Origin of the sequence: Caulobacter sp. AP07 (assembly GCF_000281955.1) — a bacterium.
GTDB lineage: Bacteria > Pseudomonadota > Alphaproteobacteria > Caulobacterales > Caulobacteraceae > Caulobacter.
This window is the reverse complement of sequence record NZ_AKKF01000004.1, coordinates 1-56,292: the sequence shown is the minus strand read 5'-3', so window position 1 is coordinate 56,292 and position 56,292 is coordinate 1. Positions and strand designations below refer to the sequence as shown.

Genomic DNA, 56,292 nt, shown 5'->3' with positions numbered 1-56,292 from the left:
GGTGATGCCGAGCAGCACCGGCTGAGTGGTGGCCGGACGGCCGCCACGGGCGACCGCCTTGTCCTGCTCGATGTAGAACTCCGGCTTGTCCAGGTGGTCGCCCTTGATCAGGCCGGTGTCGCCGGGCTCGAGGATCTCGACCTTTTGCAGCATCTGACGAACGATCGTCTCGATGTGCTTGTCGTTGATCGGCACGCCCTGCAGTCGATAGACCTCCTGGATTTCGTCCACGAGGAAGTTGGCCAGGGCCTCGACGCCCAGGATGCGCAGGATGTCGTGCGGATCCGGGTTGCCGTCGATGATGTACTCGCCGCGCGCGATGAAGTCGCCATCGTGCACCGCGATGTGCTTGCCCTTGGGGATCAGGAACTCGACCGGTTCGCCCTGGTTGCCGTCAGCGTCGACTTCCGGGGTGATCTTGATGCGGCGCTTGTTCTTGTAATCCTTGCCGAATTCGACACGGCCGTCCATTTCCGCGATGACCGCGCAGTCCTTGGGACGGCGGGCTTCGAAGAGTTCGGCGACGCGCGGCAGACCACCGGTGATGTCCCGGGTCTTGGCGCCTTCGGTGGGGATCCGCGCGATGACCTCGCCCGGCTTCACCGTATCGCCGTCGGCCACCGACAGAATGGCGCCGACCGACATCAGGTAGCGAGCCTCGCCGCCGTTGGCGAGGCGGACGTACGAGCCGTCATCGGCGAGAACGCCCATGGCCGGACGCAGGTCCGAGGCGCGGGCCGAGGTCCGCCAGTCGGCGATCACGCGTTGCGCGATGCCGGTGGCTTCGTCGGTTTCCTCGCGGACGGAGAAGCCGTCCACCAGGTCCTCGGCGCGGATCTTGCCGGCCACTTCGGTGATGATCGGGGTGGTGTAGGGGTCCCAATCGGCCAGACGCTGGCCACGCTTCACCTTGTCGCCGTCCTTGATCTTCAGACGCGCGCCGTACGGCGGCTTGTAGTTCTCGCGTTCCTTGCCGTCGACCAGCACGCTCACCGAGGTGTTGCGGCTCATGACGACCAGGAAGCCGTCGGCGCCGGTCACGGTGGCGCCCTGGACGCGGACCACGCCGTCGTTGCTGCTTTCGAAGAACGACTGCTCGGCCACCTGGGCGGTGCCGCCGATGTGGAAGGTCCGCATCGTCAGCTGGGTGCCGGGCTCGCCGATGGATTGGGCGGCGATGACGCCGACCGCTTCACCGATGTTGACCGGCGTACCGCGGGCCAGGTCGCGGCCGTAGCAGGCGCCGCAGACGCCGACCTTGGCTTCGCAGGTCAGGACCGAACGCACCTTCACCGACTGCACGGCGGCCGCCTCGATGGCGTCGGCCATGTTCTCTGTCAGGTAGGTGTCGGCCGGAACCACGATCTCGCCGGTCGCCGGGTCCTTGATGTCTTCGGCCGAGAAGCGGCCCAGGACGCGCATGCCCAGCGAGACGAGGACGTCGCCGCCCTCGACCACGGCGCGCAGGGTGATGCCCCGCGTGGTGCCGCAGTCTTCCTCGACGATGATGCAGTCCTGCGCCACGTCGACCAGACGACGGGTCAGGTAGCCGGAGTTGGCGGTCTTCAGCGCGGTGTCCGCCAGGCCCTTACGGGCGCCGTGGGTCGAGTTGAAGTACTCCTGAACGGTCAGGCCTTCCTTGAAGTTCGAGACGATCGGGGTCTCGATGATCTCGCCGGAGGGCTTGGCCATCAGGCCGCGCATCCCGCCGAGCTGCTTCATCTGGGCTTGCGAACCACGAGCGCCGGAGTGGGCCATCATGTAGATGGCGTTGATTTCCTTCTCGCGGCCGTTCTCGTCCTTATGCTTGGTCTGCAGTTCGGCCATCATCTCGTCGGCGACGCGATCGGTGGCCTTGGCCCAGGCGTCGACGACCTTGTTGTACTTCTCGCCCTTGGTGATCAGACCGTCGGCGTACTGTTGCTCGTACTCCTCGGCCAGGGTGCGGGTTTCGGCGACGATCGCCTCCTTCCGCTTCGGGATGATGATGTCGTCCTTGCCGAAGGAGATGCCGGCCTTGGCCGCTTCCTTGAAGCCCAGACCCATGATCTGGTCGGCGAAGATCACCGTCGCCTTCTGGCCGCAGTGGCGGTAGACGACGTCGATCAGGTTGCCGATTTCCTTCTTGGTCAGCGCCTTCTCGATCAGTCGGTGACCGATCGCGGTGTGCTGCGGCAGAAGGGCGGCGATCTTCATCCGGCCCGGGGTGGTGTCGATCACCCGGCGACGGACGACGCCGTCGGCGTCCATTTCCGTGAAGCGCGACTTGATCTTGGCGTGCAGGCTGACGACGCCGGCGTCCATGGCGGCTTCGATCTCGGCGATGTCACTGAAGATCTTGCCTTCACCCGGTTCGCCTTCGCGGGCCACCGACAGGTAGTACAGGCCCAGGACGATGTCCTGCGACGGCACGATGATCGGTCGGCCGTTGGCGGGCGACAGGATGTTGTTGGTCGACATCATCAGGACGCGCGCTTCCAGCTGGGCCTCGAGGCTCAGCGGGACGTGGACGGCCATCTGGTCGCCGTCGAAGTCGGCGTTGAACGCGGCGCAGACCAGCGGGTGCAGCTGGATGGCCTTGCCCTCGATCAGCTTCGGCTCGAACGCCTGGATGCCCAGACGGTGCAGCGTCGGCGCGCGGTTCAGCATCACCGGGTGCTCGCGGATCACCTCTTCGAGGATGTCCCACACCTGGGGCTGCTCGCGCTCGACCATGCGCTTGGACTGCTTGACGGTGCCCGACAGGCCCTTGGCGTCCAGGCGCGCATAGATGAACGGCTTGAACAGCTCCAGAGCCATCTTCTTGGGCAGGCCGCACTCGTGCAGCTTCAGGTCCGGACCCACGACGATGACCGAACGGCCCGAATAGTCGACGCGCTTGCCCAGCAGGTTCTGGCGGAAGCGGCCTTGCTTGCCCTTCAGCATGTCGGCCAGCGACTTGAGGGGCCGCTTGTTGGCGCCCGTGATGACGCGACCGCGGCGGCCGTTGTCGAACAGGGCGTCGACCGACTCCTGCAGCATCCGCTTTTCGTTGCGGATGATGATGTCGGGGGCGCGCAGCTCGATCAGGCGCTTGAGGCGGTTGTTACGGTTGATGACCCGGCGATACAGGTCGTTCAGGTCGGAGGTCGCGAAGCGGCCGCCGTCCAGCGGCACCAGCGGGCGCAGTTCCGGCGGGATCACCGGCACGACCGTCAGCACCATCCATTCCGGGCGGTTGCCCGACTCGGAGAAGGCCTCGAGGATCTTCAGGCGCTTGCTGAACTTCTTCTGCTTCATGTCCGACGGGTTGCCGGCCAGCTCTTCGCGCAGGCGTTCGGCTTCCTTGTCGAGGTCGATGGCCTTCAGCAGGTTCTGGACCGCCTCGGCGCCGATCTCGGCGGTGAAGCTGTCGTCGCCGTACTCGTCCTGGGCGCGCATGAAGTCGTCCTCGCTGAGCAGCTGGTGCTGCTTCAGCGGGGTCAGGCCCGGCTCGGTGACGATGTAGTATTCGAAGTACAGGACCCGCTCGATGTCCTTCAGCGGCATGTCGAGCATCATCGCGATACGCGACGGCAGCGACTTCAGGAACCAGATGTGGGCGACCGGCGAGGCCAGCTCGATGTGACCCATGCGCTCGCGACGGACGCGGGCCAGGGTGACTTCAACGCCGCACTTCTCGCAGATGATGCCCTTGTACTTCATGCGCTTGTACTTGCCGCACAGGCATTCGTAGTCCTTGGTCGGACCAAAGATACGGGCGCAGAACAGGCCGTCACGCTCGGGCTTGAACGTGCGGTAGTTGATGGTTTCCGGCTTCTTGATCTCGCCGAACGACCACGAACGGATCTTTTCCGGCGAGGCCAGCGAGATGCGGATCTGGTCGAAGGTCGGAGCGGCCTGGACCGGATTGAAGATGTTCAGGACTTCCTGGTTCATCTTGGTTCCTTCTGCGGGATTACCCGCGAAAATTCAAAGTTGGAGAGCGGCGATCGGGTCCGCTCCCGCCATCAGGCGGGAGCGGTGATCCGGATCAGCTGTTCTCCAGCTCGACGTTCAGGCCGAGCGAGCGCATTTCCTTGACCAGCACGTTGAAGCTTTCCGGGATACCGGCTTCGAACGTGTCGTCGCCACGGACGATCGACTCGTAGACCTTGGTCCGGCCGGCCACGTCGTCGGACTTCACCGTCAGCATTTCCTGCAGGGTGTAGGCCGCGCCGTAGGCTTCCAGAGCCCACACTTCCATTTCCCCGAAGCGCTGACCGCCGAACTGGGCCTTACCACCCAGCGGCTGTTGCGTGACGAGCGAGTACGGACCGATCGAACGGGCGTGGATCTTGTCGTCGACCAGGTGGTGCAGCTTCAGCATGTAGATGTAGCCGACCGTGACCGGACGCTTGAACTGGTCGCCGGTCTGGCCGTCGAACAGGATCGACTGACCCGACGGATCGACGCCCGCCATGATCAGGTGGTCTTCGATGTCGCTGATGCGCGCACCGTCGAACACCGGCGTGGCGATCGGAACGCCCTTGCCGAGGTTGCGAGCCAGTTCCACCAGGCCCTCCTCGGTGTCCGGCAGTTCCTCGTCCGGGCCGTAGATCTCGGTCAGACGCTCGACCAGGGCCTGCTTCTGGCCACCGGCCTGCCAGTCTTCCAGCAGGTTGGTGATCTGCTTGCCCAGGTTGGCGCAAGCCCAGCCCAGGTGGGTTTCGAAGATCTGGCCGACGTTCATGCGCGAAGGCACGCCCAGCGGGTTCAGAACCACGTCCACGTGCGTCCCGTCGGCGAGGAACGGCATGTCCTCGATCGGCAGGATGCGCGAGATGACGCCCTTGTTGCCGTGACGGCCGGCCATCTTGTCGCCTGGCTGAAGCTTGCGCTTCACGGCCACGAAGACCTTGACCATCTTCATCACGCCCGGGGGCAGTTCGTCGCCGCGCTGCAGCTTGTCGACCTTGTCCTCGAAGCGGCGGTCCAGACGCTTGCGGTTCTCGTCGAACAGCTTGCGCAGGCTTTCCAGCTCGCCCATCGCCTTCTCGTCTTCGAGGGCGATCTGCCACCAGAGGCCCGGCTGGACCTCCGACAGGTTGGCGGCGGTGATCTCGCCGCGCGACAGGCCCTTGGGACCCGACAGGGCGACGTTGCCGATCAGCAGTTCGCGCAGGCGACCCGAGATGTTGCGGTTCAGGATCGCGAATTCGTCGTCGCGGTCCTTGCCCAGGCGGTCGATTTCCGAGCGCTCGATGGCCAGGGCGCGTTCGTCCTTGTCGACGCCGTGACGGTTGAACACCCGCACGTCGACGATCGTGCCGGCGACGCCCGGGGGCAGGCGCAGGCTGGTGTCGCGGACGTCCGAGGCCTTTTCACCGAAGATGGCGCGCAGGAGCTTTTCTTCCGGCGTCATCGGGCTTTCGCCCTTCGGGGTGACCTTGCCGACCAGGATGTCGCCCGGCTGGACTTCGGCGCCGATCGCCACGATGCCCGCTTCGTCGAGGTTGCGCAGGGCTTCCTCGCCGACGTTGGGGATGTCGCGGGTGATCTCTTCCGGGCCGAGCTTGGTGTCGCGGGCCATGACTTCGAATTCCTCGATGTGGATCGAGGTGAAGACGTCGTCGCGGACGATGCGCTCGGAGATCAGGATCGAGTCTTCGAAGTTGTAGCCGTTCCAGGGCATGAACGCGACGAGCGCGTTGCGGCCCAGGGCCAGTTCGCCCAGCTCGGTCGAGGGACCGTCGGCGATGATGTCGCCGGCGCTGATCTTGTCGCCCACCTTCACCAGCGGGCGCTGGTTGATGCAGGTCGACTGGTTCGAACGCTGGAACTTGCTCAGACGGTAGATATCGACGCCCGAACGGGCGGCGTCGGTCTCTTCCGTGGCGCGCACGACGATACGCGTACCGTCGATCTGCTCCACCACGCCGGTGCGCTTGGCGATGACCACGGCGCCCGAGTCACGGGCGACCACGGCTTCCATGCCCGTCCCGACCAGCGGGGCGTCGGACTGCACCAGCGGCACGGCCTGACGCTGCATGTTCGAGCCCATGAGGGCGCGGTTGGCGTCGTCGTTTTCCAGGAAGGGGATCAGGGCCGCGGCCACCGAAACCACCTGGCGCGGCGACACGTCCATCAGGTCGACCATCTCCTTTTGCAGGAGCGTGGGTTCGCCGTTGATCCGGCCGGGGACCAGATCCTCGACGATCTCGCCGTTCAACACCTTGATGTTGGACTGGGCGATGACGTGCTTCGACTCTTCCATGGCCGACATGTAGACGACCTCGTCGAGCGGCTTGCCGTCGGCGACGCGACGGTAGGGGCTCTCGATGAAGCCGTACTTGTTGACCCGGGCGTGGGTGGCCAGCGAGTTGATCAGGCCGATGTTCGGGCCTTCCGGCGTTTCAATCGGGCAGATGCGGCCGTAGTGGGTCGGGTGAACGTCGCGGACTTCGAAGCCGGCGCGCTCGCGGGTCAGACCGCCCGGGCCAAGCGCCGACAGGCGGCGCTTGTGGGTGATCTCCGACAGCGGGTTGGTCTGGTCCATGAACTGCGACAGCTGCGAGGAGCCGAAGAATTCACGCACCGAGGCCGCGGCCGGCTTGGCGTTGATCAGGTCGTGCGGCATCACGGTGTCGATGTCGACGGACGACATGCGTTCCTTGATGGCGCGTTCCATGCGCAGCAGGCCGACGCGGTACTGGTTTTCCAGCAGTTCGCCGACCGAACGCACCCGGCGGTTGCCCAGGTTGTCGATGTCGTCGATTTCGCCGCGACCGTCGCGCAGGCCGACCAGCAGCTTCAGGACGGCCAGCACGTCTTCCTTGCGGAGCACGCGCATCTCGTCCGAAGCGTCCAGCTCCAGGCGCATGTTCATCTTCACCCGGCCGACGGCCGACAGGTCGTAGCGTTCGGCGTCGAAGAACAGCGACTTGAACATCGCCTCGGCGGCTTCCACCGTCGGCGGCTCGCCCGGGCGCATCACGCGGTAGATATCGAATAGCGCGTCCTCACGGACGGCGTTCTTGTCGACCCGCAGGGTGTTGCGCATGTAGGCGCCGACCGTCACGTGGTCGATGTCCAGCACGTCGATGGTGCTGAAGCCTTGGGCGGCCAGGGCCTCGATCGAGGCCACGTCCAGCTCGTCGCCGGCTTCGGCGTAGATCTCGCCGTTCTCGAAGTTGACGGCGTCGCGGGCCAGGTAGCGGCCGGTCAGGGCCTCGGGCGCCAGCAGCAGGGTCTTCAGGCCGGCGTCAGCCAACTTCTTGGCCTGGCGGGCGGTGATCTTGATGCCGGCCGGAGCCACTTCTTCGCCGGTGTCGGCGTCGATCAGGGCGAATTCCGGCTTCACGCCGCGCCAGCGCTCGGGCTTGTACGGGGTGGCCCAGCCTTCGGCGCCGGCCGCGGTGCGCTTCTCGAAGGGCACGACGTCGTAGAAGGTGGTCAGGATCTCTTCGCCGTCCATGCCCAGGGCATAGAGGAAGGTGGTGGCCGGCAGCTTGCGGCGACGGTCGATGCGGACATAGACCACGTCCTTGGCGTCGAACTCGAAGTCCAGCCACGAACCGCGGTAGGGGATCACCCGGGCGGCGAACAGCAGCTTGCCCGAGGCGTGGGTCTTGCCCTTGTCGTGGTCGAAGAACACGCCGGGCGAACGGTGCATCTGCGAGACGATGACCCGCTCGGTGCCGTTGACGATAAAGGTGCCCTTGTCGGTCATGAGCGGGATATCGCCCATGTAGACGTCCTGCTCCTTGATGTCCTTGACGGACCGGGCGCCGGTTTCTTCCTCGGTTTCGAACACGATCAGGCGAAGCTTGACCTTCAGCGGCGCCGCGAAGGTCATGTCGCGCTGGATGCACTCCTCAACGTCGTACTTGGGCTCTTCGAATTCGTACGAGACGTATTCGAGCACCGCGCGCTCGTTGAAGTCCTTGATCGGGAACACCGACTTGAACACCGCCTCGATGCCCTCGTCGCGGCGCTGGCCCGGACGGACCTCGCGCTGGAGGAACTGTTCGTAGGAGGAGCGCTGAACCTCGATCAGGTTCGGCATTTGCACAGCTTCGGGGATGCGGCCGAAAGACTTCCGGATCCGCTTCTTGCCGGTGAAGGATTGCGCCATGTTTTTTCCCTGCGGCGCGGAACTGGAGTCCGCGCGTAAATTCGAATGCCTTAGCGTCCACCCTCGCCGCTCTCCGCTTGAGAGAACGCTGGACGCTGGAATTCCCCTGCCAGGCGACCGGGACCGGAAGCTTGACGGGCGCCCCTTCGCGCGGATCGGAGGGCGGCTGACCGCGCCTCGGGGCGTAATATGCGGACACGCGCGTGCGCGCTCCGCCGAATGTCTTCGTGAACGGGCGGATATAGGCCAACCCGACGGGGTTGGAAAGGGGGTTTATCCACAAAAGAATGCGGACGCGTTCGGTGAGGCTTGGAACTTCCCCCACCGTTGTCATCCCGGATCTGCGCCCGCCTGAGCCGGGCGCAGATCCGGGACCGCCGGAAGCGCCGAGCTCAGGCGTCGGTCCCGGATCGGCGCGCTGCGCGCTTGTCCGGGATGACAGTGGTTATTTCACCACCTGCACCGCCGCCAGCGCCTGGGCGCCGAGGCCCTTGTCGCCCACGGCCGTCAGCTTGCCGGCCTTGTCGTCCCAGTGCAGCTTCACCGTCTTGCCGACACCCTTCTCGTAGGCGTTGGTCACCCCGTCGTCGTCATAGAGGGTGAACTCGGCGTCGCGGCCCGGATAGACCTTCACCGCGTTGATCGCCTGCGGCGTGGCCGTGCTCTGGATCGGCGCGCCCATCGGGACGATCGAGCCGGCCCGGACGAACAGCGGGATGGTGTCGATCGGCGCATGGACGCTGATCGTCTGGCCGCCGGTGAACTTCTTGCCGCTCCAGTAGTCGTACCAGTCGGCCCCGGCCGGCAGGTAGACGTCGCGGTCCTCGACGCCCTGGTCGGTGATCGGGGCCACCAGGAAGGCCGGACCGAACATGTACTGGTCGCCGAGGTTGGCCACCTTGGGATCGCCCGGGAAGTCCATGAACAGCCCGCGCATGAACGGCGCGCCGGTCTCGTAGGTCGCATGGCCCATCGAGTACAGGTACGGCATCAGGGCGTAGCGCAGCTTCAGGTACTTGGCCATGACCGCCTCGGCGCCCTTGCCGTACTGCCAGATCTCGACCTCCTTGCGCGAACCGTGGATGCGCAGGGTCGGGGTGAAGGTCCCGTACTGGAACCAGCGCGCCAGCAGCTCGGGATAGTCGTTGTTCTGGCCGACCACGGCGCGGGCGTCGGACGGATCCAGCAGCGGCGCCTTGGTCGCCGTGGTGGTCTGCGGCAGCCACTGCCAGCCGCCGATGTCGTTGCCCCAATAGGCCAGGCCCGAGGCGGTGAAGTTCAGCCCCGTCGGCACTTGCCGCTTGAGAGCTTCCCAGGTCGGCTGGATGTCGGACGACCAGAACAGGCCGCCGTTGCGCTGCGAACCGATATAGGCCGCGCGGGCCAGGATCAGGTTGCGCTTGTCGGGCCGGTCGCGGCGCGAACCCTCGGCCACGCCCTGGGTGTGCAGCAGCGGGAAGACGTTGTGATAGCGGTCGCCCGAGCCGATCGAATAGAAATAGCCGTCCGGCACCAGGTCCGGCTCGGTCTCGTCCAGCCAGAACCAATCGAAGCCCTTGGAGGCGATGTTGTCGCGGATCTTGCCCCAGTACCACTCGCGGGCCTGGGGATTGGTGCTGTCGATCAGGCCGCCGGTGCGGTCGCTGCGGAACGCCAGGCCGTCGACGACCTTGCCGTCGGCGTCCTTGAGCAGCCAGCCCTTGTCGGCCAGGAAGTTGAAGTAGCGGCCTTCCTTCTCGTAGCGCGGCCAGACGCTGATGATGCTGCGCACGCCGTGGTCGTGCAGGTCCTTGTTCATCGCGGCCGGGTCGGGGAAGTAGGTCGGGTCGATGTCCATCTGGCCCATCCGGGTCCAGTGGAACCAGTCCAGCACCATCACATCCAGCGGATAGCCGCGGTCGCGATAGCCCTTGGCGGCGTCGAGAATCTGCTGCTGGCTCTCGTAGCGGGCCTTGGACTGGATCAGGCCGAAGGCGGCCTTGGGCGGCAGCGGCGTCACGCCCGTCAGCTTGCGGTAGCCGGCGTAGATCTCGTCATAGCCGCCGGTGATCACGAAGAACGACACCCGCTCGCCGACGTTCGACTGCCACAGGGTGCGGCCGTTGACGGCCGGATAGACGTGGGTGTCGGACGGGTTGTCCCACAGGATGCCGTAGCCCTTCGACGAGACCATGAACGGCACGCAGACGGTCTCGCCGTGCGGGGCGTCGTAGAAGTGCTTGCAGTCGATGGTCCGACCGCGCAGGTCCAGAATCCCTTCCTGGTTCTGGCCCAGGCCGTAGAAGTGCTCGTCGGCGCTGGTCGAGAAGCTGGCCCCGGCCTGGTAGGTCTTCTCGCCCGCCACGACGTGCGGCGACATTTCCCAGCCATTCATCGCCACCAGGTCCGAACCGTCGGCCTTGCGCACCTTGACCGAAACCGGCGGCAGCGACGGGGCGAAGTAGCGATCCATCTGTGAGGGCGCGCCCGGCCAGGGCTGGGCCACGACTTCCAGCGACAGCGCGCCGGAGGTGAAGATGTCGGCTCCGGCCTTCTGGTCATGGCGCCAGCCCTTGGCGTCGCTCTGGCCGGTGAAGCCGTAGCCGGGGGCCCCGGCGGCCAGGTCCTTGTCCTGGCTGATCGTCACCCGGACGATGTTGGGAGCGTAGGTCTCGACCGAAACGTAGGAACCGTTGCGGTCCATCACCGCCAGGGGCTCGGCCGCGGCCGTCATCGGCGCGGCCAGATTGGCCATGACCCCGGCGGCGAGGCTCAGGGCCAGGCCCAAGACCAGTCTCGCCGACCAGCGCCGCGCGCTCTTGCTCAGCCGATCCATCGCTTCCCCTAATGTTACCGCTATCTATTGACCGCATGGCTAGAGATGAGGCCGGGCAGCGTCAACAAGATTGATACTACCAATGGACCTCGATCGCGCCGGATCGCCTTGCCGACCAGCGAGATCGCGAAGCCGATCAGGCAGACGAAGAACGAAAACGGCCCCGGAGGTTTCCCTCCGGGGCCGCGATCTTGGCGTCAGAACTGACGCCGGCAGGTCGTTCCCACGCCGGAGCGTGGGACGTGAATTACTTCACGGTGACGCTGGCGCCGGCTTCGGTCAGCTTCTTGGCGATCTCTTCGGCGACTTGCTTGGAGACGTTTTCGACGACGTTCTGCGGAGCGCCTTCGACCAGGTCCTTGGCTTCCTTCAGGCCGAGGTCCGGACGGACGCCGCGGACTTCCTTGATCACGTTGATCTTCTTGTCGCCACCGGCGGTCAGAACAACGGTGAACTCGGTTTGCTCTTCGGCGGCTTCGGCCGGAGCAGCGGCGGCGCCGCCAGCAGCGGCGACGGCGACCGGAGCAGCGGCCGAAACGCCCCACTTTTCTTCCAGCATCTTGGACAGATCAGCGGCTTCGAGGACCGACAGGGTGGACAGTTCTTCAACCAGCTTTTCGAGCTTGGACATGTTCATTTTCCTAAAACGAATGAGGGATGTACGCGGAGATGACCGTTACGCGGCGTCTTTGGTCGCATAAGCGTTGAAGACGCGCGCCAGTTGGCCAGCCGGGGCCTGCAGGACGCCGGCGATCTTGGTCGCCGGAGCCTGGATGAGGCCGATAAGCTTGCCACGGATCTGGTCGAGCGACGGCAGCGTGGCGAGAGCCCGCACCGCTTTTTCGTCCAGAACAGTCGTCTGACCCAGGATGCCGCCGACCAGCTTGAGCTTGTCGTTTTCCTTGGCGTACTGGGTGACGATCTTGGCGGCGGAGACCGGGTCCTTGCCGAAGGCGATGGCGACCGGGCCGGTGAACAGGGCGTCGCCCGCTTCACCGATCGAGCCACCGAGGGCCTTCTGGACCAGGGTGTTCTTCACCACCTGGAACGTGGCCTCTTCCTTGCGGAGGCGGCTACGCAGTTCAGTCATTTCCGCAACGGTCATGCCCATGTAGTGGGTCACGACGACAGCGCCGGCGCCTTCGAACACGCCTTTCAGCGATTCGATCGACTCCTGCTTTTGAGCGCGGTCCATTGCGGTCTCCTACTCAATTACAGCGGCCGGACCATTCCGGCAGCCAAATGCCCGACGCATGAGGGATCGCTCCCGCACGCGAGTTGCATCAGCCTGTTCCAAGGAAAGTCAGCCGCGCGTCCCATCCGTGAAGGAGGAAATAGCGTGGTCTTGTCCATCCCTGTCTCCCGACGGCGAGGAAGGGCTCTTCCTCGATTATGGCGTGGTGACCCCACGTCCCGCAGTTCTCAAACAGGATCACCGCCGGGCGAGCCCAGCGGAGAAGGGGCGGCGTATAGACGGTTTGCAGACGGATTTCAACACCCGGCATCTTCCATCGCCAGCGAGGAGGACGGGAGACTGGTCATCCGTCGGATTTCCCGGATAACAAGGGGACCGTCGAGGGGGCCCCTTCCATGATCCGCACGTTCACCGCCGGGCTCGCCGCCCTCCTGCTGCTCGCCACCACCGTCCAGGCCGAGCCGCGTTTCGCGCCGATCCCCAGGGCGGTGGTCGCCGACACCGCCCGCGACGCGGCCCATCCGGCCGACCTGGCCGCCTTCACCGTTCCGACCGGCGGGGTAGGGGTCAATGCGGTGATGTACCTGGCCTCGGGCGAGGCGCCCCACCCCACCCTGCTGTTCCTGCACGGCTTCCCGGGCAACGAGACCAATGTCGACATCATGCAGGCCGTGCGCCGGGCCGGCTGGAACGTGATGCGGATCAACTATCGCGGCTCCTGGGGCAGCCCGGGAAGCTTCTTGTTCGCCCACGCCCGCGCCGACGGCGAGGCCGCCGTGGCCTTCCTGCGCGACCCGGCCAATGTCGCCAAGTACCACATCGACCCGACGCGGATCGTGGTGGCCGGCCACAGCATGGGCGGCTTCATGGCCGCCGACGCCTCGGCCGCCGACCCCAAGGTGGCCGGGACCATCCTGGTCGACGCCTGGGACATCGGCGGCGAGAAGGCGAAGATCACCAGCCCGGCCGTGCGCAAGGCCGCCGCCGCCGCCCTGCGTCCCGACACCGTGCCCCTGGCCGGGACCAGCGCCGAACTGCTGATCAAGGAGATCGAGACCAGCGGCTCCAGGCTGAACCTGGAAAGCCTGGTGGCCCGGATCGCCGATCGTCCGCTGCTGCTGGTCGGGGCCGACTACGGCATCGGCGCGACCAAGCTGGCCCAGGCCGCGCGCCAGGCCGGCGCGCCGGCCCTGACCGAAACCCGCCTGGCCACCGACCACAGCTTCTCGGACGCCCGCATCGCGCTGACGGCCGAGATCCTCCGCTGGCTGGGCCGCTTCGACCCCGCCTCGGCCAGGCCGGGCACGCCTCAGATCCCGCTGAAGGCGGCCTATGACGAGACCAACCCGTTCGCCCGGATCCTGCGCGGCGAGGTCGCCGTGCCCAAGGTCTACGAGGACGACCAGGTCCTGGCCTTCATGGACCACGCCCCGGCCGAGCCCGGCCACGTGCTGGTGATCTCCAAGACCTCCAAGGCCCGCAACCTCCTGGAGATCGCGCCGCAGGACCTGTCGCGGATCATGGCTGTGGCCGCCCGCGTCGGCCAGGCCCAGGTCGACGGCCTGGGCGTGGAGGGCTTCACGATCGTCCAGAACAACGGCGTCGGCCAGAGCGTGCCGCACCTGCACGTCCACGTCATTCCGCGTGTCGCCGGCAAGCCGCTGACATTCGTCGAGAACGAGAAGGGCGACCCGAAGGAGATCGAGGCGATGGCGGCGAAGATCAGAGGGGCGATGAAGGCTCCGTGATCGGGGACAGGCGCATGCGCCTGTCCCCAGTCCGGGATCAGCCCCTCAACCGCTCGACCACCGCCCTGGCCGCCGCCACGCCCGTCGCGAAGCACGCCTGCAGCAGGTAGCCGCCGGTCGGGGCCTCCCAGTCCAGCATCTCGCCGGCCACGAACACCCCGGGCGCCGCCTTCAGTTCCAGCCCGTCCAGCGCCGCGAAGTCCAGGCCGCCGGCCGACGAGATCGCCCGCTCCAGGCCCTGGACGCCGGTCAGCACGATCGGCGCGGCCTTGATCGCCGCCGCCAGGGCGTCGGGCGCGACCGGCAGGGCCACGCCGTGGGCCTCGCGCAGCAGGCCGATCTCGACCGGCGACAGGTGGGCGGCCTTGCGCAGCCAGCTCGACAGCGACTGCCCGCCGCGCGGCCGGCTCAGCCTGGCCGTCAGCTGGGCGACCGACAGGTCGGGCCGCAGATCAACCGTCAGCGTCGCGCTGCCCCGCCCTTCGACCGCGTCGCGCAAGGCCGCCGACAGGGCGTAGACCGCCCCGCCCTCCAGGCCGTAGCCCGCCGCCAGGGCGTCGCCGCGCGCGGTCGCGCCTTCGAAGCTCAAGGCGATGTTCTTCAGCGGACAGCCGGCGAAGCGCTCGCGGAACACCGCGCTCCACGCCACCGTGAAACCGACATTGGCCGGGCGGAACGGCGCGACCGGAGCGCCCCGCGCGGCCAGCAGCGGCGCCCAGGCCCCGTCGGAGCCGAGCTTGGCCCAACTTGCGCCGCCCAGGGCCAGGATCGTGGCGCGCGGGCGGACGGTCAGCGGCCCCTCGACCGTGTCGAAGGCCAGGTCGCCGGCCGCGGTCCAGCCGGTCCAGGCGGTCCGGGTGTTCAGCGTCACCCCCTGCCCCTCCAGCCGCGCGATCCAGGCCCGCAGCAGCGGCGAGGCCTTCAGCGCCCTGGGAAACACCCGGCCGCTGGAGCCGACGAAGGTCGCCTGCCCCAGCCCGTTCGCCCAGGCCACGAGGTCGGCGGGGGTGAAGGCCTCCAGCATCGGCCGCAACCGCTCGCCCGCCGCGCCATAGCGGCCGGCGAACCGTTCGAACTCCTCCGAATGGGTCAGGTTCAGCCCGCCACGCCCGGCCATCAGGAACTTGCGCCCCAGGGTCGGCATGCGCTCGTACACCGCCACCGACAGCCCGGCCGCGCTCAGCACCTCGGCCGCCATCAGCCCGGCCGGCCCGCCGCCGATCACGGCGACGTCTGGGGTTTGAGGTTCGATCACGCGGGCTCGATATCAATCGCAGCGATATCCGCCTTCATCGCGCTTACCGGCTCGTCTCTCGCCGCCAGAGCTTCTCTGACGGCGATCTTCACGGCTTCGCTCATGCTCACGCCGCGCTCCTTGGCGAACAACTTCACCAGAGCACAGACTTCCGGGTTCGCGACGTGAATGGCCATTGGAAGTCCGCCTTCGGAAAATGCGAGGTGCGGTCTTGAATCTAGCATTGGCCGAACCACCGACCAACCGCGCCCCAAACGCAAAACGGGCGCTGGATCGCTCCAGCGCCCGTTCCGTGATCCTGGGTCGAAGAACGCCTTAGGCGTTGATCGAGGCCACGTCGATCTTGAAGCCCGGACCCATCGTCGAGGACAGGCCGATACGCTTCACATAGACGCCCTTGGCGCCGGTCGGCTTGGCCTTGTTGAGCGCGTCAACGATGGCCTTGACGTTCAGCAGCAGGGCTTCGTCGGTGAACGAGACCTTGCCGATGCCGGCGTGGACGATGCCCGCCTTCTCGACGCGGAACTCGACGGCGCCGCCCTTGGCGTCCTTGACGGCCTGGGCGACGTTCGGGGTCACGGTGCCGACCTTCGGGTTGGGCATCAGGCCGCGCGGGCCCAGCACCTTACCGAGACGACCGACCAGGGCCATCATGTCCGGGGTCGCGATGACGCGATCGAAGTCCATGAAGCCGCCGGCGATCTTTTCGTACAGATCTTCCGCGCCGACGTGTTCGGCGCCGGCCGCGGTGGCTTCGGCGGCCTTGGCGTCCTTGGCGAAGACGGCGACGCGGACGTCACGGCCGGTGCCCGACGGCAGGTTGACGACGCCGCGGACCTGTTGGTCGGCGTGGCGCGGGTCGACGCCGAGGTTGATCGAGATCTCGACCGACTCGTCGAACTTGGCCTTGGCGTTGGCCTTGACCAGGGCGATGGCTTCGGAGACGGCGTGAGCGGACTCACGGTCGCCGGTCCAGGCCTGGATGCGCTTGGGTTGCTTGGCCATGGTCTTAGGCCTCCACGATCTTCAGGCCCATGGCCTTGGCGGAGCCTTCGATGATCTTGGCCGCGGCCTCGAGATCGTTGGCGTTCAGGTCCTTCATCTTCTTTTCGGCGATCTCGCGCAGCTGGGTGCGCGTCACTTCGCCGACGGTCTCGCGACCGGTCAGCTTGGCGCCGGACTTCAGGCCGGTGATCTGCTTCAGATAGTGCGTCGCCGGCGGGGTCTTGGTGACGAAGGTGAACGACTTGTCTTGGTACACGGTGATCACGGTCGGCAGGGGGGTGCCCTTTTCGACGTTCTCGGTGCGCGCGTTGAACTCCTTACAGAAGCCCATGATGTTGACGCCGCGCTGGCCCAGTGCGGGGCCGATGGGCGGTGAAGGCGTGGCGGAGCCGGCCTTCACCTGGAGCTTGATATAGCCCAGGATCTTCTTAGCCATCGTATCCTCTCAAGAAAGCCGAGCTAACGGCCTTCGCTGTGTGGCCGTGGTGCGGGCTGGCGGCCCTCCCACGGATTTGAGCTTGCCGAGAACGACAAGCACGCCCCGGGACGGAGTCCTGGAGCGAGGCGCGGCGTGTAGCAGGTGGAGGGTGGGGAGTCTAGCGCGACGCGGGCGGGGCTGGCGGATCCACGAACACCGTGTTCGACGGCCCGCAGCCCGTGACATAGAGCACCACCGGCCCGTCCTTGGCCGTCCCGAAGTGGGCCACGGTCTTGGGCTCGCTATAGAGGCTGCCCGGCGGCAGGGCCTTGGTCTGGGCCACGTCGAATTTCCGGCCGTAACCGATGGACCACGTCCCCGATACCACCGTCGTCGTGCGGGTGTCCTCATGGGTGTGGGCGGCCAGCACGAAACCGGCCGGAATGGCCAGCATCGCCGTGTAGAGGCCAGGTTGACCCGGATCGCCGTAGAGCACGGTGGTCTGGACGCCCCCCGGCTTCCCGCTACTGGGCAGGGCGGCGATCTCGGCCGGTGTCAGACGGACCTGCGGCGGGATGACCGAACCGCCGCACTGGCCCGGGCCGGCGGCGACCTGCGGGGCCTTGGCGGCGGGCGGGGCGCAGGCGGAAGCGGCGAGACACAGGGTCGCGAGGGTCCAGAGGCGGGGGCGGCGCATGGCGAGTTCCTGGTCGGACAAACCGTTGCCCGCACACTCTCCCATATGTTGAGTTTTAGATATGGCAAAACTATAGGGATCATCAGGCCAGCTTCCGATACACCAAGAACCCCGACTTCTCGGCCACCTGGTCGTACAGCCGCATCGCCGTCGCGTTGGTCTCGTGCGTCTGCCAATAGACCCGGCTCGCCCCGGCCGCCCGGACCGCGTCGTACACCCCCTCGATCAGCGCCCGCCCCACGCCGTGGCCCCGCGCCTCGGCGGTGGTGAACAGGTCCTGCAGGTAGCAGATGGGCGCGATCGCCGTGGTGCTGCGGTGGAACAGGTAGTGGGTCAGGCCCAGCAGCCGGCCGCCGCGTTCGGCGACCAGGGCGTGGACGGGTTCATAGGCGTCGAAGAACCGGCTCCAGGTCATGGCGGTGATCGCCGGGTCCAGGGCGGTGTCGCCGGCCCGGCCGTAAAAGGCGTTGTAGCCGTCCCACAGCGGCAGCCACCGGTCGTGGTCGGCCTGGGCGATCGGGCGGATGATGAGGTCGTCGGCCATGGGGGTTCCTGCCTGGAGGCGGCGATCGGCGTCACCGGTCCTTAGAGCCGTCGCCCGCGTCCCGCCAGACCGTCCTCGCCCCGCCTCGGGTCCGCGAGCGTGGCCCGCCGTCCCGGTCGGCGTCGCGCCCCGCCGCCTCGCTCAGGTCGAACACCAGCTTGCTGACCCCGCAGGCCAGCAGCCAGACGAAGGCGCAGAACCACAGCACCCCGGCCTGGGCCGGGTGGTGGACGCCCACCACCAGCAGCGCGGCGAAGCCGGCGACGCCGCCCAGGGAGAGCAGCAGCGAGGCGAGTTTCTGACCGGTCGCGGAGGTCATGGGGCGGTTCCTGGCGAGGTGCATCACCTGCCGAGTCTCGCGCGCCGGGGCGTAAGCGATCCATTCGGAACCGGGGTGGCGGCATAAGACGATCATAAGGAACCGTGCGGCCGATCCGCTCCTAGTCCGCCCACACCGCCGGCCGTCGGTGAGCCCAGGGCTGGGCGGCCTCCAGTTCGAAGGCCAGCTCGAACAGGGTCCGCTCGTCGCCGGCCCGCGCGGCGAACTGCAGGCCGACCGGCAGGCCGTCGTCGGTCCAGTGCAGCGGGACGCTCATGGCCGGGGAGCCGGCGATGTTGTGCAGGGTGGTGTAGTTGCTGAAGCGCCCCAACCGCTCGAACATGGTCTCGAACGGCACGTCGCCGGCGATCTGGCCGATCGGTATCGGCGGGGTGGTCAGCACCGGCGACAGGATGACGTCGAAATCGGCGAACCACCGGTCGTAGGCGGCCGCCACGGCGCGCAGGCGCGTCCGGGCGGCGTCCAGAGCGCCCGCCGGGGCGGCGGCCGCCATCTCCGCCATGGCCAGGGTGAAAGGTTCCAGCTGGCGCGCGTCGGGGGGCTGTCCGGTCATCTGGCGGATCAGCCGCGTGACGTCGAAGGCCGCGTTGGTCCACAGCGTCATGAAATCGGCGCCCTGCTCGCGCCCGTCGATCGGCCAGTCGGTCGGTCGCACCGCGTGGCCCAGGCCGGCCAACAGGCGGACCGTCGCATCGACCCCGGCCTGGACCTGGGGATCCGCCGGCCGTCCGTTCAAGCCGTGGGGCACCAGCCCCACCCGCAGCCGACGGACGTTGGCGGTGGTCACCACGCCGACCGGCGCGAAGGCCGCGCTCCCGTCCCGACGTTCCGTGGCCGCGAACAGGGTCGCCGAGTCGCGCACGGTGCGCGTCAGGCCGTGCTGCACCGTCACGTCGAAACCGGCGGCAGGCATCTGGTCGCCGACCATCCGGCCGCGCGACGGCTTCAGGCCGAAGAGGCCGCAGGCCGAGGCCGGGATGCGGATCGAACCGCCGCCGTCGGCCGCGTCGGCCATGGGCACGGCGCCGGAGGCCACGGCGGCCGCGGCGCCGCCGGACGAGCCGCCCGGCGTGCGCTCGGGGTTCCAGGGACTGCGCGTCGGGCCGAAGGCCAGCGGCTCGGTGGTCGGCAGGAAGCCGAACTCGCCCAGGGCCGAGCGCCCGATCAGCACCAGCCCCGCGCGCTCCAGGGCGTCGATCATCGGTCCTTGCGCCCCGGCCGGCGGCAGGGCGGCGCTGAAGCGCGAGCCATAGCGGGTGGTCGAGCCGACGACGTCGAACATGTCCTTGATCAGATAGGGCACCCCGGCGAATGGCCCGCTCAGCCCGCCCGCCTTGGCCCGGTCGCGGGCCCGCTCGTAGGTCTCGGCGACCAGGAAGTTCAGCCTGGGCTGCAGGACCTCGACCCGGGCGATGGCGGCGTCGATCGCCTCGACCGCCGTCAGGTCGCCGCGCCGGATCATGGCCGCCAGTTCGGTGCCGTCGGGAGCCTCGGCCATCGTGCGCCTTCCTCGTCGCGGCGCTCTCTTCCGTATGCGGACCGCCTGCCCGAGAAAACAATAGTAGTGGCTATCGCCCGTCAATCGGCCAGCAGCGCCTCCACCTGGCCCAGGCGCTCCTTGCCGAAGAACATCTCGTCGCCGACGAAGAAGGTCGGGATACCGAACGCGCCGCGGGCGACGGCGGCTTCGGTATTGGCCATCAGCTGGGCCTTGACCTCCGGATCGCCGGTGGCCGCCAGCAGGGCCGCGCCGTCGAGACCGGCCGCGTCGAGGGCGGCGGTGAACACGGCCGGGTCGTCCAGCTTCAGCCCCTCCTCCCACATGCCGCGCAGCATGGCGTCCAGATAGGGCTCGCCCACCCCGGCCCGCTGGGCCGCGACCATGCCGCGCATCAGCAGCAGGGTGTTGACGGGGAAGTGCGGGTTGAACCGGAAGGCGGTCAGGCCGTGGGCCTCGATGAAGCGCCGGGTCTCCAGCATCTCGTAGGCCATCTTGCCCTTGACGCCGCCGAACGCGACCATCGGGGCCTGGTTGCCGGTCAGCTTGAAGATCCCGCCCAGCAGGCAGGGCAGCAGGACGACCGTCGCGCCGGTCCGCGCGGCGATGGCCGGCAGCACCTTCCAGGCCAGATAGGCGTTGGGGCTGCCGAAATCGAAGATGAACTCAATCGTCTTGGGGGCGGGGGTCTTGGGGTTGGTCATGTCGCGTCCTCACCAGGTCTCGGCCCAGGGGCGCAGGTCCAGTTCGTGGGTCCAGGCCGACCGCCCCTGCTCGTGCAGCCAGACGAAGCTTTGAGCGATCTCGTCGGGCTTGAGGATCTCGTCGCGGGCCAGCAGCCCCTCGACGTCGTCGCGTATCGAGCGGGTGAAGACCCCGTCGATGGCCCCGTCGATCACCACGTGGGCCACGTGCACGCCCCTGGGGCCCAGCTCGCGCGCCAGGCTCTGGGCCACGGCCCGCAGGCCGGCCTTGGCCGAGGCGAAGGCGGCGAAGCCCTCCTTGCCGCGCAGGGAGGCGCTGGCCCCGGTGAACAGGATCGAGCCCCGGCCGCGCGGGACCATGGCCTTAGCCGCCTCGCGTCCGGTCAGGAAGCCGGCGAAACAGGCCATCTCCCAGACCTTGCTGAACACCTGGGCCGTGGTCTCGGCGATCCCGAAGCGCACATTGGCCCCGATGTTGAAGACCACCACCTCCAGCGGCCCGACCTCGCGCTCGATGGTCTCGAACAGCGCCACCATGTCGGCCTCCTGGCGGGCGTCGACGCCATAGGCGCGGGCCCGGCCGCCCGCGGCGCGGATCTGCTCGGCCAGGGCCTCCAGCTGGTCCAGATGGCGTGGCCGGCGGGTGACGCAGACCTCCAGGCCCTTGGCGGCGAAGGCCCGGGCGATCGCCCCGCCGACGCCGTCGCCCGCGCCGACCACCAGGCAGACGCCCTTGGAAACAGGTTCGATGGCCATGTCGCGTCTCCTCCGTGCTTGTTTCTCCCATCGTTCGTATTGAATCTGTACCGAGTCAATGGCAGTCTGAAGACATGGCGATGCGAGACGCGACATGAAGTGGGACGCCCTGGCCGATCAGCCGTGTTCGATCGCCCGGTCGCTGGCGGTGATCGGCGACCGCTGGACGCTGATGATCCTGCGCGATTGCTTCCTGGGCGTGCGGCGGTTCGAGGCCTTCCAGGCGCGCCTGGGCATCTCGCGCACCATCGTCACCGATCGCCTGCGGGTGCTGGTCGAGGAAGGTGTGCTGCGCCGCGAGGCCTACCAGCACAACCCGCCGCGCCACGAATACCGGCTGACCGCCAAGGGGCTGGAGCTGCATCCGGTGATCCTGGCCATCGCCCGGTTCGGCGACGACCACTATGCCGGCCAGGCGGGGCCGCCCGTGGTGCGCCGCCACAAGGGCTGCGGCTGCGACTTCCAGCCGGTGCAGGTCTGCTCGGAATGCGGCGAGAACGTCACGGCGCGCGACGTCGAGGCCCGGCCGGGCGTGGGGTTTTCAGAACTCTGATCCCTCTCCCCTTGCGGGAGAGGGTGGCTTCGCGGAGCGAGGTCGGGTGAAAGGTCGATGCAGGAACGGGGGACACACACTCACCCCCGGATGCCTTGCGAACCTGGCGAGGCCTCGCGGTGAGTGTGTGTCCCCAGATTGCGCCTCAGGCCTCGGTCTTCAGCGCCGCGACCACATCGGCCAACTGATCCAGGCCCGACTCCGTGCCTTCCTTGAAGCCCATCGCGGCGTATTCGTCGCGCACCGCCACGGAGTCGAAGGTGGAGACCGACGTCAGGGTCGTCTTGCCACCGGCCTCCTCGAAGGTGATCTCGACCACGAAGCGGGGCGAGCCAGGCTTCTTGAAGCCGTTGCTGTAGACGATCCGCCGGTCCGGCTCGATCGCGAGATACTCGCCGCCGAACGGCGGGCCCGGCTCGCCGTCAGGGCCGGTCATGGCGAAGTGGTAGCGGCCGCCGACCCGGAAATCCATGTCGCAGGTCGTCAGCGGCCAGCCCACCGGACCGAACCATTTCATGACGTGCTCGGGCTTGCTGTGGGCCAGGAACAGGATGCGGGCCGGGGCGTCGAACTGGCGGGTGATGATGATCTGGCGGGCGGCTTCAGGTTCAGTCGTCGCGGGGGGCGTCATGCGAGGTCTCCTCGGCTTGCAGGGTTTTCACATAGGCGTCGAGGCGGTCGTGGCTTTCCGCCCAGAACCGGCGGTAGCCGCCGATCCATTGGGCCACGTCCTCCAGGGGCGCGGCCTCCAGGCGCACGGGACGGAACTGGGCGCTGCGTCCGCGCGACACCAGGCCGGCGCCTTCCAGCACCTTCAGGTGCTTGGAGATGGTGGGCTGGGCCAGGGCGAAGGGCTCGACCAGGTCGTTCACCGTCGCCTCGCCCAGCGACAGCCGCGCCAGGATCGCCCGCCGGGTCGGGTCGGCCAGGGCGGCGAAGACACGGTCGAGCTGCTGGGTCGGAACGGAGGGCATGAACATCGCCTCGTAGCTATATTGCCATGTAGCTATATTATAGGCGACACGTCAACGCCGCACAGCAAAAACCCCGCGCCTTGCGAGCGCGGGGTTTTCGAAAGTTCGACGGTGAAAGCGCCCCTAGGCGATCTTCTCGACCTGGCTGTATTCCAGTTCCACCGGGGTGGCGCGGCCGAAGATCGAGACGGTGACGCGCAGGCGGGCCCGCTCCTCGTCGACCTGCTCGACCGAGCCGTTGAAGCTGGCGAACGGGCCGTCGGTGACGCGGACGTTCTCGCCGATCTCGAACAGCACGACCGTCTTGGGACGCTCGACGCCTTCCTCGATCGCGCCGACGATGCGCTGGACTTCCTTTTCCGACACCGGCTGCGGCTTGGACGCGCTGCCCAGGAAGCCGGTGACCTTCGGGGTGTTCTTGATCAGGTGGTAGGCTTCGTCCGTCAGGTTCATCTTCACCAGCACGTAGCCGGGGAAGAACTTGCGCTCGGCGTTGACCTTGCGGCCGCGACGGATCTCGACGACGTCCTCGGTGGGCACCAGGATCTCGGAGAAGCTGTCTTCCAGACCGTGGCTCTTGGCCTGTTCGCGGATGCTCTCGGCCACCTTCTTCTCGAAGTTCGAGTAGGCGTGGACGATGTACCACTTGTGGTTCGGGTTGGACGCGGTGTCGGTGCTCATGGTGCTTAATTTCCCGCGGCGAACTTGAGGAGCAGGTTTGCGCCCATGCCCAGCAGCCAGTCGGCGAAGGTGAAGAACAGCGCCGTGATCACCACCATGATGAAGACCATCACCGAGGTGATCCAGGTCTCCTTGCGGGTGGTCCAGGTGATCTTGCGGGCCTCGGCGCGCACTTCACGGGCGAACTGCAAAGGATTGATAGGCTTCTTCGGCGCGGCCGGAGCCTTGGCCAGGGCGCTGGACGCCTGACCCGCGGGCGCGAGCGCCGCCGCCGTCTTGGCGGCGCGGCTCTTGATCGCTGACGGGCTCGAACCCGGTTTCCTGGCCATGACTTAGAAGGCTCGCGACTTTCGGTGGGGCAGCCCGAGAAGCCGGGCCGACCGATGACATATAGTGGCAGGAGTGGAGGGACTCGAACCCACGACCCTCGGTTTTGGAGACCGATGCTCTACCAGCTGAGCTACACTCCTGCGGAACCGCGATCCCTTTAGGGGGAATCTTGGCTTTCTGACAATGAACAGCGCGCCGGTAGGCCTTTGCGGCCCGCCAGCGCGTTGGTCTCATCGCCAGAGCCGCGTCGTTTAGCAGGGTCGTTCGAGCCCGGCAAGCGGCCCAGTGCGGGGTCGGCGCGGGTTCTACGACCGTTCCGCCCGACGGGCATGTCCGGGGGCCTGTCCGGGGGCGTATCCGGCGGACGTTTTCGCAGGGTTCAGGGTCGTAAGGTTCAGGCGCGCGAGCAATGGACGAGAGCTGGACGCCCAGCCACCCCGCCCCGGAGGGACCGCGTCATGCCGACGTCGCCAGACCCGGGCCAGACCCGACCCAGGGCCGGCCATCCAGCGGCAAGGTTCGCGCCCTCGACCCCGCGCCGGAGCGTCGAGATATAGCTCAGGCTCGTCGAAGACCCGGACTGGTCCGGGCTCCGGCGAGCCTTGAGACGGTCAGCCGGCCTTTTCCGGCGTCGTCGCCGGCGCGGTCGTCAGCGCCGCGCATTGGATGTTGAGATACGACCACTTCACGTCGTCGAGCTGGCGCCCGCACTCGGTGTTCTTGCCGTTGTCCCGGCCTCGCAGCGAAACCGCCACGCCCTTGCTGGGATCGGGGGCCGGCGAAGCTCCGGAGATGTCGTAGTAGCCGCCGCCTGGGCCGCGAACCACGATGCACGACGTCGATTCCACCGGTCGGACACAGCCCGAGGCCGTGACCGCCTTGCCTTCCAGAGACACCGACTGGGCCTTTTGAGACGCAGGTCCCGTTTCCTGCCCGCAGGCAGCTACGCTTAACGCTAACAGACTGGCCGCCGCGGCGGCCTTTACGAACCTTACCCGCATACGTTCCTCCGTATCGTTGGCTTCGCGTCCACTGGACAAACGAAGCGACGGGAAGAGTGCGCCCGGTTTCGGGAGGCGGCAATCACAATTTTGACACGGTTCAAAAAACAGGCGCCGCGCTTTTTGACCGTTTTGGGGAAGATTTTCTCAACGCGCTTTCAGACCACGAAAGTTGACATCGGGCCGGCTCTGCTCACATGAGACAAACGTCGCTTCAGGGCCGTGGCGACGCCCTTTGAAATCGCGCGCGCCTGTTCTCTTTCGGGACGGACGCGGCCAGGACTCAAGAAGACGCAAAGCATGACGGCCATAGAGACGACCATCGCGCCCGTGAAGGAAGCCGCCCAGCACACCGAGACCGTGCTGTGGGTCAAGCACTGGACGGACCGCCTGTTCAGCTTCGCCATCACCCGCCCGGCCAGCTTCCGCTTCCGCTCCGGCGAGTTCGTGATGATCGGCCTGCCGCCGCGCGAGGAACTGGGCGAGAAGAAGCCGATCCTGCGCGCCTATTCGATCGGCTCGCCCAGCTTCGCCGAGGAGCTGGAATTCTTCTCGATCAAGGTGCCCGACGGCCCCCTGACCTCGCGCCTGCAACAGATTCAGCCCGGCGACCCGGTGCTGCTGGGCAAGAAGCCGACCGGCACCCTGGTGCTGGACGCGGTGCGCCCGGGCAAGCGCCTGTTCCTGTTCGGCACCGGCACGGGCCTGGCCCCCTGGCTGGCCGTGGCCCGCGACCCCGACGCCTACAGCCGCTTCGAGCGGGTGATCGTCGCCCACGGCGTGCGCGAAGTGCAGGAACTGGCCTATCGCGACCTGTTCACCTCGGAGATCCACGACGACCCGCTGGTCGGCGACGAGGCCAAGGCCCAGCTGGTCTATTACCCCACCGTCACCCGCGAGCCGTTCGAGCGCCAGGGCCGGTTCACCGACCTGATCGAGAGCGGCCAGCTGTTCCGCGACCTCGAGATCGACGGCGTGAAGTTCGACCCCGAGCACGACCGCGCCATGCTCTGCGGCTCGATGGCGATGATCAAGGACACCGCCGCCCTGCTGGAAGCCCACGGGCTGAAGGAAGGCTCCAACGCCGAGCCGGGCGACTTCGTGATCGAGCGGGCGTTCGTCGGGTAGTTTCCGGTCCGCATAGCGCACCCTCAACTTGTCATCCCGGACGAAGCGCAGCGAAGATCCGGGACCGACGCCTGAGCGCATGCGCTTCCGGCGGTCCCGGATAAGCGCTACGCGCTTTCCGGGATGACAAGGTTTGATGGGATGAGCAGCACGTGACACCCCCCACCCCACTCAAGAACCTCACCGTCGCCGAGGCCCGCGCCCGGATGCTGGCCGACGCGACCCTGCTGGGTGTCGAGGAGGTCGAGCTGGCCAAGAGCGTCGGCCGCGTCCTGGCCGCCTCCGTCGTCGCCGATCGCGACCAGCCGCCGTTCGACGCCTCGGCCATGGACGGCTGGGCCATCCGCCGCGCTGACCTGACGCCCGGGGCTCGCTTCAGGATCGCCGGCGAAAGCGCCGCCGGCCGCGCCCACGCCCGCCCCGTCGAGGCCGGCCAGGCGGTGCGGATCTTCACCGGCGCCCCCGTGCCGCCCGGCGCCGACCTGGTGGTCATCCAGGAGAACGCCGCGCGCGACGGCGACGTCGTGACCTTCCAGATCGACCGCGATCCGCCGCCCGGCAACATCCGCCTGGCCGGCGGCGACTTCCGCGCCGGCGACGTCCTGCTGACGGCGGGGACCCGCATCGACGCCTGGACCCTGGCCCTGGCCGCCGCCGCCGGCTGGCCCAGCCTGGACGTCGCCCGCCGCCCCCGCGTCGCCATCCTGGCCACCGGCGACGAACTGGTCCCGCCCGGCCACGTGCCGGCCCCCGACCAGATCTTCGAGTCCGGCTCGTTCGCCCTGGCGGCCCTGGTCCGGGCCTGGGGCGGCGAGGCCGTGCGGCTGAAGGCCCAGGCCGACGACCTGGCGGCCATCGCCGCCGCCGTGAAGGACGCCCAGGCCGACCTGATCGTCACGGTCGGCGGGGCCTCGGTCGGCGACCACGACCTGGTCAAGCCGGCCCTGGAGACCCTGGGCCTGGCCCTGCGGGTCGAGACCGTCGCCGTGCGCCCCGGCAAGCCGACCTGGTTCGGAACCCTGGGAGACGGCCGGCGCGTGCTGGGCCTGCCCGGCAACCCGGCCTCGGCCCTGGTCTGCGCCGAGCTGTTCCTGCGCCCGCTGCTGGCCGCCCTGTCCGGCGCCGATCCCGCCCTGCCGATCACCGCCGGCGTCCTGGCCCAGCCCCTGCCCGCCAACGGCCCCCGCGAGCACTGGATGCGCGCCGCCCGCGCCGTCGACGCCCTGGGGCGGGTGACGGTCACGCCCTTCCCCGACCAGGACTCGTCGCTGATCGGCGTGTTCTCGCGCGCCGACTGCCTGGTGGTCCGGCCGGCCGGCGAGGCGGCGGCGGGGATCGGGGACGTGGTGAGCCTGCTGCCCCTGGCGCGGGCTTAGCGGGAAGAGAGCCTCCTCGCCGAACGGCGCTTGGCCCGTCGAAGTGTTGGACTACACTTCGCCATCCGTGATCCTCTCACCGCTCGGAGAACCATCCTGGACGCCCGCGTCGACCGCCTGTCTCCCCTGCCCGAGAACGTGCTGAGCCTGTCGGTGTCGCGGCGCGCGTGGAACGGCGTGCGCGTCGACGTCAACGAATTCCACTGCATGGGCCGGGTGGCGCATCACCTGCACGGCGAGACCGAGACCCGCCTCATCGCCGTGCTGGAAGAAGTCGGCAGCCCCTGCGAGCCCCGTCTGCGCGAGGACCAGCCCTGCCCGATCGGCTACACGCCCAGACACCTGGACTTCGCTCCCGCCGGCGTGGAGATGTGGGGCTACACCGCCGACTCGCGCTTCGTGAAGGACGCCAGCCTGGCCTTCGATTTCGCGGCGCTGGGCGAACGGCTGGCCAGCGAATTCGACACCGACGCGGCCGCCGCGCCGCGGCTGCGCTTTTCCGATGATCGCATCTGGACGCTGGTCAAGCTTCTCGCCGAGGCGGTCAACGACCCCGATCCATCGACCCAGCTCTATGGCGACGGCTTGACCGCCGCGATCACGGCGCGGCTGTTCGCCCCTCGGCCGGAGCCCGGCGCGGACGGCGCGGGCCTGGCGCCCTGGCGGCTTCGGCGCGTCGTCGAATATCTGGACGCCCATCTGCCCGAGCGCGTCGACCTCGCCGATCTGGCGGCGCTGGCCGGCCTGTCGCAATCGCACTTCAGCCGGGCGTTCAAGGCCTCGACGGGGATGGCGCCCTATCGCTGGCAGCTCGATGGGCGCATCCGGCGCGCCCAGGCCCCGCTGATCGACACCCGCGACTCGCTCGACCAGGTGGCCGAGGCCACCGGCTTCGCCGATGCGGTGCATTTCGGCCGGACCTTCCGCAAGCTCACCGGCGCGACGCCGGCGGCGTGGCGACGCGACCGGAAGAGCTGATCGCGTTCCCGCAGCGGTTTCGAACCAGCGATCGCAGGATCGGACAGGGCCTTCCGCGCGGCGGCGGGACAATCTTGCCTCGATCGGACGGGCGAGCGAAGGCGTATTGAGCGTTTGAGAACACTCGCCCTCCCGGAAATCCTGGTCCGGAAGACGGAAGATGATCGCGGAACGCATCGACTATGACGGCCTGATGCAGGCCAACCTCACGCGGGTGTTCGGCGAGCGCGACGCCGGGCGACGCATCGAGGCCATCGGCGAACTCTATGCCGAAGGCGCCGTGCTGCACGAACCGCAGGCCTCGGCGACGGGCCACGCCGCGATCTCCGAAGCGGTGACCGAACTGCTCGCCAGCCTGCCGCCGGTCTTCGCCTTCACCGCGATCGGCCCCGCCGTGGGCCACCACGGCGTCGGGCGGCTGCGCTGGGCCGCCGGTCCCCCGGGCGGTCCCGTCGCCGTGACGGGAACCGACGTCGCCCGCTTCGAGGGCGGCCGGATCCAGACCCTCCACGTCCTTCTCGACCCCGCCGGCGCCTGAGCCGCCCACCGCACGTTCCAAGGAGTTCCCATGCCCAAGACCGGCCTCGAGGCCCTGCTGCGCCCCGAAGACAGCATTCTGGTGCTGATCGACCACCAGCCCTACCAGTTCGCCAACCTGAACAGCCATGAGCCGACGCTGATCGTCAACAACGTCATCGGCCTGGCCAAGACCGCCAAGGTCTTCGACGTGCCGACGATCCTGACCACGGTGATCGAGGAGCGTGGCGGCTATCTGATCAAGGGCCTTCAGGACGTCTTCCCCGACCAGAAGCCGATCGACCGCACCTTCATCAACACCTGGCAGGACGAGCGCGTCGTCGACATCGTCAGGAAGAGCGGTCGCAAGCAACTGGTGCTGGCGGCGCTCTGGACCGAGATCTGCTTGGCCATGCCGGCGCTCCAGGCGCTCGGCGAGGGCTATGACGTGTTCATCGTCACCGACGCTTCGGGCGGGGTCTCGGCCGAAGCCCACGACATGGCCGTGCGCCGCATGGTCGCCGCCGGCGCGACGCCGATCACCTGGCTGGCGGCCATGGGCGAATGGCAGCGCGATTGGGCGCGGGAAGACACCGCGGCGGCCCTGGGTCCCGTGCTGATCGATCACGGCGGGGCCAGCGGCGTCGCCCTGGCCTGGGAACTGCAGCTTCTCGCCGGGCGCGCGGGGTCGGGCGCCTGATCATGCCCGCCGCGCCGCCACGACCGGCGACGGCGCGCGGCGAGCGTGCTAAGTCCACCTCGGACCGCTTCACGGCGGTCGTGGCGGGAGTGCGTCTATGGGTCGAGCGGTCAAAGTCGGGGCGCACATGGCGCTGGCCTTCATGGCCTTGCTCCTGGCCCAACTTCTGAGCGCCGGCGTCGCGCCCTTCGCCCCTTCGGCCCTGCTCCACGCCGCGCTGTTCGCCGGCTGCGCCCTCGTGGTCGAGATCCTGTTCCAGGTCGAACGCTCGCCCTGGCGGTTCTTCGCGGCCAGCGACGGCCTGCGCCTGGCGCGGTCGGCCCTGCTGACCACCCTGACCTTCGCCCTGCTGGCCTATCTGGCCGGGGTGCGCCAGCCCGGCGGCCTGCGAACCCTGGCCGCCGCCTTCCTGATCCTCACCGCCCTGCTGGCCGGCCTGCGCATCGTCCGTCGCGCCCTGCACGAGAGGATGCTGATCGATTCGCTGCTGCGGCTGCGCCCGGCGCCCGCCTCGCCGGCCCTGCCGCGCCTGCTGATCGTCGGCGCGGCCAACGAGGCCGAGGCCTTCCTGCGCGCCCCCGCCGCCCTGGGCGAGCGCTACGCCCCGGTCGGGGTGCTGACCCCGCAGGCCCGCGAGACCGGCGACGAGCTGGGCGGGGTCTGCGTGCTGGGCGCGATCGGCGACTTCGACGCCGTCATGACCCAGCTGCGCGACGGCGGCCTGCAGCCGGCCGCCCTGCTGTTCCTCACCGACGGCCCGCTCAGCGCCTTCGGGGCCGAGCGCCTGGGCCGGTTGAGGACCGAAGGCGTGCGCCTGCTGCGCCGCCAGGGCCTGGTCGACATGAACGCGGGCGGCGGCGGCGGCTCGCACCTGCGCGAGATCAGCCTGGAAGAACTGCTCAGCCGCGCCCCGGTGCGGCTGGACCCCGAGCCCGTCCGCGCCCTGGTCGCCGGGCGGCGGGTGCTGGTCACCGGAGCCGGCGGCAGCATCGGCTCGGAACTGGCCCGGCAGATCGCCGCCAGCGGCCCGGCCCAGCTGACCCTGCTGGACGCCGCCGAGGCCAACCTCTTCCACATCGACCGCGAGCTGGGCGAGGCCTGGCCGTCGCTGGCCCGCCGCGACGTGCTGTGCGACGTGCGCGACGCCGATCGCCTGAAGCTGGTGTTCGCCGCCGAGACGCCCGAGATCATCTTCCACGCCGCCGCCCTCAAGCACGTCACCCTGGTCGAGAACCACCCCTGCGAGGGCGTGCGCACCAACGTGCTGGGCAGCCGCAACGTCGCCGCGGCGGCCAAGGCCTGCGGCGCGGCCCACCTGGTGCTGATCTCGACCGACAAGGCCGTCGCCCCGGCCAGCGTGATGGGCGCGACCAAGCGGGTGGCCGAGGCCGTGGTCCGTCAGTTCGGCGGCGGCGGCTCCACCCGGGTCAATGTCGTGCGGTTCGGCAACGTGCTGGGCTCGGCCGGTTCGGTGGTGCCGATCTTCCAGCACCAGATCGCCCGCGGCGGCCCGGTCACCCTGACCGACGCCCAGGTCGAGCGCTACTTCATGACCATCCCCGAGGCCGTGCAGCTGGTGCTGCGGGCGGCGGCCCTGTCGGCCGTCGATCCCGAGCCGCCGACCGGGGTGCTGACCCTGGAGATGGGTGAGCCGGTCAAGATCATCGACCTGGCCCGGCGAATGATCGAACTGCAGGGCCTGGTCCCCGACCGCGACATCGAGATCCGCATCACCGGCCTGCGTCCCGGCGAGAAGCTCACCGAGGCCCTGGTCGACGTCAACGAGACCGCCCGCCCCAAGGCCCCGGGCGTCACCGAGGCCACCCCCTTGCGACCCCTGGCTCCGATCACCCCCGCCGCCCTGGCCAAGCTGGAAGCCGCCGCCCTGGCCGGTGACGAGTTCGGCGTGCGCCAGCAGCTGTTCGCCATGGTCGAAGGCTTGCGGGACATCGCCCCGCCCAAGCGCCAGCCCGCTGAGACTCGGACCAAGGCCTAGCCTCACCGTCCCACGCGACGTTCGCCTGATAGGCGAGCGTACAACCCAGAATCGCCGGCGAATGCTCTAGCTTCCCCAGGGTCATTCCAGGACGTAGTGGCCCAGGACGTAGTGGCGCGTTGGCGAGGATCGGCATGGTCGAACAGACCTTGGACGTCACCCGGCTGGACGGGTTCGTTCGCTATACGCGTGGGCTGGTGCTGTCGCGCCTGGGCCTGGTCGCCTGTTTCGTCGGGCTGCTGGCGATCTACACGCCGCTGAGCATGACCCTGTTCGGCGGCGTCGAGCTGGTGCTCTACGCGGCCCTGCTGGGCGCCACCGAGCTGGCGGTCCGCCATTCCGACCCGGTCGCGGCCTTCCGGCGGCTGCGCTGGCGATCGATCGCCCTGGTGTTCCTGCTGTCGATCAACGCCTGCTGGCTGGCCGTCCAGATCCGCCAGTTCGGCCCGCCGATCGTCAGGGTCGAGGCGGCGCTGCTGGTGATCTGCGTGCTGCTGTTCGCCGCCCTGCGCGTCCACACCAACCGCGTCAGCTACGTCACGGCCATCGGCCCGCCGGTGGTCACCCTGATCTGGTTCGCGCTCGACCGGCCGACGCGACTGGCCGACAACCACTACGCCATCGCCATGACGCTGTTCGTGGCCGCGGTGCTGAGCGCCACCTGGCGGCAGCAGAAGACCGACCGGGCCCTGGCCCGGACCCTGCGCGACCTGGCCCGCAAGAACGTCGCCCTCACCCAGGCCATCGAGGAGGCCCAGGCGGCCAGCCGCGCCAAGTCCGAACTGCTGGCCGTGGCCAGTCACGAGATTCGCACCCCGCTCAACGCCGTGATGGGCTTCGCCCACGCCCTGCGGCGCGAGACCCTGCTGACCCCCACCCAGGCCGAGCTGGCCCAGGGCGTGCTGGACGGCGGCGGCCAGCTGACCCGGCTGCTGGACACCGTGCTGGACCTGACCCGCCTGGAGGCCGGCAAGGCCCAGCTGCGTCCGGCCGCCGTCGACCTGCGCCATCTGGCGCGCACCGTCGTGCGGGTGTGGAGCGCCCATGCCGAGGCGGTGGGCGTGGTGCTGAGTTTCGAGGACGCCGACCCCGCCCTGTCCTTCGGCCTGCTGGCCGACGAGGCCAAGCTGGAGCAGACCCTGGTCAACCTGGTGTCCAACGCCCTGAAGGCCACGCCGTCGGGCGGCCGGGTCGCGGTGCGGCTGGCGGGCGTCGCCAGGGACCAGGCCCTGGCCGCGCTGGTCGAGGTGCGTGACACCGGTTCCCGCGTCCCGCCCGACGATCGCGCCCGGATGTTCGAGGCCTTCGAGCAGACCGAGCGCGGACGCCGGCTGGGCGGCGGCGGCCTGGGCCTGGCGATCTGCGCCGCCAACCTGGCCCTGATGGGCGGCGAGATCGGCGTCGACGACGCCCCCACGGGTGACACGGGCGGACGGGGGGCGGTGTTCTGGTTCGCCTTCGAGGCGCCGATCCTGGCGGCGCCCGCCGTCGCGGTCACGGTCGTGGCCGAGCCGCGCGTCGCCGGCCCGATCCGGGTGCTGGCCGCCGAGGACAACCCCGCCAACCGCCGGGTGCTGGCCGCCCTGCTGGCCGCCTCGCCGGTCGAGCTGGTGTTCGCCGAGGACGGGGCCCGGGCCCTGGACGCCTGGCGGGCCCAGGCCTTCGACCTGGTCCTGATGGACGTCAACATGCCGGTGCTGAACGGCCTGGCGGCCCTGGCCGAGATCCGCCGCGCCGAACCGGCCGGGACCCGCATCCCGGTCTGGATGCTGACCGCCAACGTCTTCGACGACGACGTGGCCCGCTATCGCCGGGCCGGCGCCGACGGCGTGCTGCGCAAGCCGATCGACACCGTGGCGCTGTTCTCGCTGCTGGCGGCGGTGGCGGAGGCGCGAGCCGAGGCGGAGGCCGGAATGACCGTGGAGGTCGCCCCCTAGGGCCGGCCTACCGCTCCCGCCACCGGGTCAGCACCATCGGCCCGAACGCCGCGCAGATGCCGCAGGCGTCGGCCAGCAGGTCGAACCACGAGGCGTCGCGGCCGATGATCGGCAGGCCCTGCAGAATCTCGATCAGGCCGCCGAAGGCCAGCACCACCAGGCCGATGCGCGACAGGCGGCTGCGCGGCAGGGCCAGGCCGGCCAGGGTCGCCAGCACGTAGAAGACGATGAAGTGCTTGGCCTTGTCCCAGGGAATCAGGCCGACGCTGTCGTCGCCCGGAACCAGGGCCCGCCACAGGGTGAAGGCCGAGGCGGCCACGAAGACGGCGAAGACCAGGCGGTTGATCTTGCGGCGGACGCGAGGCGGCATGCGGACTCCTGGGCGTGACGGTCCCGACTAGCCGCTGCGGCGCGGCTTGGGAACGGCGTTCCGAGGCCTGCTCCACTTCGCCCCCGGTCCTGCACGGAATCTGCGTATCGGCGCCTTCCCTCTCCCCTTGCGGGAGAGGGTGACGGTCCGGAGGACCGTCGGGTGAGGGATCGATGAACGCAAACGCCGCGCCCAGCCTTTCGACCGGACGCGGCGTTCAGGTTTGAGAGACCCCTCATCCGGCCCTTCGGGCCACCTTCTCCCGCAAGGGGAGAAGGATCTGGGTCCTAGAACGTCAGCGCCCGGGCTTCCTTGACGTGCGGCAGGGCCTGGATCTTGCCCAGCAGCACCTCGTCCGGGGCCTGGTCGACGCCGACCAGGGCGATGGCGTCCTCGTCGGCCGACAGGCGGCCGAGGTTGAAGGTGGCGATGTTGACGCCCGCCTCGCCCAGCAGCATGCCCAGGGCGCCGATGAAGCCCGGCTTGTCGAGGTTGTTGATGTAGAGCATGGCCGGCGAGAAGCCCGCGTCCAGCTCCATGCCCTTGACCTCGACCATGCGCGGCGCGCCGGCGATCACCGTGCCGGCGAAGGCGCGCTTGCCCTTTTCTGTGGTGATGGTGATGCGCATCAGGCTGTCATAGGTGGGGCTGACCTCCTGGCGGCTCTCCGAAACGGTGATGCCGCGCTCCTTGGCCACGGCCGGCGCGGAGACCATGTTGATCTCGGCCAGCATCGGCTTGAGGATTCCGGCCAGGGCCGCCGAGGTCATCGGCTTGACGTTGAGGTTGGACACCTCGCCCTCGTAGGCGATGTCGATGGCCAGGATGCCGAAATCGACCATCTGGCCGGCCAGGGCGCCGATCTTCTCGGCCAGGGCCACGAACGGCTTCAGCTTGGGAGCTTCCTCGGCGCTGATCGACGGGCTGTTGAGGGCGTTGGTCACCGCGCCGGTCAGCAGGTAGTCGCTCATCTGCTCGGCGACCTGCAGGGCGACGTTCTCCTGGGCCTCGTTGGTGCTGGCGCCCAGGTGCGGGGTGGCCACCACCTTGTCCGAACCGAACAGCGGATTGGCCTTGGCCGGCTCCTCGGTGAAGACGTCGAAGCCGGCGCCGCCGACATGGCCGCTGTCGAGCAGTTCGCGCAGGGCGACCTCGTCGACCAGGCCGCCGCGGGCGCAGTTGACGATCAGCACGCCCTTGCGGGTCTTCTTCAGGGCGTCGGCCGACAGGATGTTGCGGGTCTTGTCGGTCAGCGGGGTGTGCAGGGTGATGACGTCGGCGCGGGCCAGCAGCTCGTCCAGCTCGACCTTCTCGACGCCGATCTCGATGGCCCGCTCGGGGGACAGGAAGGGGTCGTAGGCCACGACCTTCATCTTCAGGCCCTGCGCCCGGTCGGCGACGATGCCGCCGATGTTGCCGGCCCCGATCAGGCCCAGGGTCTTGGCGTACAGCTCCACGCCCATGAAGCGGTTCTTCTCCCACTTGCCGGCCTGGGTGGAGACGTCGGCGGCCGGCAGCTGGCGGGCCAGGGCGAACATCATGGCGATGGCGTGCTCGGCGGTGGTGATCGAGTTGCCGAACGGGGTGTTCATCACCACGATGCCGGCGGCGGTGGCGGCCGGGATGTTGACGTTGTCGACGCCGATGCCGGCCCGGCCGATGACCTTCAGCTTCTTGGCGGCGGCGATGACCTCGGGATCGGCCTTGGTCGCCGAGCGGACGGCCAGGCCGTCATAGTCGCCGATGATCTCGAGCAGTTCGGCCTTGCTGAGGCCGGTCTTGACGTCGGCCTGGACGCCGCGGGCGGTGAAGATGGCGACGGCGGCGGGCGACAGGCTGTCGGCGATGAGGACGCGGGGAGCGGTCATGTGGAGTGTTCCTTGCGGAGAATTTCGTGGGTGAAAGCCCCCTCAGTCGCTCCGCGACAGCTCCCCCAGAGGGGGAGCATCTGAGCTCCGAGATCCTCCCCCTTGGGGGAGGTGGCGGCGAAGCCGACGGAGGGGGTTCTACGGCGTCGGTTTAAGCGGCGGCCAGTTCAGCCGAGACCGTGGCGAACGCCCAGTCGAGCCAGGGCGTCAGGGCCTCGACGTCCGAGGCCTCCACCGTGGCGCCGCACCAGATGCGCAGGCCGGCCGGGGCGTCGCGGTAGCCGCCGATGTCGAGGGCGGCGCCCTCCTTCTCGAGCAGGCTGGCCAGCTTCTTGGCGAAGTCGGCCTGGGCGTCTTCCGGCAGGGCGGCGATCGTCGGATCGACGACCTTGAGGCACACCGAGGTGTTGGAGCGGATGTCCGGCGTGGCGGCCAGGAAATCGACCCACGGGGTCTTGGCCACCCAGTCGGCCAGCACCGCCAGGTTCTGGTCAGCGCGGCCCTGCATGGCTTCCAGCCCGCCGATCGAGGCGGCCCACTTCAGGGCGTCCAGGGCGTCCTCGACACACAGCATCGACGGCGTGTTGATGGTCGCGCCTTCGAAGATGTCGGCGGCGATCTTGCCGCCTTTCGTCATCCGAAACAGCTTCGGCATCGGCCAGGCCGGGGTGTAGCTCTCCAGCCGCGCCACGGCGCGGGGCGACAGGATCAGCACGCCGTGCGCGCCCTCGCCGCCCAGGGCCTTCTGCCAGGAGAAGGTCACGACATCCAGCTTGGTCCAGTCCAGCTCCTGGGCGAAGGCGGCGCTGGTGGCGTCGCAGATGGTGATGCCTTCGCGGTCGGCGCTGATGAAGTCGGCGTTCGGGACCCGGACGCCCGAGGTGGTGCCGTTCCAGGTGAAGACCAGGTCGGCGTCGGGACGCACCTTCGAGGTGTCCGGCAGCTGGCCGTAGGGCGCGTCGAGCACTTCGACGTTCGGCAGCTTCAGTTGCTTGGTCACGTCGGTGACCCAGTCCTTGCCGAAGGATTCGAAGGCCAGCAGTTGCACCGGGCGCTGGCCCAGCATCGACCACATGGCCATCTCGACGGCGCCGGTGTCGGAGCCGGCGACGATGCCGATCAGGAAGTCGGCGGGAACCTCCAGCACTTCGCGCGTCTGGTCGATGGCGGCCTTGAGGCGGCCCTTGCCCAGCTTGGAGCGGTGCGAGCGGCCCAGCACGGCGTTTCTGAGATTTTCGGGGGTCCAGCCGGGCCGTTTGGCGCAGGGGCCGGAAGAGAACTCGGGGCGAGCCGGGCGGATCGCCGGCTTGGCGAGGGTCGTGGTCATAGCGATGTCTCCCATCCTTACAGATGGACTGCACCCCGTTGGGGGGGTGTGGCCCGCCGGCGAGAAACAGGGTTTTCGCGCCGAAGGCAAGGAGAGATTTTGCCGCGGGACGAACGAATCATCCGCACTCGGCAATTATTTTGCGGCGCGAGCCTTGTCGTGGACGCGGGCCTGGCGGCGCCAGGACGCGAAGATGCCGAACAGGATGCAGATCAGCACCCCGGCGGAGTTCAGGTTGTTGACGATGCGGTAGGTCTGGTCGTGCGGCAGATCGCCGACGATGTAATAGGCGTGCAGGCTGAACTGGATCGCCTGCAACAGCATGGCGCCGCCGAGCCAGGGGCTGGCATAGCGCAGGGCCAGCATCAGGAAGCTGAGGCCGTACAGTCCCTCGCAGAGCAGAGAGACGGTGGCCTGACTAGGTTCCGGCAGCAGAAACTGGATCGGTATGGACGCGATGGAGCCGATCAGGACGATGACACTGCCCCAGCGCTCCGCGGGGGAGCCCCGGGTCCACGCCAAGCCGCACACCACAAGTGTGGCGGCCCATCCAAAGAACGGCGCTAGCTGAACATGCATCCCTAGAGTCTCTAACGTGAATTGGAGACTCTAGGGATTAAACTCTTGCAATATTGCTTAGCTGGCTTCGGACAGACGGTCGTCGGCCACCGGAGCCGCTTCCATCTTGAATTCCCAGCCCATCATCTTGGTGCGGACGCCGAGGCGCAGGCGGACTTGGTCCATTTCGGCGTGGGCGTCGACCATGGCCGTGCGGGCTTCCGACAGGGCGGCCATCGCGGCGACGACCTTGGCGGTGGCGCCGGCGGCGACCGTCGCCGACAGGTTCAGGTCCTTACGGGTCTGGACCAGTTCCGCCATCATTTCAGCGGTTTGAACCATGGCCGCATCGATCGCGGCTTCGGTTGCGTGCAGCTTGGCGGCCGCGCGCTTAACAACAAAAACCTTTTCCATGCCCCGTCTCCTTAATGAAAGCCTAATAAGCGAGGTAAACGGAAAGTTAAAAATATTGCAAACAGAAACGCCCGTTAACGTTGTTTTGTCGCACCCATGTCGTGACTTGGAAGCGAAGCGTTAGGAAGATTGGGCCAAGCTAGGACCCTGGGATTCTCCTAGGACGGGAAATGATCGACGACAGCCGCAGCTCCGAAGCCGCGACGCATGCGCCCTTGCAGGCGCGTATCGCCGCCGTCGCGCTGACCACGACCGTGGCCGCGCTGTTGGCGGCATGTCTGTGCTTCATGCTCCAGCAATGGAGCGTCGCCCGTCAGGAATCCAAGGCCAGCCACGAGATCCTCGCCCAGATGGTGGCGGCCGGAGCGGCCGCGCCCATGGCCGACCACAATACCGTCGGCGCCTACCGCGCCCTGGAAGCGGTGGCCAAGGCCCCCAACGTCATCGCCGTGCGGCTGGCCGACATGCAGGGCCAGGTCACGGCCCAGATCGGAGCCGGCGTCGGTCCGGACGTCGAAACCCTGACCCGGCCGATCATGCTGGGCTCGCGCCAGGTCGGAACCCTGGCGCTGGTGGCCAAGCGCCCCAGCCTGACCGACATCCTGGCCCGCGACCTGGCCCTGACCGGCACCCTGTTCTTCGGTTCGGCCGGCCTGGCGATCCTGCTGGCCAACGGCCTGGCCCGCCGTATGACCAAGCCGATGGAGCGCCTGTCCCAGGCCATGCGCGAGGTGGCCGCCGACGGCCGCTTCAAGCCCGTCGAGCAGGCGGCGGACGACGACGTCTTCCACAGCCTGACCGACAGCTTCAACCACCTGGTCTCACGGCTGGAGATCAACGACCACGACCTGCGCGGGGCCATGGCCCAGCTGGTCAAGGCCCGCGACGACGCCAACGCCGCCAACGTCCTGAAGTCGCACTTCCTGGCCAATATGAGCCACGAGATCCGCACGCCCCTGAACGGCGTCCTGGCCATGACCGAGGTGATGGCCATGGGCGAGCTGAACGCCGTCCAGCGCGAGCGCCTGTCGGTGATCCGCGAATCCGGCGCCCTGCTGCTGTCGGTGCTCAACGACGTGCTGGACCTGTCCAAGATCGAGGCCGGGCGCCTGGACCTGGTCGAGCGCGATTTCGACCTGGCCAGCCTGGCCCTGTCGGTCCGCGAATCCTTCGCCACCCAGGCCCGCCAGAAGGGCCTGGAGTTCGGCGTCTTCGTCGCGCCCGAGGCCCTGGGCGCCTGGCGCGGCGACGCCGACCGCCTGCGCCAGATCCTCGGCAACCTGGTCTCCAACGCCCTGAAGTTCACGCTGGAGGGCTCGGTCTCGGTGCGGTTCGCCTCGGCCGACGACGGTCGCGGCCTGCGCATCGACGTGGTCGACACCGGCATCGGCATCGACGCCGAGACCCTGCCGCGGCTGTTCGACAAGTTCGTCCAGGCCGACAGCTCGACCACGCGCCGGTTCGGCGGCTCGGGCCTGGGCCTGTCGATCTGCAACGAACTGGCCACGCTGATGGGCGGCGGCGTGCACGTCCAGAGCCGCGAGGGCCAGGGCTCGACCTTCACCGTCGTGGTCGCCATGCCGCGTGGCGAGGCGACCACCCCCGCGCCGGCGGAAGCCGCCCCGCCGCCGATCGAATCCGAGCGCCGCCTGCGGGTGCTGGCCGCCGACGACAATCCGACCAATCAGAAGGTCATCGCCGCCGTCCTGGCCCCGCTGGGCGCCGAGGTCGAACTGGTGGCCGACGGCGTGGCCTGCGTCGAGGCGTGGAAGCGCGGCGGCTTCGACATCGTGCTGATGGACATCCACATGCCGGTGATGGACGGCGTCGAGGCCGCCCGCACCATCCGCGGCCTGGAGATCAGCGAAGGCCGCAAGCGCATCCCGATCGTGGCGGTCACCGCCAACGCCCTGGTCCACCAGGTCGAGGGCTACATGGCCGCCGGCATGGACGGCCACGTCGCCAAGCCGATCGAGGTGACCAAGCTCTACGACGCCATCGAAACCGCCGTGGCCGCCTCGCGCAAGGACGGCTCCAAGGTGGCGGCGGCCTAGGATCGCCCCCCACTCCCAAATTCCGGTTCAGCTACCTGAACGCCACATAACAAGCGGCTCAGAACCGCTTCAGACGCGGTGTGGTCTTTTGAGGTCAACGTCGTCCAACCGGATGGCGGACCCGTTCAAGAGGACCCGTACCGATGAAAAAGATTCTGCTTTCGATCGCCGCGGTCTCGGCCGTCGCCGCCACCGCCCTGCCCGTCGCCGCCATGGCCCAGTCCTATGACCGGGGCTATGACGACCGCGGCGGCTGGAACCAGGGCGGCGACCGCGTCGCTCGCCTCGACCAGCGCATCGACAGGGGCATCCGCAACGGCAGCCTGGACCGCCGGGAAGCCTGGCGCCTGAAGGGCGACCTGCGCGAAACCGCCCGCCTGCAATACCGCTACAGCCGTGACGGCCTGAGCCGCTGGGAACGTGACGACCTGGATCGTCGCTTCGACCGCATCAGCGCCCAGATCCGCTACGAGCGCCATGACCGCGACTACGGTTACGGCTACGGCCGCGACCGCAACTAGTTCGAGGTCCTAACCGAGAGCCGGCGCTCCCCTCAGCCGGCTCTCGACCATCGTGAAGCCGCGGCCGCGCAACAGAACGCGCGCGCCGCGGTCTTCGCATTCCAGGTCGCCGCCCCGGCCTGGATAGGCCTGGTGGTAGCGCAGCGTCGCCCGGCCCAGGCGTTCGGAGAACAGCGGGGCCAGGATGCAGTGGGCCGAACCGGTGGTCGGGTCCTCGGGGATGCCGCAACCCGGGGCGAAGAAGCGGCTGACCACGTCATAGGGCCGGCCGGCGTCGGCCAGGGCCACGACCACGGTTTGGCCCGGCCCGCCGGTCGCCTCGCCCCCGATGCCCACCAGCGCGGCCAGGTCGGGCTTCAGGGCCCGCACCGTCGCCTCGTCCTCCAGCACCGCCACCAGATAGATTCCGGCCCACATCTCGACCGGTCGAGCGCCCAGGGCCTCGGCCAGGCCCTCGGGGACAGGAGTGCGACGCGGCGGATCGGCCGGGAAGTCCATCTCCAGCCCCTCGCCGTCCCGACGCACGGTCAGGTCGCCCGCCAGGGTCTCGAAGGTGATCAGCGGGACGTCGAGGGCCAATTCGGCGAACAGCACGTGGGCCGAGGCCAGGGTGGCGTGGCCGCAGATCGGCGCCTCCACCGTCGGCGTGAACCAGCGCAGGCCGAACCGCGCCGGGTCGGCGGTCTTCAGCAGGAAGGCGGTTTCGGCCTGGTTGTTCTCGGCGGCCAAGGCCTGCATCCAGGCCGCATCGGGCCAGGCGTCCAGCGGCTCGACCACGCAGGCCGGATTGCCCTTGAACGGGCCCGAGGCGAAGGCGTCGACGGTCCACTGGCGCATGGCGGAGGTCTCTCGAAAATCGGTCGATCTCCTGGTCGTATGGCCGAACCGTCTCTAGATCAAAGCCAACATTGTTACAGTGACAATGTTTCGGCGCGGATCGGGGACAGGCGCATGCGCCTGTCCCCCGCCAAGCCTACCCCTCGATCGTGATCTCCGGCCACCGCGCCTTGGCCGAGCCGGTGGTCCGTTCCCAGCCGCCCGCGCCCTTCACCCGCAAGGGGTTGGGCCGCAGGCGCAGGGCGAACAGGTCCTCCAGGCCGAACGGCGCCCAGACGCTCAAGCTGTCGTCCGCCTCCAGCCGCACGCCCACGCAGAAGGCGGTGGCCACGAAGCGCTTCAAGGCGTCGGCGCTGGACAGCAGCGGCGGATAGGGCTCGTCGGCCCCGAACTTGCCCTCGAACCACAGGTGGACCCGGGCCTGGTTGCGGACCTCGACCAGGTCACGCAGCGGCGCCTCGAACGCCGCCGCCACCCGCCGGATCACCACGTCCTCGGCCTCGTAGGAGGTGTCGGAAGCGTCGTGATAGGCGACGTCATAATCCTTGATTCCGTAGTCCGGCGCGCGGCCGGTCAGGTGATTCCACACCGGCTGATAGACCGCGCCGGAGAACACCATCGGGTCGGGCAGGTCGAGGTCGCGGATCGTCCGCAGCACCTGCATGGTGGTGGGGACGCTGCGGATGATCCCGACGAGGCGGGCTTGCAGATCGCTCATTTGCGCACCACCCAGCCATGGTCCAGCGGCCCATGTCCGGCCCCGAACCCGGGCGCGCGCAGCATGGCCTCGTGGACGTAGTTCCAGGCCCGGGCCACCGACTCGGTCAGCGACAGCCCCTGGGCCAGGCCCGTCGCGCAGGCGCTGGCCAGGGTGCAGCCGGTGCCATGGGTGTGGCGGGTGTCGATGCGTTCGCCCTCGAAGGCGGTCTCGCCGTGACGGGTGATCAGCAGGTCGATGACCCGGTCACCAGCCCCGCTCCCCTCAAGAATGTGACCGCCCTTCATCAACACCGCCTGGGCGCCGAGTTCCAGCAGCGCCTCGCCGGCCCGGCGCAGGTCGTCGGTGGTCTCGACGCTCAGCCCGGTCAGGACGGCGGCCTCCGGGGCGTTGGGGGTCAGCAGGGCGGCGCGGGGGATCATCAGGGTCCGCAGGGCGCCAATCGCCTGCTCGGCCAGCAGCGACGCCCCGCCCTTGGCGACCATCACCGGATCGACGACGGCGGGGATTGCCTTGGCGCTGTCCAGCACCCGGGCCACGACCTCGACCATGGCCGCGTCGCCCAGCATGCCGGTCTTCAGGGCGTCGGCCCCGATGTCGTCCAGCACGGCGCGGGCCTGGGCCTCGACGATGTCCCGCGGGATCGGATGGACGCCGGTGACGCCCAGGGTGTTCTGCACGGTGACGGCCGTGATCGCCGTGGCCGCGTAGCCGCCCAGGGCGGTGATGGTCTTGATGTCGGCCTGGATCCCCGCCCCGCCGCCGGAATCCGATCCGGCGAGGACGAGCACGCGGCCTAGGTGAGGAGGTTGGGTCACGGGAGGTGTTCTAGCGGTGAGTCGGGGGACGGGGTAGAGGGGTCAGGCCGACGCCTCCCGCCACATCGCCGCCAGCGGCGGGCACCCCGGGGCCGGCGAGAAGACGTCCAGGGTGCGAAACCCGGCCCCAGCATAGAGCGGCGTGTTGGCCGGGTTGCTGTTCTCCAGATAGGCCGGCACGCCCGCCGCGTCGCAGGCGGCCAGCACCGGGGCCAGCAACCGCCGGCCCAGCCCCTTGCCACGCGCCGAGGCTCGGACGCCGATGGTGAACAGGTAGGCGTGCGGCGCCTTGGGCTTGCGGCGCGCCATCTCGGCGTCGACCGCCAGGGCCCGGGCCATCGCCCGGGGACCGCCGTCGATCAGCAGCCGCGCGGCGGCGCCCAGCAGCGACACGCCCGGCAGTTCCTTGCTGGCGCCCGGCGGCAGCCACATGGTCGCGCCCAGGTCCCCATCGGCGAGGTGGCAGATTCCGCGCGGCAGGTAGACGTCCCGCGCCAGGCGCTGGAACACCGGCCGCAGGCACGGTTTGCCGTCGAAGGTCCAGGTCGCCACCGGATCGGCCGCGAAGGCCTCGGCGGTGACCTCGCCCAGGGTCCGCCAGTCGTCGCCCCTCGCGAGTCGCAGCCCCTCCGCCGATCCGACCTGCATGCGGCTGGCTCCCTACTCTTCCCGCCCGGCCTTCAGCTTGGCGCTCTCGCTCTTCAGCGGCTTGGAGACCGGGCAGACCTCCTGGACGAAGTCGTTCAACGTGTTGACCAGGCTGTCGCGCACCAGGCTGTAGTGCACGAACTGGCCGCGCTTCTCGCTGCGCACCAGGCCGGCCGCCTCGAGGATCGACAGGTGCTGCGACACCGCCGGCTTGGAAATCTCGAACCGCGAGGCGATGTCCCCCGCCGTCAGCTCGGCATGGGCCAGATAGGCCAGGATCTTCCGGCGGACCGTCGAGGAGAGGGCTTCGAACACGCGTTGCATGCATCGGTATTTAAGCTGTTCGCTAAGCACTTGCAAATAGGTAGGGAGGTATTTAAGGAATAGCTTATCAAATGCGAAAACCGCGGGCGACGCGATGACGCCCCCCTCGGTCGGAGATCGCCCGATGACGCCCCGTCCAGACCTCGATCCCGCCCAGGTCATCCGCCGCATCCTGCGCGTCAACGACGCCGGGGAGCGGGGTGGGGTGGCGCTGTATCGCGCCCAGCTGGCGGTGGCGCGATGGCGCTGCCCCGAGGTCGCGCCGTTCCTGGAATGGACCCGCGACCACGAGGCCGACCACGCCCGTCGCTTCCGGGCGCTGATGCCGGCCCGCGCCGCCAAGGTCTGCCGCCTGCCGTGGATCTGGACCGCCGGCGCGCTGCTGATGGGCCTGTCGACGGCGCTGTTCGGGGCGCGGGCGGTCTATCTGTGCACCGAGGTGGTCGAGCGTAGCGTCCACCGCCACCTGAGCATCCAGCTGGCTTTCGTGCGCCGCCACGACGCCGAGCTGACCGCGCTGATCGAGTCGGTCAGCGCCGACGAGATGGAGCACCTGGAGCACGCGGTGAAGATGCGCGGCGATCGGGCGGCGCCGTTCGGCCGGCTGTTCGACGCGGCGATCACGATGAGCACCGAAACGTTGATGTGGCTGTCGACGCGTGGCGACATCGCGCGGCTGGCGCGGCGCCTGGGCATGGAAGGCGCGGCGGCATGACCCATCACCCCGCCCACGACGATCCCTACGCGGTTCACTCCATCGCCCCCTCCCCGACCGACGACGCCGTCACCGGCAAGGTGGTCTGGGCGCCGGCCACATCGATCTGGCAGGGCGTCATGCTGGCCGGGGCCCTGGCCGCGCCGTTCTTCTTCAGCTGGAGCGGCCTGCTGGTGTTCGTCGTCCTGACCGGCGCCACCCTGCTGGTCGGCCACTCGGTCGGCTTCCACCGCCGGCTGATCCACGGCAGCTTCCAGAGCCCGCCGTGGCTGGACCACCTGATGATGTACGCCGGCACGCTCGTCGGGATGAGCGGGCCGCTGGCGATGATCGAGGGCCATGACCTGCGCGACTGGGGCCAGCGGCAACCGGATTGCCATCCCTACCTGTCCAACCGCGCGGGCTTCTGGACCGACTATGCCTGGAACCTGCACGGCCGGCTGGTGCTGGCCCATCCGCCCCGCGTGGAGATCCCGCCACGGATCGCCGATGACCGGTTCTACCGCTTCCTGGAGCGGACCTGGATGCTGCAACAGCTTCCCGTCGCCGTCGGGCTGCTGATGCTGGGCGGCTGGTCGTGGCTGCTGTGGGGCGTCTGCGCACGGGTCTGCGTGTCGGTGACGGGCCACTGGTTCGTCGGTCGCCTGGCCCACCGCACCGGCCCGCAGCGCTGGCTGGTCACCGCTTCCGGCATCCAGGCCCACGACGTGCCGTGGGCGGCGATCCCGACCATGGGCGAGGCCTGGCACAACAACCACCACGCCTGGCCGGGCTCGGCCAAGCTGGGGCTCTATCCGGGACAGGCGGACTTGGGGTTCGCGTTCATCCGGCTGCTGGAGCGGGTGGGCCTGGCCTGGGACGTGCGGACACCCGAGACCTTGCCGGAGCGGTCGGGGCTGGCGCGGGCCTAGGTCGACCTGCGGCAAGGCTATCGACGCGGCGGCGTCGAAATCTCGTCAGGAGTCGATGAGCGCTGCATCCAAGTTGGGGGTCTGGCGCCTCTAGACAGTAGTAGCCGTCCGCTTGAGGAGGCCGCCGCCGACCTTGAGGGGACACATGCTCAGCCTATCGACCACGCTCGCCATCGTGGCGCTCGCCGCCGCGACGCCGCCCGCCGGCTTGGATCCGGTCGTCAAGACGCGGCTGGACCCCAGCCTGCGATGCCGGTTGGGAACCTATGCCCTGCCGGACGGGCGTTTCCTCTCCATCACCGGCAGCAACGGACATCCACGCGACCTGCGATACGCACGCTCGGAGGGCGGCCTTGGCAGGCTGGTCGAGCAGGCTGACGGCGCCTATGTCTCGTCGGCCCCGCCGCCCAAACTCACCCTGCGTTTCGACGCTTGCGAATCGGGCGTGGTGCGGCTGGAGAACGGTTCCGGCGCCCAGCTGGGCCACCGAACGCCGCTGGTCGTCCGGGAGACGGTGTTCCGCAGCGGGGACGTCGACCTGCACGGCAAGCTGGTGCTGCCGCCCGGCGGCAAGGCCAAGGCCGTGGCGGTCTGGATCAGCGGCTCGAACAACGATCCGGACACCGACGACGCGGGCTGGCAGTTCGAACTGGCGCGGCGCGGCGTCGGGTTCTTCGTTTACGACAAGCGCGGCGCCGGCGCTTCGGGCGGCGCCCTGACGGCGGACTTCCAGGTTCGCGCGGCCGATACGGCCGCCGCCGTCAAGGAGGCCCGTCGTCTTGCGCCGCGGGTCGGGAAGGTCGGGGTCATCGGGGCCAGCCAGGGCGGTTGGGTCGCGCCCCTCACGGCCAAATTGACGCCGCTCGACTTCGTCATCCCGGTCTTCGCCATGGCCGAGGGTCCGGTCGCCCAGGATCGGGCGGTCGTGGAGGATCAGCTGCGCGCGGCCGGGTTCGACGACGGGGTTCTGCGCAAGGCGGACGAGATGACCGCGGCCACGGCGCGGGTCGTCAGGTCAAACTTCACCCAGGGCTTCGAGGCCCTGGAAGCGCTGAAGCTGAAATATGCTGGAGAGCCCTGGATGGCCGCGATCCAGCCTCGTTCCTACACCGGCGTTCTGCTGCGCCGGACGCCCGGAGAGCTGCGGGAGTTCGGGCCTTCGCTGTCGCAAGGGCTCGACTTCGGCTATGAGCCGCGCCCCGTCATCGAGACGATCAAGCCACGCCAACTCTGGCTGCTGGGCGGCCGCGACCGCCAGGCGCCGAGCGCGGGCACGGTCTCGGTGCTGCGCGACATCCAGCACGGCCGGCCGGACCTGGACGTGATCGTCTTCCCGGACGCCGATCATGGGCTGATCGAGAAGTTCCAGGGACCGACGGGTGAGACGACGTCGTACCCGCCTGGCCTGTTCGACTTGCTGGCCAGTTGGATTCTCACCGGCCGCGCGACCTCGCCCGATGCGCGGGCGATCGTCGAGCGCGGCGCCGGCAGCTGAACCTAGTGTGACTTTGAGGACGTCCGTCTGGGGTCGGAAACGACCTCAGACGCTCCCGATCGCGCGCCACACCGCCAGCGCCTGGGCCGTTTCGCGCACGTCGTGGACCCGCACCGCCGCCACGCCGCAGGCCGCGCCGTGCAGGTGGGCGGCCAGGGAGCCGCCGAGGCGGGCGGTGGGCTCGGCGCCCAGCGGGTCCAGCGCGGCGATGAAGCGCTTGCGGCTGGCGCCCAGCAGCACCGGATAACCCAGGGCGACGAAGCGCGGCAGGGCGGCCAGCAGGGCCAGGTTGTGGGCCGGGGTCTTGCCGAAGCCGATCCCAGGATCCAGCCAGATCTTCTCGCGCGCCACCCCGGCCGCCATGGCGGTCAGGGCGCGGGCCAGCAGGAAGGCCTCGACCTCGGCGACCACGTCGTCGTAGCGCGGATCGTCCTGCATGGTCCCGGGCGCGCCCAGCATGTGCATCAGCACCACCTCGCAGCCCAGCTCGGCGGCGACCTCCGGAGCGGCCATCCCCAAAGTGTTTGGCGCGAAGCGCAGGGCGGCGACGTCGTTCCAGAGGCTCGCCCCGGCGACGACGGCGGCGCGGGCCACGGCGGGCTTCATGGTGTCGATCGAGATCGTCACCCCGCTCTCGGCCCGGATCGCCGCGATCAGCGGGACGACGCGGGCGATCTCGTCGGCTTCCGACACGGGCGCGGCGCCCGGCCGGGTGCTCTCGCCGCCGATGTCGAGGATGTCGGCCCCGTCGGCGATCAGCCGCCGCGCCTGGGCCAGGGCCGCGCCGTGGTCGAGGAACTGGCCGCCGTCCGAGAAGCTGTCGGGCGTGACGTTGACGACGCCCATGATGCGGGGATGAGGGTGGGTCGAAGACATGGATGGCGTTCTAGGCAATCGCGCTCCAAACGCGAAACGATCCCTCTCCCCTTGCGGGAGAGGGTGGCCCGCGCAGCGGGTCGGGTGAGGGGTTGAAGACCGCGAAAGCCGCGACCGGCCTTCTGGCTTGTCGCGGCTTTGACTTTTGAGAGACCCCTCATCCGTCGGCTACGCCGACACCTTCTCCCGCAAGGGGAGAAGGCTTCTCGCCCCTACCAGTCGATGAACGTCGTGAAGTCGTCCAGCATGCCGGTCCAGACCCCGAAGTCGTCGTCCAGGCCCGCGACGGTGCGGCCGGCGTTCACGTTGACGTCGTACTGGACGTAGGGGTCCTTGTCGTCGTCGAGATAGGCCTTGAGGTAGCGGTTCTTGCGGTTCCACTCGTTGATCTTCTCGAGCGTCAGCGGCGTCTTCAGGTCGAAGCCGGCCGAGAACTGCAGGGCCTTGCAGCGCACCTGGGGCTTGTCGCAATCGTAGAAATAGACCTTGAACGACGCGCCGTTGGCGGCGCTGTTGATCATCGGATCGCCGCCGTCGTCCTTGGTCAGTTCGGCCTTGTAGCCGGCGTCCTGCAGCCACTTGGCGACTTCGGCGCCGGTCATGCCGTCGGCGTGGATCTCGGCGGCGGAAGCGCTGGCGGCGAACATCAGGGCGGCGGCCAGGCTCAAGCCAGCGACGATGGTCTTCATGCGGGTAGCTCCCTCTGGTTGAGGCGACAGGTCTAACTTCGGCCGGCATCCGCGCCAAGGCAAGGTTGTTGGATGTCCCCAACGAAAAAGCCGGGCCCAAGGGACCCGGCTTCAACGTCGTCTAGGGGCCTGAAAGCTAGGCCGTGGCGCTCGTGGGCGAGACCGGCACCGAGGCCACCGGCCCGGTCGGCTTGATCAGGTCGTCCTCGACCCGAACGGGCTGGACGCCCTTCATCACGCCGATGATCTCGTCGCCGCTGAGGGTCTCGAACTCCAGCAGCGCCTTGGCCACCGCGTGCAGGCCCTCGAGTTGCTCGGTCAGGATGCGACGGGCCTCGTCCTCGCCGGTCTTGACCAGGCGGCGGACCTCGGCGTCGATCGTGATCATGGTCTCGGGCGAGACGTTCTGGGTGCGGGCCACCGAGTGGCCCAGGAACACCTCTTCCTGGTTGTCGCCATAGGCCACGGTGCCCAGCTTGTCGGAGAAGCCCCAGCGGGTGACCATGTTGCGGGCCAGGTTGGTGGCGGCGCTGATGTCGCTGGACGCGCCCGAGGTGATCTTCTCCTTGCCGAAGATCAGCTCCTCGGCCACCCGGCCGGCCATCATGATCGCCAGACGCGAGGTCATCATGTCGAAGCTCATCGAGTAGCGGTCGCCCTCGGGAAGCTGCATGACCATGCCCAGGGCCCGGCCGCGCGGCACGATGGTGGCCTTGTGCACCGGGTCGGCGACGGGGACGTTGAGGGCCACCAGGGCGTGGCCGCCCTCGTGATAGGCCGTCAGCTTCTTCTCGTCCTCGCTCATGGCCATCGAGCGACGCTCGGCGCCCATCATCACCTTGTCCTTGGCGTATTCGAAGTCGTGCATGGTGACCATGCGACGGTTCTTGCGCGCCGCGGTCAGGGCCGCCTCGTTGACCAGGTTGGCCAGGTCGGCGCCCGAGAAGCCGGGGGTGCCGCGCGCCAGGGTCTTGACGTCGACGTCGGCGGCCAGCGGCACGTTCTTCATGTGCACGCGGATGATCTTCTCACGACCCATGACGTCGGGATTGGGCACCACGACCTGGCGGTCGAAGCGGCCCGGACGCAGCAGGGCCGGGTCCAGCACGTCGGGACGGTTGGTGGCGGCGATCAGGATGATGCCTTCGTTGGCCTCGAAGCCGTCCATCTCGACCAGCAGCTGGTTGAGGGTCTGCTCGCGCTCGTCGTTGCCGCCGCCCAGGCCGGCGCCGCGATGGCGGCCGACGGCGTCGATTTCGTCGATGAAGATGATGCAGGGGGCGTTCTTCTTGGCCTGCTCGAACATGTCGCGCACGCGGCTGGCGCCGACGCCGACGAACATCTCGACGAAGTCCGAACCGGAGATGGTGAAGAACGGCACGCCGGCCTCACCCGCCACGGCGCGGGCGATCAGGGTCTTGCCGGTGCCGGGAGGACCGATCAGCAGGGCGCCCTTGGGGATCTTGCCGCCCAGGCGCTGGAACTTGGCCGGGTCCTTGAGGAACTCGACCACTTCCTGCAGCTCTTCCTTGGCCTCGTCGACGCCGGCGACGTCGTCGAACATCACGCGGTTCTTGTTCTCGGTCAGCAGCCGGGCCTTGGACTTGCCGAAGCCCATGGCGCCCTTGGTGCCGCCCTGCATCTGGCGCATGAAGAAGATCCACACGCCGATCAGCAGCAGGATCGGCAGCATCTGGAACAGGATGCCCAGCAGGCTGACGCCGCCGCGCTGGTAGACGATCTCGGAATTGTGCGCCTCGAGGCGCTTGACCATGTCCTCGGCGTTGCCAGGGACGTTGACCGCGTAAGGCTTGCCCGAGCGCGGCTCGACCTTGACCACGTCGCCGCTGATGTCGGCCTTCTTGACGTCGCCGTTGTCGATGTTCTTGAGGAACTGCGAGTAGCTGACCTCGCCGGCGGCGCCGGGCTTTCCGCCCTGGCTGACCACGCCGTAGGCCGTGACCAGCACCAGAACGATCACGGCCCAGATGCCCAGGGTCTTGAAATTCATACGCGTTGTCTTCCCAACGATAATCTCTGACCTTCCAAGATAGGACGGCCCGGCCAGTTTCGCCACGCGCGGGATATCATGTCGCGGCTTCTTGATCGACACGGCCGACGGCCGCCTCGAAACGATCCACGACAAGACACCGCACGCGCGTCGCGAAAACCCCTGCAAGGATCGGGCAACCGACCGTCCCGGCGGGATCGACAAGGACCGGCAAGGCGGCCCGGGCGGCGGGCGGCAAGGCCTTCAGCGCCTGGCGCTGGGCGGCCGGCAGGCGGGCGGCCAGGCCTTGCAACGGGCGCACGGTCAGACCGGGGACGGTGGCGGTGATCTCATAGCGGCCATCCCAGACCACGGCTTGGCCCACGTCCAGGGCCTCCCCCACGGGGGGAGGACTGGCGCCGCGTCGGGCCTCGCCGGGTTCGCGGAAGAACCGCACGCCATCGCCGCTCGCCTCGATCCGCGCCCCGGCCAGGGTGGCGGTGAAGGTCTCCCCGGCGCGAATCCGATCGACGAGGCGTCGCAACCGCTCGCCGCGCGGCGGCTGGGACGTGCCGGCGGCGCACAGGCAGGCGGCGGCGACCTGGGCGGCGGGGGCGTCGCGGGAAAGGGCGAGGTAGCCGGCGCGCGCGCCCTCGGCTGTCATCCCGGACGTAGCGAAGCGAAGATCCGGGACCGCCGGAAGCGCGGCGCTCCGGGTCGGTCCCGGATCCTCGCGCTGCGCGCTCGTCCGGGATGGCAAACTTTGAGGCTTGTCCACCAATACTCGCCGCGCCCGCGCCCGGGCATATTTCGCATCCTCGTTGGCCGGATCGTCCAGCCACGCCTCACCCCGCGCCGTCAGCCAGTCCCGCAACGCCCGCCGTCCCACGCCCAGCAGCGGCCGCAGCACGAACACCCCCCGTCCCTGCGGCCAGGCCGGCGACGGGGCCCAGTCGCGCGGGTCGGAGACCGTCGAGCCCTCGGCCCGCATGGCGACGGCCTCGGCCAGGTCGTCGGCGGTGTGGCCCAGCAGCACGACGCCGGCCCCGGCCGCCCGGGCGGCGTCGGCCAGCAGGGCGTGGCGGGCGGCGCGGGCGGCGGCCGGCAGGCCGGCGGCGGGCTTGGGGCCGGACCAGGCCAGGGCGGCGGCGGTCGCGCCCAGCGCCTGGGCCTTGGTCACGGCGGGGGCCGTCCAAGCGGCGCTGGCCGGGTTGAGCTGGTGGTCGACGGTCAGGCTGACCACCGGACGGCCGTGGGCGCGGGCCCAGTCCACGGTCAGGATCAGCAGGGCCAGGCTGTCGCCGCCGCCGGAGAAGCCGACGGCCAGGGGCGCGGCGCCGTCGGCGCGCAGGCGGCGGTCGAGGGCGGCGGTGAAGCTCGGGAAGGAATGCTGCACGCTGACCCCCTCGCCGTTCCCAATTCCGTCATCCCCCGACTTGTTCGGGGGACCCAAGCGGCATCGGCCAACTCGGCATGGGTCCCCCGCATAAAGCGGGGGATGACGACCTTAAATCAGGCCGCGCACTTGGCCTGGGCCCGGGTGGTCGCGGCCTTGGCCGTCACCGCCGACGGGGCCTTGGGGTAGCGGCGGGCCAGTTCGTCCAGGGTCTTGCAGGCGTCGGCGGGCTTTCTGAGGGCCACCAGCGAACGCGACAGCTTCAGCACCGCATCGGGCGCCCAGCTGGTCTGCGGCCAGCCGCGCACCGCGCCCAGATAGGAGCCGGCCGCGTCGCCATAGGCCTCGCGCACGAACTGGGTCTCGCCCAGCCAATAGCGGGCCTCGGGGGTCTTGGCGCTGTCGGGATAGGCGTCCACATAGCCGGCGAAGGCCTGTTCGGCCGCGCCGTAGTCGCCGTCCAGCAGCAGTTGGCGGGCCTGCTTGAAGGCCTGGGCCGGGTCGGCCGAAGCCGAGGGCGGCGGGGGTGGGGGCGGCACGGCGGCGGCCGCGGCGGCCTCCTGGTCGGCGACCTTCTTTTCCAGGGCGGCCAGGCGCTGGTCCAGGGCGTCGGCGCGCGTCTTCTGCGCCTCGCCGGCCCGGCGCGCCTGGTCCAGGTCGTGGGTCAGGGTCTCGTTCTGGCCGTTCAGCCGGGTCAGGGTCTGTTCCAGGTCATTGAGCTTGTCGGACATCGCCGCGATCTGGGCGTCGGTCTCAGCCGGCTGCACGACCACCGGCTTGCCGGTGTCGCGGCCCTGGAAGACGATGGACCGCAGTTCGCGCACCACCTTTTCCATGCGCTCCAGCCGCTTGGCCGAGCGATCGTCCAGCGGATCGGGCAGCGGGGTCTGGGCCAGGGCCGGCAAGGCGACAGCCAGGGTCAGGACGGAGGCGAGCAGCGCGGCTTTCAGCTTCATGTCGGCGATTATGCCCCGGTTGCGGACAAAAGTGCGGCGGGAAAACAAAAGCCCTCCCCCTTGATGGGGGAGGGTTGGGTGGGGGTGACGCGGCCGTACAGCTGAACCGCCGTATCACCCCCAACCCCGGCCCTTCCCCCATCAAGGGGGAAGGGAGCCCTATGGATTATCGCGCGCCGTCGGTGATGGCGGTGCGGGCGTTGCGGTTCTTGGCCCAGGCGTCTTCGTTGGTGCCGGGGTCGATCGGGCGTTCCTTGCCGTAGGACAGGGTCTCGATGCGCGAGCCCGAGACGCCTTGGCCGACCAGGAATTCGCGGACGGCGTTGGCGCGGCGGGCGCCGAGCGCCAGGTTGTATTCGCGGGTGCCGCGTTCGTCGGCGTTGCCTTCGATGCGCACGCGCACGGCCGGATAGCGGTTCAGCCACTGGGCCTGGGCGGTCAGGGTCGGCTGGGCGTCGCTGCGGATGTCGTACTGGTCGGTGTCGAAATAGACCCGCTCACCGATGTTGATGACGAAATCCTGCACCGTGCCCGGCAGCGGGCCCTGGTCCACCGGCGACGGCGGCACGGCGGGCTGGGTGTAGGGCGGAGCCGTCGGTTGCGACGGCGTGGCGGGAGCCACCGGACCCGCGGGCTTCGGCCGCGAGGCGCAGGCGGCGAGCGAGGCGGCCGCCAGACCGATCAGCGCCAGTCTAACGACGCGGTTGGTTTCGAAGCTCATCCTGTTTCTCCTCAAGTCCACGGCCAAGGTTCATACGTCTTACGCGCCAAGCCTTTGTGACGCTGCGCGAAAACGTACCCTGGACCTCACAATGGCGTCAGATTGTCGCACCACCACCTCGTTTCACCCGGCGCGTGAACGTCGGATGAACAACAAGGCGGCAACGCGTGGTTATGGCGAAGGTTGCCGCGAAGTCGTGTCGATCAGTCCAGCAGCGGCGACCAGGCCGGGTCGGAAGCCGCGCCCTGATAGGCGGCGGCGCGCAGGATCCGGCCGGTGACGTCCACCGTCCACAGTCGCGAATTGCCGCTGGAGCTTTCGCGCGAGAACATCAGCACCCGGCCGTTGGGAGCCCAGGTCGGGCCCTCGTCCAGATAGCTGGTGGTCAGCAGGCGCTCGTCGCCGCCGTCGGGGCGCATCACGCCGATGTGGAACTGGCCGCCGGTCTGCTTGGTGAAGGCCACGAAGTCGCCGCGCGGGCTCCACACCGGCGTGGTGTAGCGACCGCCACCGTAGGAGATGCGCCGCACGCCGCTGCCGTCGCTGTTCATCACATAGAGCTGGGCCTGGCCGCCGCGGTCGGAGTTGAAGACGATCTTCGACCCGTCCGGCGAGAACGACGGCGAAGTGTCGATGGCCGGGTCGGTGGTGATGCGGGTCGAGGCGCGGCTGCGCAGGTCGAGCACGTAGATGTCGCTGTTGCCGCCCTTCTCGACCGAGAACGCCACCTTCGTGCCGTCCGGCGAGAAGCGCGGGGCGAAGACCATGCCGGGGAACTTGCCCACGGTCTCGGTGCGGCCGGTCTGCAGGTTCAGCAGATAGATGCTGGAGCCCGTCGGCCGCAGCGCCATGTAGGTGATTTCCTGGCTGGTGGCCGAGAACCGGGGCGTCATGACGATGTAGGAGCCGTCGGTGATGTAGCTGGGATTGGCCCCGTCCTGGTCCATGATCGCCAGCTTCTTGACCCGGGCCATCTTCGAGCCGCTCTCGGCGACGAAGGCCACGCGGGTGTCGAAATAGCCCTTCTCGCCGGTCAGGCGCTCATAGACCGCGTCGCTGATCTTGTGGGCCACCCGCCGCCAGTTCTCGGCGGTCGAGGTGAACTGCAGGCCCAGCAGCTGTTGCTGGCTGAAGGTGTCCCACAGGCGGAAGTCGACCCGCAGCACGCCGTCGGCGCCCACCGTCACCTGGCCGTTGATCAGGGCCTGGGCCCCGGTCGCCTGCCAGTCGGGGAAGCGCGGCTGGACGTTGACGTCGGTCAGCTGGTCGGCGACGCCCTGGACGTTGAGCGGCTGGAACAGGCCCGAGCGCTCGAGGTTGCCGCTGATGACCTGCGAGATGTCGGCCCCGCGCCCGCCGCCCGAGAAGGCCGGGATGGCGACCGGCAGCGGCTTGACCGCGCCCTTGTCGATGTCGACCTCGATCTGCGCGCGGGCCACGGTCGGGACAATGGCGGCGCAGCTCATGGCCAGCACGGCGGACATCGCCGCAAGAAGGGGCTTCAGGTTCATCGGGTTCTCCCTATCGCGCCGCGCAAGCGTCGCGCGCCTTGAAGTTCAAATTGAGTTGCTGGCCATAATAGTCCGGCGGCAACCCTTCGAAGGGCGCCGATTGGTAGACCGCGCGGATGGCCCGCTCGGCGGCCGCCCGGACCACCGGGTCGGACGACTTCTCGGCGTCGCCGGCCGTCACCTGGCCGACGATGCGACCGCCGGTGGCCAGCTTGAAGCCGACCTTGACCTGCACCGCGCCGCCGCCCTCGACCTCGCAATTGGGGTTCCAGCGCCGCTGGATCTCGTCCTTCATGCCGGCGATCGCCGCCGCCTGCAGGCCGGTCATCGCCCCGGCGCCCGGGCGGGCCTGGGTGGCGGTCTCCGGACGGGTCGGCCCCTTGGCGGCGTTGGCCACGGGCTTGCCGGTCGCCTTGGGCGTCTTGGCCAGGGTCCTTTCCAGCGAGGCGAAGAAGTCGGGCTCGGGCTTGGCCGGCTTGGGAGTCGGCGGTTTCGGGGTTGGCGGCTTGGGCGTCGGCGTCGGGGTCGGGGCGGTCTTCGGCGGGGCCGGGGCGGGGGTCGGCGTGGGCGCGGGGACCGGAGCCGGCGGCTGCGGGTCGGCCTCGGGCGTCGGCGCCTCGGTCTGGGCCGTCTGGTCCTCGGGCGCTTCGAGGGCCGGGCGCACGTTGGTGGGGCCCTCGGTGACGATGGTCACCGGCACGCTCTCGCCGATGATCACCGGCTTGGACGGCTTCCACGGCCCGATCAGGATCGCGGCGACCACCAGGGCGTGCAGGCTCACCGAGCCGATCAGGGCCGGGGACATGTTGTTGCGGGTCTCGCGGCGACTCATCGCGCGATCACCTCATTGCGCCGGACGCAGGGCGCCCGCGTCCGAGCCGCCGTCAGCCTTGGCCGCCCCGCCGGACGACGGGCCGCCGGTGTCGGTCAGCAGGTTGATCTTGCTGAAGCCGGCGTTGGACAGCGCCGCCATCACCTGGGCGACCGTGGCGTAGTTTGCTTTCCCATCCGCCCGCACGAAGATCGGCTTGTCGTAGCCGTCGCCGGTGATCGCCGTCAGGCGCGGGGCCAGGTCGGCGAACGGCACGGAATTCTCGCCGACGAACACCGCGCCGTCGGCCTTGATCGACACGGTCACCGGCTCCTGCTGGTTCTGCAGGGCGGCGGCCTCGGTCTTGGGCAGCTCCAGCGGCACGCCGGCGGTCAGCAGCGGGGCGCTGATCATGAAGATGATCAGCAGCACCAGCATCACGTCGACCAGCGGGGTGACGTTGATCTCGGACAGGGCGCCCCTGCCCCGGCGGCCGCGCCGGCGGCGACCGCGGCGGCCGCCGG

Annotated in this window: 53 protein-coding genes and 1 tRNA gene (1 of these 54 only partly in view); 14 read left to right on the top strand and 40 right to left on the bottom strand. The window is 69.0% G+C overall.

The genetic code is table 11. From position 1 onward, the window contains the following. From rpoC to rplJ, 5 genes are all read right to left on the bottom strand, one after another. Positions 1-3,918, bottom strand: partial view of a DNA-directed RNA polymerase subunit beta' gene (gene rpoC, locus PMI01_RS00405; protein WP_007661549.1) — the 5' portion only. The gene continues 267 nt to the left of window position 1, outside the view; 3,918 of the gene's 4,185 nt are visible here — the first part of the coding sequence; the start codon lies at positions 3,916-3,918; its stop codon lies off the left edge, out of view. A gap of 94 nt (positions 3,919-4,012) precedes the next feature. After that, on the bottom strand, positions 4,013-8,095 hold the full coding sequence (gene rpoB / locus PMI01_RS00400; protein WP_007661547.1) for a DNA-directed RNA polymerase subunit beta: 4,083 nt from the start codon (positions 8,093-8,095) through the stop codon (positions 4,013-4,015). A gap of 445 nt (positions 8,096-8,540) precedes the next feature. After that, positions 8,541-10,910, bottom strand: coding sequence for a glycoside hydrolase family 31 protein (locus PMI01_RS00395; protein ID WP_007661545.1), 2,370 nt, complete (start codon positions 10,908-10,910; stop codon positions 8,541-8,543). A 247-nt stretch (positions 10,911-11,157) separates the two neighbouring features. Next, complete coding sequence (gene rplL / locus PMI01_RS00390; protein WP_007661543.1) at positions 11,158-11,541, bottom strand: 50S ribosomal protein L7/L12; 384 nt, start codon at positions 11,539-11,541, stop codon at positions 11,158-11,160. A 45-nt stretch (positions 11,542-11,586) separates the two neighbouring features. Further along, positions 11,587-12,105 (bottom strand): 50S ribosomal protein L10, encoded by a 519-nt coding sequence (gene rplJ / locus PMI01_RS00385; RefSeq protein WP_007661541.1) that lies wholly within the window; start codon positions 12,103-12,105, stop codon positions 11,587-11,589. A 395-nt stretch (positions 12,106-12,500) separates the two neighbouring features. Between rplJ and PMI01_RS00380 the strand changes: the two genes are divergently transcribed. Next, positions 12,501-13,853 carry an alpha/beta fold hydrolase gene (locus tag PMI01_RS00380; RefSeq protein ID WP_007661539.1) on the top strand — a complete coding sequence of 451 codons (1,353 nt, stop codon included), beginning with the start codon at positions 12,501-12,503 and terminating at the stop codon, positions 13,851-13,853. Between the two features lie 37 nt (positions 13,854-13,890). Here PMI01_RS00380 and PMI01_RS00375 read toward each other — a convergent pair whose 3' ends face one another. The 10 genes from PMI01_RS00375 to PMI01_RS00330 all read right to left on the bottom strand — a co-directional run bounded on the left by PMI01_RS00375 (position 13,891) and on the right by PMI01_RS00330 (position 21,070). Continuing rightward, positions 13,891-15,108 carry an NAD(P)/FAD-dependent oxidoreductase gene (locus PMI01_RS00375; RefSeq protein WP_007661532.1) on the bottom strand — a complete coding sequence of 406 codons (1,218 nt, stop codon included), beginning with the start codon at positions 15,106-15,108 and terminating at the stop codon, positions 13,891-13,893. After that, the gene (locus PMI01_RS00370) at positions 15,105-15,284 is read right to left on the bottom strand and encodes a type II toxin-antitoxin system VapB family antitoxin (protein WP_007661530.1); all 180 of its coding nucleotides are present in this window, start codon (positions 15,282-15,284) and stop codon (positions 15,105-15,107) included. Before PMI01_RS00370 ends, PMI01_RS00375 begins: the two co-directional genes overlap by 4 nt. A 139-nt stretch (positions 15,285-15,423) precedes the next feature. Further along, complete coding sequence (rplA, locus tag PMI01_RS00365; protein ID WP_007661529.1) at positions 15,424-16,113, bottom strand: 50S ribosomal protein L1; 690 nt, start codon at positions 16,111-16,113, stop codon at positions 15,424-15,426. A gap of 4 nt (positions 16,114-16,117) precedes the next feature. Continuing rightward, on the bottom strand, positions 16,118-16,549 hold the full coding sequence (gene rplK, locus PMI01_RS00360; RefSeq protein ID WP_007661528.1) for a 50S ribosomal protein L11: 432 nt from the start codon (positions 16,547-16,549) through the stop codon (positions 16,118-16,120). A 160-nt stretch (positions 16,550-16,709) separates the two neighbouring features. Then, the gene (locus tag PMI01_RS00355) at positions 16,710-17,228 is read right to left on the bottom strand and encodes a cupin domain-containing protein (RefSeq protein ID WP_007661527.1); all 519 of its coding nucleotides are present in this window, start codon (positions 17,226-17,228) and stop codon (positions 16,710-16,712) included. A gap of 82 nt (positions 17,229-17,310) precedes the next feature. After that, positions 17,311-17,772, bottom strand: a complete 462-nt coding sequence (locus PMI01_RS00350; RefSeq protein ID WP_007661526.1) for a GNAT family N-acetyltransferase — start codon at positions 17,770-17,772, stop codon at positions 17,311-17,313. Positions 17,773-17,803: 31 nt separating this feature from the next. Further along, complete coding sequence (locus tag PMI01_RS00345; RefSeq protein ID WP_007661525.1) at positions 17,804-18,091, bottom strand: hypothetical protein; 288 nt, start codon at positions 18,089-18,091, stop codon at positions 17,804-17,806. A gap of 121 nt (positions 18,092-18,212) precedes the next feature. Further along, on the bottom strand, positions 18,213-19,610 hold the full coding sequence (locus tag PMI01_RS00340; RefSeq protein ID WP_007661524.1) for an amidase: 1,398 nt from the start codon (positions 19,608-19,610) through the stop codon (positions 18,213-18,215). 80 nt (positions 19,611-19,690) lie between these two features. Then, positions 19,691-20,314 (bottom strand): 2-hydroxychromene-2-carboxylate isomerase, encoded by a 624-nt coding sequence (locus PMI01_RS00335; protein WP_007661523.1) that lies wholly within the window; start codon positions 20,312-20,314, stop codon positions 19,691-19,693. A gap of 9 nt (positions 20,315-20,323) precedes the next feature. Then, positions 20,324-21,070 carry an SDR family NAD(P)-dependent oxidoreductase gene (locus tag PMI01_RS00330; RefSeq protein ID WP_007661522.1) on the bottom strand — a complete coding sequence of 249 codons (747 nt, stop codon included), beginning with the start codon at positions 21,068-21,070 and terminating at the stop codon, positions 20,324-20,326. Positions 21,071-21,164: 94 nt separating this feature from the next. On the opposite strand from PMI01_RS00330, the gene PMI01_RS00325 reads away from it, so the two are divergent. Next, positions 21,165-21,623 carry a winged helix-turn-helix transcriptional regulator gene (locus PMI01_RS00325; protein ID WP_007661521.1) on the top strand — a complete coding sequence of 153 codons (459 nt, stop codon included), beginning with the start codon at positions 21,165-21,167 and terminating at the stop codon, positions 21,621-21,623. Between the two features lie 145 nt (positions 21,624-21,768). On the opposite strand, the gene PMI01_RS00320 is transcribed toward PMI01_RS00325, so the two are convergent. The 6 genes from PMI01_RS00320 to PMI01_RS00295 all read right to left on the bottom strand — a co-directional run bounded on the left by PMI01_RS00320 (position 21,769) and on the right by PMI01_RS00295 (position 24,504). Beyond that, a complete protein-coding gene (locus PMI01_RS00320; protein ID WP_007661520.1) occupies positions 21,769-22,254 on the bottom strand; it encodes an SRPBCC domain-containing protein in 486 nt (161 codons plus the stop codon). Further along, positions 22,232-22,597: an ArsR/SmtB family transcription factor gene (locus PMI01_RS00315; RefSeq protein ID WP_007661519.1), complete on the bottom strand. Its 366-nt coding sequence runs from the start codon at positions 22,595-22,597 to the stop codon at positions 22,232-22,234. Before PMI01_RS00315 ends, PMI01_RS00320 begins: the two co-directional genes overlap by 23 nt. Before the next feature lie 123 nt (positions 22,598-22,720). After that, positions 22,721-23,278 (bottom strand): transcription termination/antitermination protein NusG, encoded by a 558-nt coding sequence (gene nusG, locus PMI01_RS00310; RefSeq protein WP_007661517.1) that lies wholly within the window; start codon positions 23,276-23,278, stop codon positions 22,721-22,723. Between the two features lie 5 nt (positions 23,279-23,283). Continuing rightward, positions 23,284-23,607, bottom strand: a complete 324-nt coding sequence (gene secE, locus PMI01_RS00305; RefSeq protein WP_007661515.1) for a preprotein translocase subunit SecE — start codon at positions 23,605-23,607, stop codon at positions 23,284-23,286. 65 nt (positions 23,608-23,672) lie between these two features. Continuing rightward, positions 23,673-23,748, bottom strand: a tRNA-Trp gene (locus PMI01_RS00300). A 471-nt stretch (positions 23,749-24,219) separates the two neighbouring features. Next, the gene (locus PMI01_RS00295) at positions 24,220-24,504 is read right to left on the bottom strand and encodes a hypothetical protein (RefSeq protein WP_238536975.1); all 285 of its coding nucleotides are present in this window, start codon (positions 24,502-24,504) and stop codon (positions 24,220-24,222) included. Positions 24,505-24,909: 405 nt separating this feature from the next. On the opposite strand from PMI01_RS00295, the gene PMI01_RS00290 reads away from it, so the two are divergent. The 7 genes from PMI01_RS00290 (at position 24,910) to PMI01_RS00260 (ending at position 33,240) form a co-directional block, all read left to right on the top strand. Further along, on the top strand, positions 24,910-25,737 hold the full coding sequence (locus PMI01_RS00290) for a ferredoxin--NADP reductase (protein WP_007661511.1): 828 nt from the start codon (positions 24,910-24,912) through the stop codon (positions 25,735-25,737). A 152-nt stretch (positions 25,738-25,889) separates the two neighbouring features. Continuing rightward, positions 25,890-27,113 carry a molybdopterin molybdotransferase MoeA gene (glp, locus tag PMI01_RS00285; RefSeq protein WP_007661509.1) on the top strand — a complete coding sequence of 408 codons (1,224 nt, stop codon included), beginning with the start codon at positions 25,890-25,892 and terminating at the stop codon, positions 27,111-27,113. 30 nt (positions 27,114-27,143) lie between these two features. Beyond that, positions 27,144-28,091: a helix-turn-helix domain-containing protein gene (locus PMI01_RS00280; RefSeq protein ID WP_202948058.1), complete on the top strand. Its 948-nt coding sequence runs from the start codon at positions 27,144-27,146 to the stop codon at positions 28,089-28,091. 160 nt (positions 28,092-28,251) lie between these two features. After that, positions 28,252-28,629, top strand: a complete 378-nt coding sequence (locus tag PMI01_RS00275; protein WP_007661502.1) for a nuclear transport factor 2 family protein — start codon at positions 28,252-28,254, stop codon at positions 28,627-28,629. A 30-nt stretch (positions 28,630-28,659) separates the two neighbouring features. Then, complete coding sequence (locus PMI01_RS00270) at positions 28,660-29,307, top strand: hydrolase (RefSeq protein ID WP_007661500.1); 648 nt, start codon at positions 28,660-28,662, stop codon at positions 29,305-29,307. 97 nt (positions 29,308-29,404) lie between these two features. Then, positions 29,405-31,303, top strand: coding sequence for a nucleoside-diphosphate sugar epimerase/dehydratase (locus tag PMI01_RS00265; protein ID WP_007661498.1), 1,899 nt, complete (start codon positions 29,405-29,407; stop codon positions 31,301-31,303). Between the two features lie 134 nt (positions 31,304-31,437). Next, positions 31,438-33,240, top strand: a complete 1,803-nt coding sequence (locus tag PMI01_RS00260) for a response regulator (protein ID WP_007661496.1) — start codon at positions 31,438-31,440, stop codon at positions 33,238-33,240. 7 nt (positions 33,241-33,247) lie between these two features. Here PMI01_RS00260 and PMI01_RS00255 read toward each other — a convergent pair whose 3' ends face one another. The 5 genes from PMI01_RS00255 to PMI01_RS00235 all read right to left on the bottom strand — a co-directional run bounded on the left by PMI01_RS00255 (position 33,248) and on the right by PMI01_RS00235 (position 37,777). After that, positions 33,248-33,610, bottom strand: a complete 363-nt coding sequence (locus tag PMI01_RS00255; RefSeq protein ID WP_007661494.1) for a VanZ family protein — start codon at positions 33,608-33,610, stop codon at positions 33,248-33,250. 287 nt (positions 33,611-33,897) lie between these two features. Beyond that, entirely contained in the window at positions 33,898-35,478 is a 1,581-nt protein-coding gene (gene serA / locus PMI01_RS00250; RefSeq protein ID WP_007661492.1) for a phosphoglycerate dehydrogenase, read from the bottom strand. 151 nt (positions 35,479-35,629) lie between these two features. After that, positions 35,630-36,805 carry a phosphoserine transaminase gene (locus PMI01_RS00245; RefSeq protein ID WP_007661490.1) on the bottom strand — a complete coding sequence of 392 codons (1,176 nt, stop codon included), beginning with the start codon at positions 36,803-36,805 and terminating at the stop codon, positions 35,630-35,632. A 135-nt stretch (positions 36,806-36,940) separates the two neighbouring features. After that, positions 36,941-37,336 (bottom strand): hypothetical protein, encoded by a 396-nt coding sequence (locus PMI01_RS00240; RefSeq protein ID WP_238536977.1) that lies wholly within the window; start codon positions 37,334-37,336, stop codon positions 36,941-36,943. Positions 37,337-37,441: 105 nt separating this feature from the next. Then, complete coding sequence (locus PMI01_RS00235) at positions 37,442-37,777, bottom strand: hypothetical protein (RefSeq protein WP_007661486.1); 336 nt, start codon at positions 37,775-37,777, stop codon at positions 37,442-37,444. A 170-nt stretch (positions 37,778-37,947) separates the two neighbouring features. Here PMI01_RS00235 and PMI01_RS00230 point away from each other — a divergent pair, with 170 nt between their 5' ends. Beyond that, complete coding sequence (locus PMI01_RS00230; RefSeq protein WP_007661484.1) at positions 37,948-39,831, top strand: ATP-binding protein; 1,884 nt, start codon at positions 37,948-37,950, stop codon at positions 39,829-39,831. Between the two features lie 143 nt (positions 39,832-39,974). After that, positions 39,975-40,352 carry a hypothetical protein gene (locus tag PMI01_RS00225; RefSeq protein WP_007661483.1) on the top strand — a complete coding sequence of 126 codons (378 nt, stop codon included), beginning with the start codon at positions 39,975-39,977 and terminating at the stop codon, positions 40,350-40,352. Between the two features lie 9 nt (positions 40,353-40,361). Here PMI01_RS00225 and PMI01_RS00220 read toward each other — a convergent pair whose 3' ends face one another. From PMI01_RS00220 to PMI01_RS00200, 5 genes are all read right to left on the bottom strand, one after another. Beyond that, positions 40,362-41,189 (bottom strand): PhzF family phenazine biosynthesis protein, encoded by an 828-nt coding sequence (locus PMI01_RS00220; protein ID WP_007661482.1) that lies wholly within the window; start codon positions 41,187-41,189, stop codon positions 40,362-40,364. Between the two features lie 136 nt (positions 41,190-41,325). Then, complete coding sequence (locus PMI01_RS00215) at positions 41,326-41,907, bottom strand: nucleotidyltransferase family protein (RefSeq protein ID WP_007661481.1); 582 nt, start codon at positions 41,905-41,907, stop codon at positions 41,326-41,328. Next, positions 41,904-42,725 (bottom strand): bifunctional hydroxymethylpyrimidine kinase/phosphomethylpyrimidine kinase, encoded by an 822-nt coding sequence (gene thiD / locus PMI01_RS00210; RefSeq protein WP_035033762.1) that lies wholly within the window; start codon positions 42,723-42,725, stop codon positions 41,904-41,906. The genes PMI01_RS00215 and thiD overlap by 4 nt, the downstream gene beginning before the upstream one ends. Positions 42,726-42,767: 42 nt before the next feature. After that, complete coding sequence (locus PMI01_RS25890; RefSeq protein ID WP_007661478.1) at positions 42,768-43,373, bottom strand: GNAT family N-acetyltransferase; 606 nt, start codon at positions 43,371-43,373, stop codon at positions 42,768-42,770. 12 nt (positions 43,374-43,385) lie between these two features. Further along, on the bottom strand, positions 43,386-43,697 hold the full coding sequence (locus tag PMI01_RS00200; RefSeq protein WP_007661477.1) for a metalloregulator ArsR/SmtB family transcription factor: 312 nt from the start codon (positions 43,695-43,697) through the stop codon (positions 43,386-43,388). 124 nt (positions 43,698-43,821) lie between these two features. Here PMI01_RS00200 and PMI01_RS00195 point away from each other — a divergent pair, with 124 nt between their 5' ends. From PMI01_RS00195 to PMI01_RS00185, 3 genes are all read left to right on the top strand, one after another. After that, positions 43,822-44,412 carry a demethoxyubiquinone hydroxylase family protein gene (locus tag PMI01_RS00195; protein ID WP_007661474.1) on the top strand — a complete coding sequence of 197 codons (591 nt, stop codon included), beginning with the start codon at positions 43,822-43,824 and terminating at the stop codon, positions 44,410-44,412. Beyond that, positions 44,409-45,323, top strand: coding sequence for an acyl-CoA desaturase (locus tag PMI01_RS00190; protein WP_007661464.1), 915 nt, complete (start codon positions 44,409-44,411; stop codon positions 45,321-45,323). The genes PMI01_RS00195 and PMI01_RS00190 overlap by 4 nt, the downstream gene beginning before the upstream one ends. 145 nt (positions 45,324-45,468) lie before the next feature. Beyond that, complete coding sequence (locus PMI01_RS00185; protein WP_007661462.1) at positions 45,469-46,818, top strand: alpha/beta hydrolase family protein; 1,350 nt, start codon at positions 45,469-45,471, stop codon at positions 46,816-46,818. Positions 46,819-46,863: 45 nt separating this feature from the next. Here the strand turns inward: PMI01_RS00185 and folP are convergent, their stop codons facing one another. The 9 genes from folP to PMI01_RS00140 form a co-directional block, all read right to left on the bottom strand. Then, positions 46,864-47,694, bottom strand: a complete 831-nt coding sequence (gene folP / locus PMI01_RS00180) for a dihydropteroate synthase (protein ID WP_035033761.1) — start codon at positions 47,692-47,694, stop codon at positions 46,864-46,866. A gap of 212 nt (positions 47,695-47,906) precedes the next feature. Further along, positions 47,907-48,383 carry a YbjN domain-containing protein gene (locus PMI01_RS00175; RefSeq protein ID WP_007661455.1) on the bottom strand — a complete coding sequence of 159 codons (477 nt, stop codon included), beginning with the start codon at positions 48,381-48,383 and terminating at the stop codon, positions 47,907-47,909. A gap of 136 nt (positions 48,384-48,519) precedes the next feature. Then, positions 48,520-50,394, bottom strand: a complete 1,875-nt coding sequence (gene ftsH, locus PMI01_RS00170) for an ATP-dependent zinc metalloprotease FtsH (protein WP_007661454.1) — start codon at positions 50,392-50,394, stop codon at positions 48,520-48,522. 76 nt (positions 50,395-50,470) lie between these two features. Beyond that, on the bottom strand, positions 50,471-51,769 hold the full coding sequence (gene tilS / locus PMI01_RS00165) for a tRNA lysidine(34) synthetase TilS (RefSeq protein WP_007661453.1): 1,299 nt from the start codon (positions 51,767-51,769) through the stop codon (positions 50,471-50,473). A 116-nt stretch (positions 51,770-51,885) separates the two neighbouring features. Next, complete coding sequence (ybgF, locus tag PMI01_RS00160) at positions 51,886-52,725, bottom strand: tol-pal system protein YbgF (protein WP_035033759.1); 840 nt, start codon at positions 52,723-52,725, stop codon at positions 51,886-51,888. 166 nt (positions 52,726-52,891) lie between these two features. Further along, a complete protein-coding gene (gene pal / locus PMI01_RS00155; RefSeq protein ID WP_035033770.1) occupies positions 52,892-53,461 on the bottom strand; it encodes a peptidoglycan-associated lipoprotein Pal in 570 nt (189 codons plus the stop codon). 188 nt (positions 53,462-53,649) lie between these two features. Then, positions 53,650-54,957, bottom strand: a complete 1,308-nt coding sequence (gene tolB / locus PMI01_RS00150; RefSeq protein WP_007661449.1) for a Tol-Pal system beta propeller repeat protein TolB — start codon at positions 54,955-54,957, stop codon at positions 53,650-53,652. Positions 54,958-54,967: 10 nt separating this feature from the next. Further along, complete coding sequence (locus PMI01_RS00145) at positions 54,968-55,789, bottom strand: hypothetical protein (protein ID WP_007661447.1); 822 nt, start codon at positions 55,787-55,789, stop codon at positions 54,968-54,970. Between the two features lie 12 nt (positions 55,790-55,801). Beyond that, the coding region (locus PMI01_RS00140) for an ExbD/TolR family protein (protein WP_007661445.1) at positions 55,802-56,292 on the bottom strand (491 nt) is incomplete at its 5' end.

Bases quoted from the DNA above. Each gene is read 5' to 3' on its own strand.
- PMI01_RS00270 (WP_007661500.1), top strand. From the start codon at position 28,660: ATGCCCAAGACCGGCCTCGAGGCCCTGCTGCGCCCCGAAGACAGCATT.
- rplK (WP_007661528.1), bottom strand. From the start codon at position 16,549: ATGGCTAAGAAGATCCTGGGCTATATCAAGCTCCAGGTGAAGGCCGGC.
- folP (WP_035033761.1), bottom strand. From the start codon at position 47,694: ATGTCTTCGACCCACCCTCATCCCCGCATCATGGGCGTCGTCAACGTC.
- ybgF (WP_035033759.1), bottom strand. From the start codon at position 52,725: ATGAAGCTGAAAGCCGCGCTGCTCGCCTCCGTCCTGACCCTGGCTGTC.
- PMI01_RS00315 (WP_007661519.1), bottom strand. From the start codon at position 22,597: ATGCCCTCCGTTCCGACCCAGCAGCTCGACCGTGTCTTCGCCGCCCTG.
- PMI01_RS25890 (WP_007661478.1), bottom strand. From the start codon at position 43,373: ATGCAGGTCGGATCGGCGGAGGGGCTGCGACTCGCGAGGGGCGACGAC.
- PMI01_RS00350 (WP_007661526.1), bottom strand. From the start codon at position 17,772: ATGGCCGACGACCTCATCATCCGCCCGATCGCCCAGGCCGACCACGAC.
- PMI01_RS00255 (WP_007661494.1), bottom strand. From the start codon at position 33,610: ATGCCGCCTCGCGTCCGCCGCAAGATCAACCGCCTGGTCTTCGCCGTC.
- PMI01_RS00380 (WP_007661539.1), top strand. From the start codon at position 12,501: ATGATCCGCACGTTCACCGCCGGGCTCGCCGCCCTCCTGCTGCTCGCC.
- PMI01_RS00330 (WP_007661522.1), bottom strand. From the start codon at position 21,070: ATGGCCATCGAACCTGTTTCCAAGGGCGTCTGCCTGGTGGTCGGCGCG.
- PMI01_RS00275 (WP_007661502.1), top strand. From the start codon at position 28,252: ATGATCGCGGAACGCATCGACTATGACGGCCTGATGCAGGCCAACCTC.
- PMI01_RS00185 (WP_007661462.1), top strand. From the start codon at position 45,469: ATGCTCAGCCTATCGACCACGCTCGCCATCGTGGCGCTCGCCGCCGCG.
- PMI01_RS00335 (WP_007661523.1), bottom strand. From the start codon at position 20,314: ATGACCAACCCCAAGACCCCCGCCCCCAAGACGATTGAGTTCATCTTC.
- PMI01_RS00215 (WP_007661481.1), bottom strand. From the start codon at position 41,907: ATGAGCGATCTGCAAGCCCGCCTCGTCGGGATCATCCGCAGCGTCCCC.
- tolB (WP_007661449.1), bottom strand. From the start codon at position 54,957: ATGAACCTGAAGCCCCTTCTTGCGGCGATGTCCGCCGTGCTGGCCATG.
- PMI01_RS00265 (WP_007661498.1), top strand. From the start codon at position 29,405: ATGGGTCGAGCGGTCAAAGTCGGGGCGCACATGGCGCTGGCCTTCATG.
- PMI01_RS00190 (WP_007661464.1), top strand. From the start codon at position 44,409: ATGACCCATCACCCCGCCCACGACGATCCCTACGCGGTTCACTCCATC.
- PMI01_RS00320 (WP_007661520.1), bottom strand. From the start codon at position 22,254: ATGACGCCCCCCGCGACGACTGAACCTGAAGCCGCCCGCCAGATCATC.
- PMI01_RS00220 (WP_007661482.1), bottom strand. From the start codon at position 41,189: ATGCGCCAGTGGACCGTCGACGCCTTCGCCTCGGGCCCGTTCAAGGGC.
- secE (WP_007661515.1), bottom strand. From the start codon at position 23,607: ATGGCCAGGAAACCGGGTTCGAGCCCGTCAGCGATCAAGAGCCGCGCC.
- nusG (WP_007661517.1), bottom strand. From the start codon at position 23,278: ATGAGCACCGACACCGCGTCCAACCCGAACCACAAGTGGTACATCGTC.
- PMI01_RS00195 (WP_007661474.1), top strand. From the start codon at position 43,822: ATGACGCCCCGTCCAGACCTCGATCCCGCCCAGGTCATCCGCCGCATC.
- rplL (WP_007661543.1), bottom strand. From the start codon at position 11,541: ATGTCCAAGCTCGAAAAGCTGGTTGAAGAACTGTCCACCCTGTCGGTC.
- PMI01_RS00235 (WP_007661486.1), bottom strand. From the start codon at position 37,777: ATGGAAAAGGTTTTTGTTGTTAAGCGCGCGGCCGCCAAGCTGCACGCA.
- PMI01_RS00370 (WP_007661530.1), bottom strand. From the start codon at position 15,284: ATGGCCATTCACGTCGCGAACCCGGAAGTCTGTGCTCTGGTGAAGTTG.
- ftsH (WP_007661454.1), bottom strand. From the start codon at position 50,394: ATGAATTTCAAGACCCTGGGCATCTGGGCCGTGATCGTTCTGGTGCTG.
- PMI01_RS00230 (WP_007661484.1), top strand. From the start codon at position 37,948: ATGATCGACGACAGCCGCAGCTCCGAAGCCGCGACGCATGCGCCCTTG.
- PMI01_RS00355 (WP_007661527.1), bottom strand. From the start codon at position 17,228: ATGCGCCGCCCCCGCCTCTGGACCCTCGCGACCCTGTGTCTCGCCGCT.
- PMI01_RS00340 (WP_007661524.1), bottom strand. From the start codon at position 19,610: ATGGCCGAGGCTCCCGACGGCACCGAACTGGCGGCCATGATCCGGCGC.
- PMI01_RS00245 (WP_007661490.1), bottom strand. From the start codon at position 36,805: ATGACCACGACCCTCGCCAAGCCGGCGATCCGCCCGGCTCGCCCCGAG.
- serA (WP_007661492.1), bottom strand. From the start codon at position 35,478: ATGACCGCTCCCCGCGTCCTCATCGCCGACAGCCTGTCGCCCGCCGCC.
- rpoB (WP_007661547.1), bottom strand. From the start codon at position 8,095: ATGGCGCAATCCTTCACCGGCAAGAAGCGGATCCGGAAGTCTTTCGGC.
- rplJ (WP_007661541.1), bottom strand. From the start codon at position 12,105: ATGGACCGCGCTCAAAAGCAGGAGTCGATCGAATCGCTGAAAGGCGTG.
- PMI01_RS00175 (WP_007661455.1), bottom strand. From the start codon at position 48,383: ATGAAGACCATCGTCGCTGGCTTGAGCCTGGCCGCCGCCCTGATGTTC.
- PMI01_RS00200 (WP_007661477.1), bottom strand. From the start codon at position 43,697: ATGCAACGCGTGTTCGAAGCCCTCTCCTCGACGGTCCGCCGGAAGATC.
- PMI01_RS00325 (WP_007661521.1), top strand. From the start codon at position 21,165: ATGAAGTGGGACGCCCTGGCCGATCAGCCGTGTTCGATCGCCCGGTCG.
- PMI01_RS00395 (WP_007661545.1), bottom strand. From the start codon at position 10,910: ATGGATCGGCTGAGCAAGAGCGCGCGGCGCTGGTCGGCGAGACTGGTC.
- PMI01_RS00290 (WP_007661511.1), top strand. From the start codon at position 24,910: ATGACGGCCATAGAGACGACCATCGCGCCCGTGAAGGAAGCCGCCCAG.
- PMI01_RS00260 (WP_007661496.1), top strand. From the start codon at position 31,438: ATGGTCGAACAGACCTTGGACGTCACCCGGCTGGACGGGTTCGTTCGC.
- PMI01_RS00145 (WP_007661447.1), bottom strand. From the start codon at position 55,789: ATGAGTCGCCGCGAGACCCGCAACAACATGTCCCCGGCCCTGATCGGC.
- rplA (WP_007661529.1), bottom strand. From the start codon at position 16,113: ATGGCCAAGCAACCCAAGCGCATCCAGGCCTGGACCGGCGACCGTGAG.
- PMI01_RS00345 (WP_007661525.1), bottom strand. From the start codon at position 18,091: ATGACCTCCGCGACCGGTCAGAAACTCGCCTCGCTGCTGCTCTCCCTG.
- PMI01_RS00225 (WP_007661483.1), top strand. From the start codon at position 39,975: ATGAAAAAGATTCTGCTTTCGATCGCCGCGGTCTCGGCCGTCGCCGCC.